Below are 57,671 nucleotides of genomic sequence, written 5' to 3'. Positions count from 1 at the left end.
TGATGGTGGCGCACTTCACGCCCACGCCGTACTGCTTGATGGCGTTGGCGGCGTCCACGGTGACCTGGTCGTCGGTCTCGTCGCGGTGCTGGATGCCGAGGTCGAAGTACTTCAGGTCGACGTCGAGGTAGGGCAGGATCAGCTGGTCCTTGATGAACTGCCAGATGATCCGGGTCATCTCGTCGCCGTCGAGCTCGACGACGGGGTTCGCGACCTTGATCTTGGGACCGGAGTAGGCCATGGCGGGTCGTCCTTAGGATCGGTGAATTATCTCGACCTCAAGATACATGCCGTCCGCACAGGATGGCCAAGCGGTCCCCACGGGGGCTCAGTTCGAGAAGATCCCCTGCACCAGCAGCCCCAGGACCACCAGCGCGGTCCCCAGAAGCGTGTAGATGCCGACATCGATCCCGCGGCGCCGGACGGCCAGCGTCCCGGCCATCCGGGTCGGCAGGAACAGCCGCAGACCGGCGGCCACCAGTATCGACATCCCCAGGACGGCCGCGCCCTGGAAGACCTCGTCGCGCAGTATCACCGTCAGCCCGAAGGCGAAGCCGGCCAGCACGACCAGGATCGGCCACTCGGCCAGCACTACGCGGCCGAAGGGCTCCCTGGCCGGACGGTTGTTCGCTGCCATGGCGGCAACTCTATTACCTACGGCGCGACCGCCAGCCAGTCCGCGAAGCCGCTCGGCCGGTGCGCGCCGATGGACAACGTCTCGAACAGCCCGTATCCGACGCGCGAGCCCTCCGGCCCGTCGTAGTCGAAGCGCGCCAGCCGCTCGGTGACGCCGAACATCCCGGACTTCGCCGCCGCCTCCGCGGCCGGCATCACGACCTGCTGCACCACCGGCTCCGGCCCCTGATACATGCCGTGCCGCCAGTCGGCGTCCAGGCCGTAGCCGCTGCCGACCGCCATGTGCAGCGGGACCAGCTGCGTGACCATGACCTTCTCGGCGCGGCCGGAGAACGTCACCGCCGCCGTCTGCACGTCCCGCGTGCCGGACGTGTAGTGCAGCTCCACGTCCGGGCGGCCGAGGGACTCCGCCGGGCGCCCGTCCCGGTAGACCTTCAGCGCCTCTTCCAGCACCCGGCCGCCGTCCTCGTCCTCCTGGATGATCACCAGGATCGAGAAGTCGTCGAACTGCATCGGGGCGTAGACCCAGTGGAAGGTCGGCGGGGCGCCGTCCTTGCCCTGGATCCCGGCGGGCTCGGCCTCGCCGACCGGCCGGATGCCCCAGGACCGGTCGCGCGAGCCCCACCAGGTGTCCGGGGTGACGGCGAGCACGTCGTCGCCGACGCGCAGCGTGCCCTCCCAGAACCCGGTCTGCGCCAGGCGTACCGAGTCCATCCACACCCGGCCGTGCCGCCGGACGAACTGCCTCGGCTCCCGGGTCGCCGCGATGGAGCCGGTCCAGGTCAGATCGAAGGAGAGCTCGTACTCCCCCGGTTCCAGCACCACCCGCAGCTTGTTCAGCGGCTCCAGCACGTCGACCCGGAACGGGCCCACCGAGGTGTCGCCGCGATCGGTCCCGAGCTCCCGCGAGGCCCGCACCACGCGGTGCACGCCCCGGTGGACGATCGCCGCGAAGGCGTCGGTCACGCCGAGGTTCGGGTACTGCCCCACGCCCATCGCCAGGAACAGATCGCCCACGCCGTGGTGCACGTTGAAGTAGTAGCGATCGTAGAAGTTCCGGTCGGACGTGGCGACGTGCGCCATCGACTCCGAGGTCTGATGGAACGGGAAGTCGTCGAGGGGGGACAGGTCCTGATGGCGATCGGACATGTCCCCCTTCTATGTGCGTTCTGATGAACCGTCAAGAGTGACGATCAGACCTGGCGCTCGGCGATCTCCACCACGTTGTTCAGCAGCATCGCGCGGGTCATCGGCCCGACGCCGCCGGGGTTCGGCGACACCCAGCCGGCCACGTCGCGCACGTCGTCCGCGACGTCCCCGGCCAGGCCGCCCTCGCCGCGGGACACGCCCACGTCCAACACCGCCGCGCCCGGCTTCACCAGCTCGGCGGTGATCAGGTTCGGCACGCCGGCGGCGGCCACCACGATGTCCGCCCGCAGCGTGTGCGAGGCCAGGTCGCGGGTGCCGGTGTGGCACAGGGTCACGGTCGCGTTCTCGCTGCGCCGGGTCAGCAGCAGGCCCAGGGGACGGCCCACGGTGATGCCGCGGCCGACGATCACCACCTCGGCCCCGGCGATCGCCACGTCGTGGCGGCGCAGCAGCTCGACGATCCCCAGCGGCGTGCAGGGCAGCGGCGCCGGCGCGCCGAGCACCAGCCTGCCCAGGTTGGTCGGGTGCAGGCCGTCGGCGTCCTTCGCCGGGTCGACGAGCTCCAGGATGGCGTTCTCGTCGATGCCCTTGGGCAGCGGCAGCTGCACGATGTAGCCGGTGCAGGCCGGGTCCTCGTTCAGCGCGGCGACCGCCTCGGCGATCTGCGCCTGCGAGGCGGTGGCCGGCAGCTCGCGCTGGATCGAGGCGATGCCCACCTGCGCGCAGTCGCGGTGCTTGCTGCGCACGTAGGAGTGCGACGCCGGGTCGTCGCCGACCAGCAGGGTGGCCAGGCCGGGGACGACGCCGCGGGCCTTGAGCGCCTCGACCCGGGCCGACAGCTCCCCCTTGATCGTGGCGGCGGTGGCCTTGCCGTCGAGGATGTTCGCGGTCATGGTCAGCCTCCTCAGTGGGTGAAGTGCCGGGTGCCGGTCAGGTACATGGTGACGCCGGCCTTGCGGGCCGCGGCGACGACGTCCTCGTCGCGGACCGAGCCGCCGGGCTGGACGACCGCCTTCACGCCGGCGGCGAACAGGATCTCCGGGCCGTCGGCGAACGGGAAGAACGCGTCCGAGGCGCAGACCGAGCCGCGCGCCCGGTCCCCGGCCCGCTCCACCGCGAGCCGCGCCGAGTCGACCCGGTTCACCTGGCCCATGCCGACACCGACCGAGGCCAGGTCGTGGGCCAGCAGGATGGCGTTGGACTTCACCGAGCGGATCGCCCGCCAGGCGAAGACCAGGTCGGCGAAGGTCCGCTCGTCGGCGGGCTCGCCGGAGACCAGGGTCCAGGTCGCCGGGTCGTCGCCGGCCGCCTGGTACAGGTCGCCGTCCTGCAGCAGCAGGCCGCCGCAGATCTGCCGGAACTCGGTGGCGCGGCGGTTGGCGGTGCCGGTGCGCAGGATCCGGATGTTCTTCTTGGCCTTGAGCGTCTCCAGCGCCTCGGGCTCGTAGTCGGGGGCGCAGATGACCTCGGTGAAGACCTCGTTCACCTGCAACGCCATCGCCTGCGTCACCGGGCGGTTGGCGGCGATGATGCCGCCGAAGGCGGAGACCGGGTCGCAGTCGTTGGCCAGCTTGTGCGCCTCGGCGATGTCGCCGGCCGGGGAGATCGCGATGCCGCAGGGGTTGGCGTGCTTGATGATCGCCACCGCCGGCTCGGCGAAGTCGTAGGCCGCGCGGATGGCCGCGTCGGTGTCCACGTAGTTGTTGTAGGACATCTCCTTGCCGTGCAGCTGCTCGGCGGTCGCCAGCGAGTCCTGGTCCGGGTCGGCGACGTACAGCGCCGCGCCCTGATGCGGGTTCTCGCCGTAGCGGAGCACGGACTTGCGCTGCCAGGTCTTCGCCACGAAGTCGGGGAAGGACGACTCGCCGTCGGGCGCGTACGCCGAGGCGAACCAGCCGGCCACGGCGGCGTCGTAGGCGGCGGTGTGCGCGAAGGCCTCGGCGGCCAGGCGCTTGCGCTGCTCGAAGCCGAAGCCGCCGCCGGCGACGGCCGCCAGCACGGAGGGGTACGCGTCCGGGTTCACCACCACCGCGACGCTCGGGTGGTTCTTCGCGGCCGCGCGCACCATCGACGGCCCGCCGATGTCGATCTGCTCGACGCACTCGTCCGGCGCGGCGCCGGAGGCCACCGTCCGCGTGAACGGGTAGAGATTGACCACCACCAGGTCGAACGGCTCCACGCCGAGGTCGGCCAGCTGCTTGCGGTGGTCCTCCAGCCGCAGGTCGGCCAGGATCCCGGCGTGCACCTTCGGGTGCAGGGTCTTCACCCGGCCGTCCAGGCACTCGGGGAAGCCCGTGAGCTCCTGGACCTCGGTGACCGGGATCCCCAGGTCGCGGATCAGCTTGGCCGAGCCGCCGGTGGACACCAGGGCCACCCCGGCCGCGTCCAGGCCGCGGACCAGGTCCTCCAGGCCGGTCTTGTCGTACACGCTGACCAGCGCGCGCTTGATCGGGCGGGTGTCGCCGGGGCGGGACACAGTGGTGCTCACGGGAGGATGACCTTTCGGTTGTCGATGGTCCAGCCATGCCGGGCCAGGCGGCCCACGACGTCGACGAGCAGCGCCCGCTCCGCCGTCTTGATGCGCTCGTGCAGGAGCTCGGCGTCGTCCTCGTCCCGCACCGCGACGGCGCTCTGGGCGATGATCGGCCCGTCGTCCACCCCGGCGGTGACGAAGAAGACGGTGCAGCCGGTGATCTTGACGCCGTACTCGAGGGCGTCGGCCGGTCCGTGCATACCGGGGAAGCTCGGGGAGAGCGCGGGATGGGTGTTGATGACGCGGCCGCCGAACGCGGCCAGGAAGTCGGGGCCGAGCAGCTTCATGAAGCCGGCGGAGACGACGAGGTCGGGGGTGTACTCGGCGACCTTGTCACGCAGCGCCCGGTCCCAGTCCTCGCGCGAGGCGAAGTCCTTGACCCGCAGGGCGAAGGTGGGGATGCCGGCCTGCTCGGCGCGTTCCAGGCCGCGGATACCGGTCCGGTCCGCGCCCACGGCCACGATGGTCCCGCCGAACGCGGGGTCGGCCTGCTCGGCGTCGATCAACGCCTGGAGATTGGTGCCCGACCCGGACACGAGGACGACGATCCTCGCCGGGGGGTCCGGGTGGTGCTGCACGAGCCCTGGCGGGCTCTGGTTTCCTTCGGGATGGACCACGACCGCGGCCTCCTATAGGGGTGTTTGCTGTTGTGTCACGGCCAGACCCCTCCCGCTTGGACGGGCGGGGTCGCCATAGGCAACGATAGTGGGCGGACGGAGCAACACCCGCCACCCGACCAGCGATCAACCGATCATGTCCACGATAACCCGGAGGACTCCGTGACCGAGCCCGAACAGCGGCCGACGCCGACGGACAGCGGGCACGGCACGGGCGGCGGAGTACGGGCCGACGAGGCCCGGGAAGGCGGGGAGACGCCGGACACGGCGGGGACGGCGGGGACGAACCCGGCGGACGCCCCCTCCGGAGGCGTTTCCGGGCGGCCCGCCGAAGACGCGCCGGCGACGCGGCAGCCGGGTGACGGCAGCCGGCAGCCCGCCGGCTCCTCCGACGCCGAGGACAACGCCGAGGACAACCCGTTCGCCCCGCCGCCGGAAGACGCCCATGCGGGCCGGTCCGCGCCCGGCCAGCCGCAGCAGTCGCCGTGGGGCCCGCCCCCTGCCAACCCCTACGGCAAGGTCCGCCCGGGCCCGGTCCAGCCCTGGGGCTCCCAGCGGCCCCGCGAGCCGGAGCGCCCGCACGGCGCCTGGGGCGACCCGAACCGCTACGGCCCCGTCGACCAGCGGCCGGACCCGCGCGACGACCCCGACCGCCGCTACCGCGACCAGCGCGAGGCGGCGCCGCAGCGTCCGCAGCGCGACCTGAAGACCCGCTGGGCGCTCGGTCTGTCCCTGGGGTCCACGGCCTGCACGATGCTGGCGATCTACCAGGGCCTGGCGACGTTCCCGGCCTGGATGGTCGGGGCGGCCGCGGGACTGGCGTTCGCGGTGGCGGCGTTCGTGCTGTCCATCTCGGCGCAGCGGACCGCCGCGCTGAAGCGGCAGCGCGCGTCGGAGGCGACGGCGAGCATGGTCTCGGCCTCGGTGTCCGGCGTGCTGGCCGGTCTGCTGTTGGTCGCGTCGATCGTGTGGTGGACCCCGTTCAAGGAGTACGCCAGGTGCATGCAGGGGGCGAACACGCAGGTGGCCGAGAAGGCGTGCCTGACGCAGCTCGAGGGCCGGACCGGGATGTCGACGACGCACTGATGTGAATCGGGCCGCGGCGTCACAGATCGATCCCCGCTGATCGCGAGGCCGTGGACATGATGTTCATCGGGGTGACGCTCGCGCTAATCCCCGTCGGCATCGGCGTCGGCTACGTCCACAGCACCATCGACAACGACAGGAACGTCTTCGTCGTCGGCATCGTCGTCGGCGGCCTGATCGCTGTCGGCGGCCTGATCGGCTCCGGCCTCCGGCTCTGGATGGCCCTCGCCTGCCTCGCCGGCCACCACTACGCCCGCATCGTGTCCAGTGATTTCTTCGTCTTCTTCGGCATCGTCTTCTTCGGCGTCGGCGTGCTGGGCAGCCTGGCCGACTTCGGTTCCAGCTGGGTCCTCGCGATCGGCAAGGTCTTCAGGCTCCTCGCCTTGGTGGCCGACCTCCTGGCGATCATCTTCGCCTGGAGCGGCCAGTCCGGGCCCTACTTCCGCCGCCCGGCGCCGGGGTACGAGTACGGCTACGGCGTCCAGCAGCCGCCGTACGGACAGCCTCCGTACGCACAGCCTCCGTACGGCCAGGGCTGACGGCGGCAGCAGCACCACGGCGGCGGCGCCCACCCCGACCAGCACGAGGGTGGCCGCCGCCGTCCGCCATCCCGAGGGGCCGAACGCGGCCATCCGCCCGCCGGCGAGCGGCCCGCCGGACAGCGTCGCGGCCAGGCCCACGGTCAGCGCCACCGCCGCGGACGCGGCGCCCGTGGCCCGCACCCGGTCACCGAGCCGCCGATGCCGGGCCCGGGTCACGACCAGCGCGGCGGCCACCCCGGCGACGACCGGGACCGCCAGGAAGGCCAGACCGTAGGGATACAGGTGGCTCCCGCTCCGCGGCAGGGCGCCCAGCAACGGAAACAGCGGCAGGGCTCCGGTCTTCACATTCAGGACGTTGACGGCGGTACCCGTCCCGGCCGCGAACCCGGGCCCGAGCACGAACGCCGTCGCCCACAGCACCGCGTTCGGCAGCACCGCGAGACTCAGCAGCAGCATGCCGCAGGCGTCGCCGATCCCTTGCGGCCAGCCGGCCTCGGGCAGATGCCCGGCCAGCGCCCCGGCCAGGGCCGCGGCACTCCCGCCGATCAGCACCGCTCCCGCCACGCCCGCGGCCCGCGCCGCCGTCACGACCCACCGGGGCAGGACACAGAACGCTGCGATGCGCCGCCACCGCGCGGCCGTCGGCACCAGCGCGCCGAAGAGGACGGCGAAGGGCACCGCCTGCGCGGTGTCGGGATGCACGTCAGCGGTCGCCGCCCCGGCGGCCACGACCGCCGCGACCAGACCGTAGCCGGTGGCGGCCCCGAACGCGGTGTAGGCGACCTGCACCGGCCGCACGACCGGCGCGGCGGTGGTGTGCCAGAGCGCGAAGAGCAGCAACGCGGTGAAGCCGAGCGGAGCCATGGCGACGCGCCCGGCCGGGACGTCGAGCGCGACATGGTGCCCCAGCAACCAGAGCTGTCCGGCGACCCGCAGCGGCCCCCAGACGCCCGCGGTGTTCGGCGCCGAGACCAGCCACACCACCACGCACACGGTCACCGCGACCAGCCAGGTGGCCACGGCCGCCAACGCGGCATGCGCCCCGGCCCGCACAACCAGGCGCAGGTCACGCCCATGGGAACCGTTCCAGGCGACGGTCATCGCGTCGGCCCAGTCGGCGGCCAGGTCACGGAAGGCCTCCGCCACACTCGGCGGCGACGAGGGCTCGGAGGCGGCCCGCGCGGCGGCCAACTGCTCGGCGACCCAGTCGCGGCCGTCGACGGCGCCGACGGCGTTGGTGGCGCGGGACCTCAGGTGGGGAGCGCCGGGCTTGGCGGGGGAACCCGGACTCGGCGCGGCGCCGACACTGGCAGGCTGACCAGGGTTCGCGCTGGAGCTGTTCGCAGAACCAGAACCAGAACCCGGCGCGGCAGAGCTTGCCGAGCTAGGAAGCGGGCCGGACTCAGCACCAGAGACGATCGCGGGACCGGGACCCGGCGCAACGCCGACCAGCCGACCGGGACTCGCGCTGGAGCTGTTCGCAGAACCAGAACCCGGAGTAGCAGCGGCCTCCTGACCAAGATTCGCGCTGGAGTCCTTCGCAGAACCTGGAGCGACAGCAGAGCTTGACCCAGCCCCGGTCTCAGCGCTGGGCACCGGTCCCGACGTCGCACCGGAGCCGATAGCCGAACCGTAGCCCGGTGCGGCGTCGGCGCTCGATCCTGGCTGCGCCCCGGCCTTCGCGCTCTGACCAGGCAGCGCCGCTGAACCGCGCTGGGCAGGCGGTTCGGGGGCGCCCTCCTGGCCGGGAACCGTCGCCGCTCCGGCTGCCCTGACCGCTCCGGCCGCTCCGGCTCCGTCGGCCCCCTCGGCTCCGGCCTCCTCCCCCTCCGGCCGGCCGCCTTCCGTGGTCTGCGAGCTCTGATCGCGCATCCTCCCACTCTGGCCAGCGGTCACCGGCAAGCCGACCGCCCGCGCCGGGCGGCGCCGAAGCGCTCGTCCCGATTCACCCCGGCGGCGTAACCGGATCCGGGAATGCCGGAAGCCCGGCCGCGCGGGGCGCGGCCGGGCTTCGGAGCGAGGGCCCTTACAGGCTCTCCATGATCTCCCGCATCAGCTGGGCGGTGGCGGACGGGGTCTTGCCGACCTTCACGCCCACCGCCTCCAGGGCCTCCTTCTTGGCCTGGGCGGTGCCCGAGGAGCCGGAGACGATGGCGCCGGCGTGGCCCATGGTCTTGCCCTCGGGGGCGGTGAAGCCCGCCACGTAGCCGACGACCGGCTTCGTGATGTTCTCCTTGATGTACGCCGCGGCGCGCTCCTCGGCGTCGCCGCCGATCTCGCCGATCATCACGATCGCGGCGGTGTCCGGGTCGTCCTGGAACGCCTGGAGGCAGTCGATGTGCGTGGTGCCGATGACCGGGTCGCCGCCGATGCCGACGGCGGTCGAGAAGCCGAAGTCGCGCAGCTCGTACATCATCTGGTAGGTCAGGGTGCCGGACTTGGACACCAGGCCGATCTTGCCGGCCTTGGTGATGTTGGCCGGGATGATGCCCGCGTTGGAGGCTCCGGGGCTGATCAGGCCCGGGCAGTTGGGGCCGATGATCCGGGTCTTGTCGCCCTGCCGGGTGTTGTACGCCCAGACCTCGGCGGTGTCGTGGACCGGGACGCCCTCGGTGATGATCACGCACAGCGGGATGCCGGCGTCGATCGCCTCCAGCGCCGCGCCCTTGGTGAACGCCGGCGGGACGAAGACCACGGACACGTCCGCGCCGGTCTTCTCCATCGCGTCGGCCACGGTGCCGAACACCGGGACCTCGGTGCCGTCCACGTCGACCGTGGTGCCGGCCTTCTTCGGGTTCACGCCGCCGACGATCTTGGTGCCCGAGGCCAGCATCCGCTTGGTGTGCTTCATGCCCTCGGAGCCGGTCATGCCCTGGACGATGACCTTGGAGTTCTCAGTGAGGAAGATAGCCATTAAAAAGTCTCCAGTCTCAGTCCGCTTAAGCGCCGGAGGCGCTCATGGGCGCAGTGCGCGCGTTCGCCAGCTCGGCCGCGCGGTCCGCGGCGCCGTCCATCGTGTCGACCTGCTCCACGCCCGGCAGCTCGGCGTCCACCAGGATCTGGCGGCCCAGCTCGGCGTTGTTGCCGTCCAGGCGCACGACCAGCGGCTTGGTGCCGGCCGCGTCGCCCAGCAGCTCGAAGGCCTGGACGATGCCGTTGGCGACCGCGTCGCACGCGGTGATGCCGCCGAAGACGTTGACGAACACCGACTTCACCGCCGGGTCGTTCAGGATGATGTCCAGGCCGTTGGCCATCACCTCGGCCGAGGCGCCGCCGCCGATGTCCAGGAAGTTGGCCGGCTTCACGCCGCCGTGCTTCTCGCCGGCGTAGGCCACCACGTCCAGCGTGGACATGACCAGGCCCGCGCCGTTGCCGATGATGCCGACCTCGCCGTCGAGCTTGACGTAGTTCAGGTGCTTGGCCTTGGCCTTGGCCTCCAGCGGGTCCGCCGAGGCCTTGTCCTCCAGGTCCGCGTGGTCCGGGTGGCGGAACGAGGCGTTCTCGTCCAGCGACACCTTGCCGTCCAGCGCCACGATCTTGCCCGCCTTGGTCTTCACCAGCGGGTTCACCTCGACCAGCGTGGCGTCCTCCTTGGTGAAGACGTCCCACAGCTTGACCAGGGTCTCGGAGATCTGGTCGGCCACCTCGGCCGGGAAGTCCGCGGCGGCGACGATCTCGTCGGCCTTCGCCTTGGACAGCCCGCCGACGAACGCCGCGGCGTCCACCGGGACCTTCGCCAGGGCCTCGGGCTTGGTGACCGCGACCTCCTCGATCTCCATGCCGCCCTCGACGCTGGCCATCGCCAGGAAGGTGCGGTTGGAGCGGTCCAGCAGGAACGAGACGTAGTACTCGGCCTCGATCTCGGCGGTCTGGGCCAGCATCACCTTGTGGACCGTGTGGCCCTTGATGTCCATGCCCAGGATCGCGGCGGCCTTCTCCTTGGCGTCGGCCGGCCCGTCGGCCAGCTTCACGCCGCCGGCCTTCCCACGGCCTCCGGTCTTCACCTGGGCCTTGACGACCACCCGGCCGCCCAGCTTCTCGGCAGCGGCTTCCGCCTGCTCCGGGGTCTCGGCCACCTCGCCGCCCAGCACCGGCACACCGTGCTTGGCGAAGATGTCCCTCGCCTGGTACTCGAAAAGATCCACGCGCGTCCGTCCCTCATCAAAGGAAGATTCCGGTACGGCTACCGCTACGGAATGCGCGGATGCCGTCCACCTCATCGCAGGGTAGTCCGGTGTGCTGCCAGATCACGAACCGGGAGGCGAACAGCAGGGGTGTGAATCGGGCCACACGACGAGTCGCCACCGGTCTCATCGTGTGAGATGAGACCGGTGGGGTCCGTCGGCACCACCGGGGCTGCTACGCCTCTCGGTCGCACTCCTGGGCCCGCAGCGCGCGCGCCGCGTCGTCGCGCGCCTCCAGCACCAGCCGCCGCAGCGCCGGCGCCTTCGCCGCGTCCGACGCCAGCCAGGCGTCGGTGCGGGCCAGCAGCTCGTCCGACGCCAGGGGCCACGGGTAGCCGCCGCCGACGATGCGCTCGGCGTTCTGGATGCTGCGCTCGGCCCAGATCGCGGCCAGCCCCTCGAAGTAGGGCTCGACGTACGGTTCGGCCAGCTTCTCCTGGTCGCCGTGGTGGAACCGGCCGAGCACCGCGCCGATCAGGTCGTTGGGCTGATCGGGTGTCTCCACCACCAGCCGCCAGGCCTCGGCCTTCGCCTCGGCCAGCGGGCGGGCCGCGCGGGCCGCGGCCCGGTGGCGGCGCCCGTCGGCGGTGTCGTCGGTGCCGGCCTCGCGGTCGGCGAGCACGCCGTCGTCGTCGTGGCCGGCGGCGGCGAGCTCCTCGATGATCGCCCAGCGCAGGTCCTGGTCCACGGTGAGGCCGTCGTACCCGAGGTCGCCGGACAGCAGGGCCTTGAGCCGGTCGAAGTCCGCGTCCCGGCTCGCGGCGCGCACCGCGCCGTAGGCGAACGCCACCTGGTGGTCGCTGCCGGGCGCCGCGGCGGCCAGCAGCTCCACCAGCCGCGCGGACACCTTCGCGTCGGCCGCGGCACGGTTCGCCGGGTCCAGGTACTGCGAGCGCACCAGTCCGGCCTGCCGCAGCAGGTTCTGCACGACGCTGATGTCGGTCTCGGCCTCGATGTTGCGCAGGACGATGTCGAGGAAGCGCCGGCCGGAGACCACCGCGTCGCGCGTCATGTGCCACACGCCGGACCAGGCCAGCGCCCGGGCCATGCTGTCCCCGAGGGCCGCGATGCCGCCGCGTTCGAAGGCGGCGATCTCCTCGGCGGTGAAACGGATCTTGGCGTACGTGAGGTCCTGGTCGTTGAGCAGGACCAGCGCCGGGCGCGGCTTGCCGACGAGCTGCGGCAGCTCGGTCAGCTCCCCGTCGACGTCCAGTTCGACGCGCTCGACCAGCTCGACCGCGCCGGTGGCCGGGTTCGGGCTGTAGCCGCCGACGGCGATGCGGTGCGGCCGCAGCGTCGGGAACGCGGGGACGGCGCTCTGGCGGATCCGCGCGGCGGTCACGACGCCGGCGGCGTCGGTGTCGATCTCCGCGGTCAGGGTGTTGACGCCCGCGGTCTCCAGCCAGGCCCGGGACCAGGTCTTCAGATCGCGGCCGGAGGTCTCCTCCAGGACCTCCAGCAGGTCGTTCAGGGTGGTGTTGCCGAAGGCGTGGCGCTGGAAGTAGCGGCGGGCGCCCTCCAGGAAGGCGTCCTCCCCCACGTAGGCGGCCAGCTGCTTCAGGACCGAGGCGCCCTTGGCGTAGGTGATGCCGTCGAAGTTGAGGCGGGCGTCCTCCAGGTCGCGGATGTCGGCCACGATCGGGTGTGTGCTCGGCAGCTGGTCCTGGCGGTAGGCCCAGGCCTTGCGGCCGTTGGCGAAGGAGACCCAGGCGGACGTCCAGCGGGTGGCGTGGACCAGGGCGTAGGCGCCCATGAAGTCGGCGAAGGACTCCTTGAGCCACAGGTCGTCCCACCACTTCATGGTGACCAGGTCGCCGAACCACATGTGCGCCATCTCGTGCATGATCGTGTTGGCGCGGCCCTGGTAGGAGGCGTCGGTGGTCTTGGAGCGGAAGACCATCTTCTCGTTGAAGGTGACCAGGCCCGGGTTCTCCATGGCGCCGAGGTTGTACTCGGGGACGAAGGCCGAGTCGTACTTCCCGAAGGGGTACGGGTAGTCGAAGATCCGGTGGTAGAAGTCCAGGCCGGCCTTGGTGACCTCGAGGATCGCGGCGGCGTCGAAGTACGGGGCCAGCGACTTGCGGACCATGGCGCTGACCGGGATCAGCAGGTCGGAGCCATCGGGCAGGCGGACGATGTGGGAGTCCTCGACCACGTGGTAGTCGCCGGCCACGATCGCGGTGATGTAGGTGGAGATCGGCTCGGTCGCGTTGAAGCGCCAGACGTTGGCGCCGGCCGCGTCCTGGGTGAGCTCCTCGAGGCTCTCGTTGGACCAGACGCGCCAGTTCGCCGGGGCGGTCACGGTGAACTGGAAGGCGGCCTTGAGGTCGGGCTGCTCGAAGTTGGCGAACAGCCGGCGGGAGTCGGCCGGCTCGAACTGGGTGTAGAGGTAGACCTCGCCGTCCACCGGGTCGACGAAGCGGTGCAGACCCTCGCCGGTGCGGCTGTAGGCGGCGTCGGCGTCGATGACGACGACGTTCTCGGCCTGCAGCCCCGCCAGGTGCACCCGCGCGCCGTCGAACACCTCGGCGGGATCCAGCGCCACGCCGTTCAGCGTCACACTGCGCACCGCCGGCGCGAGCAGGTCGACGAAGCTGGCCGCCCCCGGCTCGGCGCAGGCGAAGCTGATCGTGCTCCTGGACCCGAAGGTGGTGTCGCCGCGCGTGAGGTCCAGCTCGACGGCATAGTGCCGGGCCGTCAGCAGCCGGGCACGCTCCGCCGCCTCGTCGCGGGTCAGATTGCCGCCTGTCATCGGTGTTCTCCTGTCGCGCGGTAAGGACCGTCCACGCCGACGGCCGCCTGCGACGATCCTACGAGCGCGAGGAAGCCCACGGCGGCGGCGCATGCGGCGGCGATCCCGGCGTCACGGTAGATCAGGAGCCCCTCGGTCCCCGCGCGCCAGGCCGTGAGGAAGTCGACACCGGTCCGGTTCGCGACCCACAGGACGGCCGCCGCCTGCGACGCGATGTACCCGGCGAACGCCACGGCGAACCCCAGGACCGGCCGCCGCGCCAGGCCCGCGACCCGGGCGATGCCCCCGGCGGCCAGGAGAAGCACCGCGATCTGGAGGACGAAGGCGAGGCTGGGATCGTGCGTCGAAGCGGCGAGCTTGCCCGGCAGGATCTTCACGCCGCCGAGCGCGGCACCGGAGTAGGCGGCCACCGCGAGCGCGCTGCGACGCCCGCCGAGGACGAAGCCCAGCGCCAGCGCGGTCGCGGCGAAGGCGACGGCCAGGACGGTGCTCGGCTCGGGAAAGCTGAAGAGCGCGAGTATTCCGGCGGCGGCCAGACCGGCGAGCAGGTCTCGGAACACACCGCCGGGTAACCGGTCGACGCCGACCAGCTGCCGCCACCACGGGCGAGGCCGTTGCGGCTGGTGCGGCTTCGGCGCGGGGGTCCACTCACGGGCGATGAACGGGTTGCCGAGCGGAACCGGCGCGAGCGGCGGCGCGGACGAGGCCCCGGCCATGGTCGCGAGGCGCGAGTCGAGGCGGCCGTCGGCGCCGGGATCGGCGGGGAGGGCGAGGCTGACCTCGTCGCTGCCGGGCAGCCAGGGGGTCGGAGGGAGCCAGGGTTCTGCCGATGGCGAGGGCGGCGCCGCGAGGTCGAGATCGTCGGCGCTGGCGACGGCGGTGGGCTCGCCGTAGACGCGGGAGCCGGGAGCGACAGGAACGGCAGGAGGGGCAGGAACAGCAGGAACGACAGGAGCAGCAGGAACAGCAGGGCTCGCCGGGGTGGCTGGCACCAGGCCGCTCGGCTGCCACGGCGCCTGGCTGTGCTGCGCCGCAGATGCCGGAACCGGGCTGCCCGGTGTCGCACCGCCACCGCCACCGCCGACCATCGGACCGCTTACCGGTCCGGCAGCCGCGACACCAGCTTGGCTGTGCTGCCCGCCGACCAGGCCGCCGGAGCTTGGCGGTACCGCCGATAGTGGAGCCGCGCCAGGACCGCTGACTCCGGCTTGCCCGTGCTGCCCGCCGACCAGGCCGCCAGAGCTTGACGGCGGAGCCGAACCGCCGGATCCCCCAGTTCCCGCAGCAGGAGCGCCGTACAACCGTTCCCCCGTCGGCCGCACGCTCTCAGCGCTCTGCGCCCCCGGGCCGCGTCCAATATTGATCAGTGTGCCCAGCTCGTCGGTTCGCACCGACCACCACGTCACCAGCTCCCGGGGCGTCGGCCGGTCGCGTGGTTTCTTCGCCAGGCAGCGGAGCAGCGGGTCACGGAGCGGCAGCGGGATGCCGCTGATGTCGGGGTCGCCGAACTTGGTCATGTAGATGCGGGCTTCCGCGGGGCCGTCGCCGAAGGCGCCGGCGGCCTGGCCGGCGAAGGCGAGGACGGCGCCGAGGCTGAAGACGTCGGAGGCGGAGGTGACGCGGTCGCCGGCTATCTGTTCGGGGCTCATGTAGCCGGGGGAGCCGAGGACGGAGCCGGCGCGGGTGAGGAGGCTGTCGTTCTCGCCGCGGGCGATGCCGAAGTCGATGACCTTGGGGCCGTCGGCGGCGAGGAGGATGTTGTCCGGTTTCAGGTCGCGGTGGACCAGGCCCGCGGTCTCGAACGCGGCGACCGCCTCGGCCAGGCCCGCGGCCAGGGCGCGGAGGGCGCGTTCCTCCAGGGGGCCGGTGCGTCTCACGATCTGGCCGAGGGTGGGGCCGTCGATGAACTCGGAGGCGTACCAGGGCTGCGGGGCCTGGGGGTCGGCGTCGACCACCGCGGCGGTGAAGCGGGCCTGGACCGCGGCGGCGGCGCGCACCTCGCGGGCGAAGCGGCGGCGGTAGTCCGGATCGGCGGCGATGTCCTCGTGGATCAGCTTCACCGCGACCAGGCGGCCGTCCGGGCCGCGGCCGAGGCACACCAGGCCCATCCCGCCCGCGCCGAGGCGCCCCAGGAACCGGTACCGCCCCACGCCCTGCGGGTCGCCGGACCGCAGTGGCTCCATCTTCACCGACATGTCAGGGTTCCGACGGCCGACGCCAGCCGGAACGGCTTCCCGCCGTCCATCGGGTCGACCATGACGCTGCCCGTCATGGTGTTGGAGAAGTTGCTCCAGCCGTAGAACCGCACCGCTCCGTTACCGCGCGCGTCCAGCGTCACGTTCGTCCACTCCCCCTGCGCCGACGTCGGCGTCCCGGTCGAGAACGCCAAGTACCAGTACCACCGCACCGTGCTCCCCGGCGTCCCGGAGATCGTCCCCGTGAAGTTCACGTTCCCCGGCGTCGTCGCGCAGCCGGTCGCCGTCGCGTTCAGGGCGGACAATTTGCCCGCTACGCAGTTCACCGTATAAGAGGCGTGTGACGACGTCACGGTCCCGACCGACAACTGGTCCCATCCGCCGGCCCCGGCCCCGAACGTGTCCGTGACCGTCGCCGAGCCGCCGCTGACGGAAACCGTCTGCGTGGCGCTCTTTGTCCCGTCGCTACGCGTCCAGACATACGTGGCCTTCGCAGGCGCGGCACCGCTGTAGGAGATCTTTCCGGTGACCGTCACATGGAGCCCTTTGCCGGCACACATGGAGCTCGATCCCACCAGCGCCGGATCGTTGACCGAGACCATCAGTGCCGACGGAACCAGGTTCGGCGTGCTCGGCGTGGTGGGCGGCGTCGTCGGACCCGAGCTCGGCGGCTTCGAACTCGGCGTCGACGGCTTCGCGGTCGTCGACGGCGGGGCGGCGCTCGAAGAAGGCGCCGAAGAGCTGCTCGATGAGGACGTCGTCACCGGTCCCCCACTTCCGGAGCCCACCGAAGACGGTGCGCTCGTCGAGGAACTGTCGGTGGCCCCGCTCGTCGAGGAACTGTCGGTGGTCCCGTCGGTCGGGGTCGGGGAATCCGGACTTGACGTGCTCACCTCGCCCGAGGGACTCGGCGTGCCCGTGCCCGCCGACGTCGTCGCCGTCCCCAGCGCCGACGGCGTCGAGGCCGCCGCCGGCCGCGGCTGCCCGGTCGGCGCCGTGTTCGCGACCACCACCGTCGTGGTGGTGGCGACCGCGGCCAGTCCGAACACCGCCGCGGCCACCTTCACCTTGGCCGCCGACGCTCCGAGCCGGGCCCCGAGCCGGCCCGCCCGGCCGCCTCCGCGCTCGACGGCCCGCGCCGCCTCCCGGCCGCCGGACCGCGCCACGCTCGAAGCCTGACCCGCCTGCCCCGCGTCGACGGCCGAGCTCCCGGTCGCTCCCCCACCGGCCGCGGCACCCCCGCCGCCGCCCAGGGCCAGCAGCGGAAACGCCGCGATCATCGCCGCCACGGCGGCCGCCAGGTCCCGCGTCCCCCGTTCCCGCCAGTCCGCTCCGTACCCGGCGAGGGCCACCCGCTCCAGATGTGCCAGGAAGCTCGGCACATCCTGGTAGCGCTGGTCAGGGTCCTTCGACAGCCCCAGCGCCACCAGCGGCCGCACCGGCTCCGGCGCGTACTCCAGCGGCAGCGGCGCCGCTTCGTGCGCGTGCCGCAGCCCGGCCATCGTGTCCGAGCTGAAGGGCCGCTGCCCGGTCAGCATCTCGAAGAACACCACGGTCGCCGCGTACATGTCGGTGGCCGGCGTCGCCCGCATCCCGTTCCACTGTTCGGGCGCCATATACGCCGGCGTCCCGTGCCCGGGCACGTCCCGACCGGCCGGCGCGGCGACCCCGAAATCAGCGAGCTTACTGTCCCCCGCCGCGTCGACCAGCACGTTCTCCGGCTTGTAGTCCCGGTGCACGACCCCGTTCGCGTGCGCCGCACCCAGCCCCAGCAGCGACCCCCGCAGGACGGTCAGCGCCACCTCGGGCGGGCACGGCCCCCGGCTCACCAGCAGACCACGCAGCGTCGGCCCGGACACCGGCTCCATCACGATCGCCGCGCCGTCCCGGGACTCGGCGTAGTCCAGGATCCGCACGATGTGCGGATCCTGGAGGCGGGCCAGCGTCTCGGCCTCCCGCCGGAACCGCTCCAGGAACCCGGACTCGCGCACCAACCGCCGCGCCAGATACTTGATCGCCACGGGCCGCCCGGATCCGGTGTGGCGCGCCAGCACCACCCGGCCGGTGGCCCCGGCCCCCAGTTCCCTGATCTCCTCGTAACCCGGAACCGTCCATCTGGAAGCCACCGCGACCACCCCCTCCTTCACCACCAGGGTGCGCTCGGGAGGCGACGGACGGTATCCGGGTCGTCACCAGTCTTCGGCTCTAGTCGGTGAGGAACCTTCCCAGATCCTGGCGCTGGATCGCGGCCGCCATCAGATCCCCGAACTTGTCGGGCGTACACGCGAACGCGGGCACGCCCAGCGCGGCCAGCGCGGCGGCGTTCTCCCGGTCATAGGACGGCGCCCCCTCGTCGGACAGCGCCAGCAGCACGATCACCTGGGTGCCGGCCGCGGTCATCTCCGCGACCCGTCGCAGCATCTCCCGCCGCACGCCGCCTTCGTAGAGGTCGGAGATCAGGATGAAGATGGACTCGGTGGGCCGGGTGATCAGCGACTGGCTGTAGGCGATGGCCCGGTTGATGTCGGTGCCGCCGCCGAGCTGGGTGCCGAACAGGACGTCGACCGGGTCCGCCAGCTGCGGCGTCAGGTCCACCACCGCGGTGTCGAACACCACCAGCGACGTCTTCAGCGACTTCAGCGAGGCCAGCACGGCACCGAACACCGACGCGTAGACCACCGAGGCGTACATCGACCCGGACTGGTCGATCGCCAGCACCACGTCCCGCTTCACCGCGCGCTCCTTGCGCGCGTAGCCGACCAGCCGCTCGGGCACCACGGTCTGGTACTCGGGCAGGTAGTTCTTCAGGTTCACCTGGATCGTGCGGCCCCAGTCGATGTCGCTGTGCCGGGGCCGGCTGGTGCGGGTGCTCTTGTCCAGCGCGCCGCTGACCGTGGCCCGCAGCTTGGCGCCGAGGCGCTTCTCCAGGTCCTCGACCAGCTTGCGCACCACCTGGCGCGCGGTCTCCTTGGTCTCGGCCGGCATCAAGTGGTTCAGCGACAGCAGGGTGCCGACCAGATGCACGTCCGGTTCGACCGACTCCATCATCTCCGGCTCCAGCAGCAGCTGGCGCAGGTTCAGGCGGTCGATGGCGTCGCGCTGCATGACCTGCACGACGGTCTGCGGGAAATAGTTGCGGATGTCGCCGAGCCACCGGGCGACCTGTGGCGAGGAGGCGCCGAGGCCGGCACTGCGCTGGGCCTGCTGCCCGCCCTTCGCGCGGCCGCGGCCGGTGACACCGCCGCCGGAGCCGGTCTCGTAGCCGCCCTTGTTGTAGAGCGCGGCCAGCGCCTTGTCCATCTCCAGGTCGACGCCGGACAGCTTGCAGCCGGTGCCGTCGTCGTCCCCGCCGAGGACCAGGCGCCAGCGGCGCATGCGCTCGTCGTGGTCCGGGCCGGCGGAGACCGCCACAGCCTGTGCGTCAGACACCTGCTTCCTCCTTCAACCCGAGCAGCATCCGCACCACCGGCAGGGCACGGTCGGCGCGGGCGGCGTCGAAGCCCGGCGCCTCGGCGGCCGTCGCGACCCCGGCCACCGGCGCCGCGCCCAGGGCCCGGGCCAGCTCACCGATCTTGCGCCGCTCGGGGCCCTCGAAGTTCGAGAACGTGCGGCGCAGCAGCGGCAGCACGTCGGTGAACGAGTCCGCCGGGATGCCGGCGATCCACCGGTCCAGCAGGCCGAGCAGCACCGGGTCGTGGATGAGCAGCATCGCCCCGCCGGACAGCACGCCGTCCAGCCAGGCCGCGGCCTCGGCCGGCGCCACGCCCGGGGTCAGGGCCAGGCCCATGCGCCGGTTCAGCTCGTCGCCGTCGATCTTGTCGGCGTCGTAGAGCAGCCGCACGGCCCGCCCGGCCAGCAGCCCGGTCATGCCCTCGCGGTCGGCGACCAGCCCCATCGCCTTGTACCACTGCGCGCTGGCCTCGGCGTCGTCCAGGAGGCCGACCGCCTGGTGGGTGTTGTCCATGCGGGCCCGCATCTGCTGCGCGCCGTCCTCGTCCAGGCCGGTGCAGGCCTGCGGGAAGCCGAGCGCGATGCGCACCACCAGGGTGTCGGCGACCTTGCGCAGCGCCGAGGTGTCGGTGCCGCGCACGTCGCCGTAGCGCAGCGTCCGGGCCAGCGCGGGCAGCGCGTCCGCCAGGTGCGCCACATCGGTGTCCACCGCCGCGCGGTCGGCCAGCAGGCCCATGATCGGGTCCAGGGCGTCCGGCAGGTCGGCGAGCAGGCAGGTCTCGACGACGTCGGTGATCCCGGCCAGCTGTTCGGCGTCGGCCGCGCGGTCCGCGGCCTTGGCCGCCGCCGCGGAGACCACGGTGGTGCCCCAGATCGCGGCCTCGACCAGCTTCACAGCGAACTCCGGCTGCCAGTCCAGGGCCCAGGTCTCGCGGAAGGTGCCGGTGCCGCGCGAACGGCCGAGCGCGCCCCAGTGGATGCCGAGGATGTTCAGCCGGTGCAGCAGGCGGGACTTGTCGGCGTCGTTGGGCTTGCGCAGGTCCAGCTCGGCCTCGGTCTGGCCGGGCTTGGGCTGGAAGCGCAGCCGCTTCTGCTCCTTGGCCAGGTCGGCGGCCAGCGGCACCACCGGCACGTCCGGCGGCACCTCGCCGAGGTCCTCGCCGATCACCAGTTTGTCCCGGACCAGCGCCATCGGCGTGTCGTACCCGCCGCAGAGCACGGACTGCACGGCGTCGGTGACCTCGGTGAGCCCGGCCAGGGTGCGGCCGCGCAGCGTCGCCAGGGTGTCGGCCAGGCGCGTGGCCTCGATCAGGTGCGCGGAGGAGACCGGCAGGTCCTCCGTGCGGAACAGCTCGGCGACCTTGGCCAGCCAGCGCTCGACGACGCGGTCGGGAGCCGTGAACAGGTGGTGGTACCAGCCCGGGGACTCGATGCCGGCGCCGTAGCCGGAGCGGAAGGAGAGTCGGCCGTGGGTCCACGGGACCCAGGTGGCCGTGGTCTTCACCTTCTTCGGCAGCTCCTTGAGGAGCTTGGCATCCGGTGCGGCCGGGCCCAGCGTCGCCAGCGCCGGGACGTGGAAGGCACCGCAGACCACGGCGATGCGCTCGTGGCCGGCCTTCACCGCCTCCCGGATGCACTGGCGCATGTAGGCCTCGCGCTCCTCGTCCTCCGGCGGCGCGTAGTCGCGGACGGCGGTCATGGCGTCGGCGATGGCCTGGAAGGAGTCGAGGGCGGAGAAGGTGCCGTCGGCGCGCTGCTCGACGACGTCCTCCCACCAGCGCTCGGGGTCGTCGTAACCGGCGGCCTCGGCGAGGGCCGCGATGGGATCGGTGCGGTGGATTTCGGGAACCCGGGGCTCCCCGCTCTCGGCCCGGTCGACCGGGCCGTCCTCGCTCTCCTCCCCGGCGACCTCCGCGAAGCGGTGCGACGCCGGAAGGTCGATGAAGCGCACCGGGACCCCGGCCTCGACCCCGAAGCACATGGCGATCCACTCGGGCGAGAACTCGGCGAAGGGCCAGAAGCCGGCGCGGGACGGATCGGCGTCGGCGTAGACCAGCAGCGCGACCGGCGGACGCATCGAAGGATGCGCGGCCATCGGGATCAACGCGTCGGCCTCGGGCGGGCCCTCGATGAGGATCGCGTCCGGCCGCAGCTCCGCCAGCGCCGCCGCGACCGCTCTGGCGGATCCGGGCCCGTGATGGCGGATCCCCAGCAGGGTGACCGTCATCAGGCGCTGACCTCGCGGCAGCTGCGGTAGAACTCGGTCCAGCCCTCGCGGCCGCGCGCGACCGTCTCCAGGTACTCCTGCCACACCAGCTTGTCGGTCGAGGCGTCCTTCACCACGGCGCCGAGAATGCCGGCGGCGACGTCGGCCGGGCGCAGCGTGCCGTCGCCGAAGTGCGCGGCCAGCGCGATCCCGCCGGCCACCACCGAGATCGCCTCGGCCGGGGACAGCGTGCCGGAGGGGGTCTTCAGCTTGGTCTTGCCGTCGGCGGTCAGACCGCTGCGCAGCTCGCGGAAGACCGTGACCACGCGGCGGATCTCCTCGTGCGCGGCCGGGACCTCGGGCAGCTCCAGCGCCTTGCCGAGGGACTGCACGCGCTGGGAGACGATCGCGATCTCCTCCTCCGCGGTGCCCGGCAGCGGCAGCACGACGGTGTTGAACCGGCGGCGCAGCGCCGAAGACAGGTCGTTGACGCCCTTGTCCCGGTCGTTCGCGGTGGCGATGACGCTGAAGCCCTTCTCGGCCTGGGTCTCCTCGCCGAGCTCCGGGATCGGCAGCGTCTTCTCCGACAGGATGGTGATCAGCGTGTCCTGCACGTCGGCCGGTATCCGGGTGAGCTCCTCGATGCGGGCGATCGCACCGGTGGCCATGGCGCGCATCAGGGGGCTGGGGACCAGCGCGTCGCGCGAGGGGCCGTGGGCCAGCAGCTGGGCATAGTTCCAGCCGTAGCGCATCGCCTCCTCGGGCGTGCCCGCGGTGCCCTGCACCAACAGCGTGGAGTCGCCGGAGATGGCGGCCGCCAGGTGCTCGGAGACCCAGGTCTTGGCCGTGCCCGGGACGCCCACCAGCAGCAGCGCGCGGTCGGTGGCCAGGGTGGCGATGGCGATCTCGACGATCCGGCGCGGGCCGATGTACTTGGGGCTGATCACGGTGCCGTCGTCGAGCGTGCCGCCGAGCAGGTAGGTCGCGACCGCCCACGGTGACAGCTTCCAGCGCGGCGGCTTCGGCCGGCCGGAGTCGGCGTCGGCCTTGCGCAGGGCTTCCAGCTCGGTGGCGAAGGCCTGCTCGGCGTGCTGGCGGAGGACCGTGGGCTGTGTGTCATTGGAGGCAAGCGACATGGGAGGCAACTTTCGATTTTCGGCAAGGCGGTACCCACTCGAGAGTCCACCTTGGGGGAAGGAATCAGACAGCGTCCAGCTCGGGGGAATCAGACAGCGTTCGCGCCGAGTGCGTCCATATCAGACGACGTCCAGCTCGGCGAGCATCAGGGCCCGGTCCCGCAGCATCGCCGCGAGGTCGTCCAGATCCTCGGCCCACAGCGGGTGCTCGGCGCGGATCTCGTCGGCCTTGGCGGTCACCGCGGCCGCGAACGACGGCGGCATCCAGCGCCCGGCCAGGTTGTCCATGCCGAAGAAGCGCGCGACGTCGTTGCGGGTGGCGTTGGGCAGGTACTTCGGGACCGCCGCCAGCAGCGCCTCGCACACCGCGTCCGGCCACGGCCGGCCCAGGCGGCTGAGGATGATCGGCGCGCTGTGGATCGAGTACTGCGACCGGTGGTCGGCCACCACACCCAGGCACCAGCGCTCGGCGGCCTCGTCCGGCAGCAGCTCCAGCATGTCGTTGGCGGCGTTGACGGCGCAGAAGGCCTCGGCCCACGCGGCGTCACGCTGGCGCAGGGTGGCCGAACGCCAGCCGCGGTGGCAGGAGGCGGCCTCCCAGCGGTTGGCGGCCGTGGCGCGCAGCAGCCGGGCCGGGGCCAGGCCGAAGTGCTCCCAGGCGAGCAGGGGCGTGGAGGCTATGAGGTCCTCGAACCAGTACGAGGGCTGCATCTTGGCCAGCCGCCGCTCGTCCTCGGTCTGGACCCAGCCCTCGCCGAGCCCGTCGCGCACCTGGTCCTCGGTGAGCCGCAGTTCCCGGTCCTTGATCTTGACCAGGACGGCGTCACCTTCGCTGATCACCTCGACCCACTCGTGCAGGCGCCGGGTCATCCGGTCGGCGAAGCGGGAGCCGGACAGCGTCGCCAGGAGGCGGACGGCTTCCGTCCGGACCTGGCGGGACTTGTCGTCCAGGGCTGATTCCAGGAACGGCTCGTCCTCGGGCCCGAGGCCGACCGCGAACGTCTCGACGTAGGCGGCCCGGGTCTCGGCGGCATGGCCGGGCTGGCTCCACGCCTCCTCGACGAGCGCGCGGGCGGCCGCCGGGTCCTTGCCGCGAAACCAGGCGAGGTACCCGATGCGCTCGTGCGGCTTGTCGGACGACCAGGCGTCGGCATCAGGCGTCGACGCGTACCGGGTGAAGGTCGACCACTGCTGGTTCTGCTTCGCCAGCCACGTGCCGCGCGGGCCGGCCAGGGTCATCAGGTCGGCGCGCACCGCCTTGCTGCCGCGGGCGTAGTCGAACAGCGGCGGCAGCAGCTCGGCCGGGGCCCGGCGACCGGTCTTCGCCGCGGCCTCCAGGTACTCGGGCAGGGACTCGGAGCGGGAGGCGACCAGGGCGGTCAGGCGGGCCGAGGTCGCGGTCGACAGCAGCGGCCGGGGGTCGTGGGTGGCGGAGCGGGCGGTGACGGTGGCCGTCGCCGCCTGACCGCTGCCGGGCTCGTCCTGCTCGCCGACGAGTTCGGCGGAGTAGGCGGAGCCCGCGCTGCCCGCGCGGCGCCACGCGCTCATCAGCGCCGCGGAGCTGAGCAGCGCGGAAGCCGGGCTGTCACCGGGGGCCGAGAAGCGGCCCGCGGCCGGGGGCGTCCGCCGGTCGGTGCCGACCAGGGCCGTCGAGACAAGGTCCTGCCAGACCTCGGAACCGGTCTGATTGGAGGCTTCGTTCATGGTGCTCACCGCGCTTCCGCCGAGTAGGAGATCCCCACAGCCTTCGCACTGATGTCCACAAATTGTGCACCAAGCCTCTGACAGTCTCGCCCAGGCATGGCAATACTCTGAAATTCCCACATCAGAGGGCCACCGCGGCGCCTTCGGACCACACCGTCAGCGGCTCGAAGCCGGCGTCGGTGTAGTCGCCGAACACGGTCACCGGATGACCGCCGGAGACCGCCAGGAGGCGCCACAGGGCGGTCTCATCGCAGAGCAGGGGGACGCGGCGCCCCTCGGCGTCACGGAGCTCGCCGTCGCGGTCCGGGACGGCGTCGGCGACGACCACCGGCCAGCCCTCCTGCCAGGGGTCCACGGCGAGGGCGGCGGCGAACTCGTCGGCGGCGGTCTGGAGGGTGCCGCCGTCCGGGACCGCGGCGACCGTCTCCAGCTCGCCGGACTCCATCTGGGCGCGGAGCGGGAGCGCTTCGGAGTGGAAGGCCATCTCCGCGCGGTAGACGGCGCCGACCGGCAGCGCCAGCGCCGGGGCCTGCTGCATGGCGCCGAAGGCGAGGAGCATGGCGAGGCGGCCGGTCTCCGCGCCGCGCAACCAGATGCGCCGCTCGGTGAGCTTGTCGGCGGCGCGGTCGCGGGTGCCGAGGACGTGCCAGCGGTCGGCGACCCGCTCGCCGTCGCGCCGGACGGCGTCGGCGTCGACCGAGATGCCGATGCGGCGGCGGACCGTGTCCTGCATGGCCGGGGGGAGCTCGCCCAGCCGCGACCAGGCCTCGCAGAGCAGGTGCAGGCGGGCGAACTCGGTGAGCACCGCGTCCGGCCAGCGGTCGCCGGAGGACGAGCGCGCTGTCGTCAGGGTGCGCACCCGGTTCGCGACGCCGGGGGCCTGCGCGTCGACGAGGCGCTTCGCGACCGGGTCGACGGCGCCGTAGGACAGGGCCGAGGAGTCGCTGATGCCGGCCGCGATCTGGTCGGTGAGCCAGCGGTCGAGGTCGGCCAGGCCGTTGCCGATGCGCTCGGCGCGCTGCGCGGCCCGCTTGGCCGCGCCCTCGGGGTCGGCGGCCGCCTTCTCGGCCTTGGCGGCGCTGCGGGCCGCGGACTTCTCGGCCCGGTCCCGGCGGGAGGCGGCCCAGGCCTCGACCCGCTCGGGAAGGGTCTCGGTGTCGGCGATGGTGCCGGCGGCCCAGAGGAGAAGGAGACCAAGAGCGTGCTTGCACGGGAACTTCCTGCTGGGGCAGGTGCAGTTGTAAGCGGTGTCCGAGTCGGCCACGGAGACCGTGACTTGATACGGCTTGCTTCCGCTCCCCTTGCAGTCGCCCCACAGGAGGCGTTCGGACTCTTGGTAACCGGTGTCCGACCAGGGTCCGGGCACGCCGAGTTTCGCGCCGGCCTTCTGCGACGACGCGTCCGGGGCCAGGGAGTTCACCTGGGCTGCGGTCCAACGTTCTGCCATGGACCGAACACTATTTCAGCCCACCCACACGCGCCCTGGAAACGGGGTCAGGCGTGAGCGAGGTTCGCGTTGACCCAGTCCACGATCGCCTGGGTCGACGTGCCCGGGGTGAAGATCTCCACGACGCCCATCTCCTTCAGCGCCGGGAAGTCGGCCTCGGGGATGATGCCGCCGGCGAAGACCTTGATGTCGGAGGCGTCCTTCTCCTTGAGGATCTCGATCACCTTCGCGCACTGCGTCATGTGCGCGCCGGAGAGGATGGACAGGCCGATCGCGTCGGCGTCCTCCTGGATGGCGGTGGCGACGATCTGGTCCGGCATCTGGTGCAGGCCGGTGTAGATGACCTCCACGCCCGCGTCGCGCAGGGCGCGGGCGACGACCTTCGCACCGCGGTCGTGCCCGTCCAGGCCGGGCTTCGCGATGACGACGCGGACCGGTGCTGACTGGCTCATACGACTGCCTCCACTGGCTGGTTAAGGGCGATCGCCGGTGATCGGCCGCAAACAGTGAACACAGTATCCGACCAGGGTGGAGAGCCTCTGTAGTCCCGGAGTGTGACGGTCCGCACAGTGTTCCGTGAGGATCATCGGACTTCCTGCGAGAACACCGGTAAACCGCTTGCAAAGCGCGCGTAAAGTCCACCGAACCGTTGTCCGTCCATGGCTGAAGGCGCTAAAGTCGCGACTCGGTAACGGCGTTGTCCCCCACGCGGTTTGCTGCTTTGAGTCCCAGCTGTCCCACGTTCCCAGGAGGTATAGGCCGCATGGGAAGACATGGTTCCTCTCAATGGGATAGTGCCTGGGAGGCGGCCATGGCGCCCGGGGCGGAGGACAGCCTTTACGGCTCCTCCGACGGGTACCAGGCGGTGAACGAGTGGTCTGGCGTGTACCAGGCACAGGTGCCGCAAACTCCGCAGGTGCCGCAGGTGCCGCACCAGGGCGGGTTCTACGAGCAGCCTGCCTACAGTGAGCCTGTTCAGCAGCAGCAGCCGATGATGGACCAGAGCTATTACGAGTCCGTCTATGCCGCGTATGCGATGCAACAGCAGAGCGCGGCCCAGGTGCATTACGAGCAGCCGCAGCCTCAGCCGCAGGCGTTCTATGCACAGCCGCAGTACGAACAGCCTTACTACGAGCAGCCTCAAGCCCAGCCGCAATACGATGAGTACAACTTCCATCACCCTGAGTTCGACACGGGTGAGTTCGAGGCTGTTTTCGAAGCGCCGGGTTCAACGGAGGCTTCGTACGATCTCCTTCCCGACGGGGAAGGCGCCTACGACGCGTATGACGGCGAGGGGTACGGCGAGGGCGACTACCTCGAGTACGAGTACGCCGGTTACGACGACGAGGTCGACGTCGAGGGCAACTACCGCGACGGCTACGGCGGATACGGCGACGACCTCGGCGAAGACGAGCCCGAGGACACCCCGATGCGCTCCCGGAGCCGGTCGGGGTCCGGATCCGGCGGTTCCGGATCCGGCGGGTCCGGATCAGCCGCCACCGAGGCGACCGGCCGGTCGGGATCCTCGGGCCGTCCGTTCGGGAGCGGGAGCAAGCCCGCTCGCGTCCCGCTTTCCGGTCGACGCACACTGCACGCGATCACCTCCACGCCGGCCGCGGTCGTGGGTGTCGCAGCGGTGGCCGTCGCAGCGGTCGGCGGCCTGCGGCTTCCCTCGGGGCACACGGAGACCGCCGCCGACGCGGCGCCGGCCACGCCGACGACGAACGCCCTGGAGCAGAACCTGCTGCAGATGCGCGCCGCCTCGGCGAACCTGGCCGACCGGGCGACGCGGTCGGAGCAGCGCAGCGAGCTGGCGCAGCAGCAGGCGCTGGAGAAGCAGCGCCTGGCCGAGATGGCGCCGAAGTACTTCCTCCCGGTGCAGGACTACATACTGACCGCGGGCTTCGGTGACGCCGGAGCACGGTGGGCGAGCCTGCACACCGGGCAGGACTTCGCGGTGCCGGAGGGGACGAAGGTCGTCTCGGTCACCGACGGCACGGTGATAGAGGCCGGGTGGGCCGGAGCTTTCGGGTACCGGATCGTCGTACAGCACCCGGACGGTTCGGAGACCTGGTACTGCCACCTGAGCGTGATGAAGGTACGGAGCGGCAAGGTCGCGGCCGGACAGATCATCGCGTTGTCGGGTGACACCGGGAACTCGACCGGGCCGCACCTGCACTTCGAGTACCACCCGCCGGGCACGCCGGACCCGATGAACGGTGTGCCGGGAGCCACCACGGCGGTGAACCCGGTGCCGTTCTTGCGGAGCCACGGCCTGCTCACCTAGGAAGATGTGCTCGCGACAAGCCGGCTCCGGTCCTCAGGGACCGGAGCCGGCTTGTTCGCGTCAGAGGCCGATGAAGGCGATCAGCGAGTGTCGACCACCTGGAACGCCTCCGCGATCCGGTCCTCGCCGAGGCCCAGCTTCTGCGCCACGCTGGTGCCCCAGCTCCGCAGCATGTCCTCCATGCCCTCGTTCCCGCCGGTCTGGGAGGCGTGCGCCTGCAGCGCCGCGACCTTGCGCTCGAAAGTGTCGGTGATGTCGACCGCGTGGGTGGCGTTCTTCGACGCCATCACCCACGTGTCGGGCACCGCCCACGGCTCCAGGCCCTCGTCCTCCAGCAGGTCGGTGTGGGCCCAGGGGTTGCGGGCGTCCGGGTACACCGCCGCGATGGCCGCTTCGCCGACGGCGCGGTGGTCGGGGTGCGAGGCGTAGATGCGCTCCAGGTCCAGTTCCGCCGACGGGATCAGGATCCGGTCCGGCCGCACCTGGCGGATCACCCGGGAGATGGCGCGGCGCAGCTCCAGCGAGGGCGTCAGCCGCCCGTCCGGCCAGTGCAGGAAGCGCACGTCCGTGACCCCCACGCACTTGGCGGCCGCGAGCTGCTCCGCCTCGCGCAGCGCGGCGACCTCCGAGCGCGGGGTGTCCGGGAACGCCTCCCCGGCCTCGCCGCTGGTCACGATGGCATAGGTGACCTCGATCCCGGCGTCGGTCCAGGTCGCCACGGTGCCCGCGGCCCCGAAGTCGACGTCGTCGGGATGGGCGGTGACGACCAGGACACGCCTGATCTCGCGTTCGTCGGGCATAGAGCGGCTCCTGGGGTCGAGGTCCGACGGCGCACTCGCCCTCGAGTGCCCTTTCCAGCGCAACACTGCCGTCCCGCCGCGTGTTCCGTGACGAGTCCGGCCGGTGTCGCGCCCGACGTTCCGCCCGGTGAGCGGCCCATCCGCCCGACCGTGCCCGCGTTGTCGGTGGCGTCTGCGAAAATCCTGGTGTGAGTTCTTCCCTCTTCGCCCCAGGTGCCCTCCCGCTGTTCCCCCTCCTCGACGAGATCAGGGAGCAGCGCGGTGCCGGTGAGGAGCGCCACTCCGACCGCGCGCTGCCGGAACCCCCGGCCTGGCTGGACGAGGACGACGCCGAGCGCGCGGGCTGGGAGGGCTGGGACGAGCCGGAGGACGCCTGGATCCCCCCGGAGGAGTCGGCGAGCGCCCGCGCGCTCCTGGACGGCCTCAACGGCCCGCAGCGCGACGCGGTGCTGCACGCCGGCGGCCCGCTGCTGATCATCGCCGGCGCCGGCTCCGGGAAGACCCGCGTCCTGGCCCACCGCATCGCCTATCTCGTGGGTGAGCGCCACGCGCACCCGGGCTCGATCCTGGCCATCACGTTCACCAACAAGGCCGCCGCCGAGATGCGCCACCGCGTCGAGGAACTGGTCGGCCCGCGCGCCCGCCTGATGTGGGTCTCGACGTTCCACTCGGCCTGCGTCCGGATCCTGCGCGCCCAGGCCAAGACCGCCGGCCTGCCGAGCAACTTCTCGATCTACGACACCGCCGACTCCCAGCGCCTGATGACGATGGTGTTGCGCGACCTGGAGATCGACCCCAAGAAGCACACGCCGCGCTCGCTGCTGGGCCAGATCTCCAAGCTGAAGAACGAGCTGGTCGACCACGACACGTTCTCCAGCCGCGCCGACACCGAGGCCGAGCGCATGCTGGCCCAGGTCTACCGGCTCTACTCGGACCGCCTGACCGCGGCCAAGGCGCTGGACTTCGACGACATCATCATGACCACGGTCCACCTGCTCCAGGCCTTCCCGATGGTCGCCGAGCACTACCGCCGCCGCTTCCGGCACATCCTGGTCGACGAGTACCAGGACACCAACACCGCCCAGTACCAGCTCGTGAAGGAGCTGGTGGGCCAGCACGAGAAGCGCACCGTCGACGGCGACCTGGTCCGCCCGGGCCTGAACACCGAGGACCTGCCGCCGGCCGAGCTCTGCGTCGTCGGCGACGCCGACCAAAGCATCTACGCCTTCCGCGGCGCCACCATCCGCAACATCATCGAGTTCGAGCGCGACTACCCGGACGCCAAGGTCATCAAGCTGGAGCAGAACTACCGCTCCACCCAGACCATCCTCAGCGCCGCCAACGCCGTCATCGAGAACAACAAGGGCCGCCGCGCGAAGAACCTGTGGACGGACTCCGGCGAGGGCAAGCTCATCACCGGCTACGTCGCCGACGACGAACACTCCGAGGCCCAGTACGTCGCCGAGGAGATCGACCGTCTCTCCGACGCCAAGGAGACGACCTACGGCGGGATGGCGGTCTTCTACCGCACCAACGCACAGTCCCGGGTCTTCGAAGAAGTCTTCGTCCGCGTGGGCCTGCCCTACCGTGTCGTCGGCGGCGTCCGCTTCTACGAGCGCAAGGAAGTCCGCGACGCCCTCGCCTACCTGCGCGCCCTGGCCAATGAGGACGACGTGGTCAGCGTCCGCCGCATCCTCAACACGCCCAAGCGCGGCATCGGCGAGAAGGCCGAGGAGGCCATCGACAAGCTCGCCACCCGTGACCGCCTCACCTTCGGCGAAGCCCTCCGCCGCGCCGACGAGGCCCCGGGTCTGGCCACCCGCTCCGCCAAGGCCGTCCAGGGCTTCACGCAGATGATGGACGAGCTCCGCGAGATGGCCGCCGAGTACGGCCCCGCGCACGTCCTCGAGGCGATACTCGAACGCACGGGCCTCCTCCAGGAGCTCCAGGACTCCGACGACCCCCAGGACGAGACCCGCATCGAGAACCTCCGCGAGCTCCTGGCCGTGGCGCTCGAGTTCGAGCAGTCCCAGCCGGAGGGCCGCCTGCCCGAGTTCCTCGAGCGCGTGGCCCTGGTCGCCGACTCCGACCAGATCCCCGACGGCGAGGACCACGAGGGCATGGTCACCCTGATGACCCTGCACAGCGCCAAGGGCCTGGAGTTCCCGGTGGTCTTCCTCACCGGCATGGAGGACGGCGTCTTCCCGCACATGCGCTCCATGGGCGACAAGAAGGAGATGGAGGAGGAGCGCCGCCTGGCCTACGTGGGCATCACCCGCGCCCGTGAACGCCTCTACGTCTCCCGCTCGGTCTACCGCTCGGCCTGGGGCGCCCCCCAGTACAACCCGCCGTCGAAGTTCCTCGGCGAGATCCCCGAGACCCTCATCGAGTGGGAGCGCACCGCGGCCGAGCCGAAGTCGGCGGAACGCTCCCCCTTCGGCGACCGCCGCGGCACCTCCCGCTCCTTCCAGCAGCGCAAGGGCCCGGTGAAGATCATCTCCCTCGACCCCGGCGACCGCGTCATCCACGACTCCTTCGGCATGGGCACGGTCGTCGCGGTCAGCGGGCGCGAACGGGACGAGGCGACGATCGACTTCGGCTCGTCGGGTGTGCGGACGCTGCTGCTGACGATGGCGCCGGTGCAGAAGCTGTAGGACGCCCCGCTCCGTCGATCCGCGCCGGCCGTCTCACAGCACCTCGGTCACCGCCGCCGCGACCCGCTCCGCCTCGGCTTCGGACAGGGGGTCGCCCGCCGCGTCGACGACGTAGAACACGTCGACGGCCTCGGCGCCGAGGGTGGAGATGCGAGCCGAGCGGACCGAGACGCCGGTGGCCGACAGGGTCGAGGCGGCACGGTACAGCAGGCCCGGGGCGTCGTGCGCGCGGACCTCCAGGACCGTCGCGGACGCGGAGGCACGCGGGAGCACCGCCACCCGCGGCGGGGCCACCAGGCGGGTGCCGCGGCGTTCGCCGGCCTCGCGGGCGGCCAGGCGCCCGGCGACGTCCAGCGTGCCGTTCAGCGCCGCGCGCAGATCGTCCCGCAGCCGGTTCTCCAGGGCCGCGCTCCAGTCCACGGTCACCAGCCAGCGCTGGATCGCGATGCCGTCGACGGTCTCCGTGGTGGCCGCGCGGATGGTCAGCCGGCGCAGGGCCAGGACCCCGGCCACCGCGGCCAGCAGGCCGATGCGGTCGGGGGTCGCGACCGAGATCGTCTGGCTGTCTTCGAGCTCGACGACCAGCCCGTCCGGATCGGTCCGGCAGCGCGCCGCCAGCTCCGCCGACCGGGCCGGGTCCGAGGGCTCGGCGGCCGGCGGGTCGAAGCCCAGCAGCGCGGCCTCGGCGCGGACCGCGAGGTCCTGGTACAGGCCCGCCCGCCACGGGTTCCAGGCCGCCGGGCCGGTCGCCTTGCTGTCGGCCTCGGCCAGCGCGCGCAGCAGGCGCAGCGCCTCCATCCGCGGGCACGGCAGCTCGGCGAGCGCCTCCAGCAGCCGGGCGAGGGTCGCGGGGTCGTCGGGGTCGCGCCGGGTGGCGAGGTCGGGCAGCAGCAGGTGGTGGCGGACCAGGCCGGTCAGGACGCGGGTGTCGTGGGACCCGAAGCCCAGTGCCGGCGCCAGCTCCGAGGTCAGCTCGGCGCCGAGCACCGAGTGGTCGCCGCGCCGGCCCTTGCCGATGTCGTGCAGCAGCGCGGCGACCAGCAGCAGGTCCGGACGGTCCACGCGCCGGGCGAGCCCGGCGGCCGCGGCGACGGTCTCCAGCGAGTGCCGGTCCACGGTGTGGATGTGCAGGCTGTTGCGCTGCGGCAGGGACCTGATCCGCCGCCACTCGGGGAGCAGCTGGTGCAGGCTCCCGGAGCGGTCCAGGGCCTCCCACACCGGGATCAGGCCGGGACCGGTGCCCAGCAGGGCCGCGAACGCCTCGCGGGCGGCGCGCGGCCAGGGCCGGGGCATCGGCGCCGACTCCTCGGCCAGGCGGCGCAGCGTGTTCGGGGCGAACGAGAGCCCCGAGTCGGCCGTGGCGGCGGCGGCCCGCAGCACCAGCACGGGATCGCGGGAGGGCGCGGCGGCGCGGGCCAGGTAGACCTCGCCGTCCTGTTCGACGACGCCGTCGGCGAGCGGGCGCCGCACCGGGCGCCGGGCCGGGGTGCGGGCCACGAGCGCCGCGTCCACCTGGCGCCACGCGGCCTCGGCGGCGTAGGCGATGGTCGCGGCGGCCTCTGCGACGCGGCGCAGGAGCAGGTCGGCGTCGCTGACGTAGAGTTCGGCGCCGGCGACGACGGCGCGCTCGGCGGCCTCGGCCACCTCGGCGGCGGTCACGGGCTCGGGGGTCCTGGCGGGCGCGGCGGCCGCTGGGGGCACGGCGGCCGCTCCAGAGCCGGGCCCCGTCCCGCCACCGCCACCTGCGCCGCCACCGTCACCGTCACCTGCGCCGCCACCGTCACCGTCACCGGTGCCGCCACCGCCACCGTCACCGGTGCCGCCACCGCCACCGTCACCGTCACCGGCGCCCCGTTCCCCGGGGCCCGCCTCGAAGCCCGCGGCAACCCCGCTGTGAGCGGCCGTGTCCGGCACTCCCCTCAGGGTGCTGCCCTGATAGGCCGCTTCCCCCGGCCGCGCATCGCCCAGCACCCCGGCCGCGCGCAGCGCCGCCGCCACCGCGTCCTGTTCCTGCAGCAGCAGCCGGTCGAGCGCCCGCCCCGAGACCCCGTGCAGCGCGTCGCGCACGTCCAGCAGGAACTCGCGGGCCCGCTCCGGGGCGCCGTGCGGCACGTCCACGAGCCACGACGCCGAGATGAACCGCAGCATCGTGGAGTCCCGCAGGCCGCCGCGCGCCTCCTTGAGGTCGCCCTCCAGCCGGTACGCCAACTCCCCGTGCCGCTCGAGCCGCGCCGCGTACTCCGCCCGCAGATCCCCGAGCCGGCGCGCCGGCTCGCGCCGCCAGTCCGCGAACACCGCCGCGCGGATCTCCTCGACCAGCCGGGCGTCTCCGGCCACCAGGCGTGCGTCCAGCAGGCCGGCGGCCACCGCGAGGTCGGTCGACGCCAGCTCGCGCGCCTCGTCGACGGTGCGCACCGAGTGGTCCAGCTTCATGCCGGAGTCCCAGACCGGGTACCAGATCTTCTCCGCGATCGCGGCGACCTCCGCCGGGCCCAGCGCGGCGTCGTGCAGCAGCACCACGTCCAGGTCCGAGCCCGGGGACAGCTCCTGCCGGCCGTAGCCGCCGACCGCGGCCAGCGCGATCCCCGGGATGCCGGGGGGCAGCAGCGACGCCAGGAACGCGTCCGCGGCGTCCGAGCGCGCACGCCGGAAGGCCGGCCCGATCTCCGTCTCCGGACCGGGCCGGCCCTCCTTCCCCTCACGGCGGGCTCCCACTAGAGCGCTGAGCCTCCGTGCTCACCGGTGCGCACCCGCACCACGTCGTCCACGGGGGTCACCCACACCTTGCCGTCGCCGATCTTGCCGGTCACCGCCGCCTTGACCACGACGTCCACCAGATCCTCGACGTCGTCGTCCTCGCACAGCACCTCCACCCGCAGCTTCGGCACCAGGTCGACGGTGTACTCGGCGCCGCGGTAGACCTCGGTGTGACCGCGCTGCCGGCCGTAGCCGCTGGCCTCCGAGACGGTGATGCCGTGGACCCCGAAGCCCTGCAGCGCGACCTTGACCTCCTCCAGCTTGAACGGCTTGATGATCGCGGTGATCAGCTTCATGCGTTTATCCCTTCCTGCGCGTCCTTGTCGGAGGTCTCCTTCTCGGCCGCGACGGCCTTGGCCGCCATCGTGGCAGGCACCCCGCCGGTCCCGGCCCCGGCGCCGGCCGCGCCGGTCCCGGGCCCGGCCAGCGCCCCGCGCAGCGACGCGCCCAGCCGGCCCCAGTCGTAGGCGGTCTCGGAGTGCTCGGCGCTGTCGATGCCCTCGACCTCGGCGTCGGCGCTGACCCGCAGGCCGATCGTCTTGTTCAGGATCCAGCCCAGACCGTAGGAGATCACGAACGAGTAGGCGAGCACGATGCCGGCGCCCTCGATCTGCGCCACGAGCTGGCTCGCCCCGCCGCCGTAGAAGAGTCCGGCCTTGGCGCCGTTGGTGTAGACCCCGGAGACCATCTCCTTGGTGGCGAAGAAGCCGATCAGCACGGTGCCCAGGACGCCGCCGACCAGGTGCACGCCGACCACGTCGAGCGAGTCGTCGTACCCGAACTTGTGCTTCATGTTGACCGCGTAGCAGCAGACGAAGCCGGGGATCAGGCCGACGAATATGGCGCCCAGCGGCGAGACCGAGGCACAGGCCGGGGTGATCGCGACCAGACCGGCGACGGCGCCGGAGGCGGCGCCCAGCGAGGTGAAGGTGCCGTGCTGGATCTTCTCCGCGGCCAGCCAGCCGACCATCGCGGTGCAGGTGGCGATCTGGGTGTTGACGAACACCATCGACGCGATGCCGTTGGCCCCGAGCGCCGAGCCGGCGTTGAAGCCGAACCAGCCGAACCACAGCAGGCCGACGCCGAGCATCACGAACGGCACGTTGTGCGGCCGCATCGGGTCGCGCCCGAAGCCGACGCGCTTGCCCAGCACCAGGGCCATGGCCAGGCCCGCGGCGCCGGCGTTGATGTGCACCGCGGTACCGCCGGCGAAGTCCATCACGTGCAGGGTGTGGTTGATGAAGCCGTTGGGCGAGAAGACCCAGTGCGCGACCGGGAAGTAGACCAGCGTGACCCAGGCGCCCACGTAGACCGTCCACCCGACGAACTTGGTGCGGTCCGCGATGGCCCCCGAGATCAGCGCCGGGGTGATGATCGCGAACATCAGCTGGAAGCACACGACCGCGATGATCGGGACCGTGGTGGCGCCGAACAGCGTGCCGCCGGTGTGCGGGCTGTCCGGGCCGCCGAAGCCCATGTTGATGTCGTGCAGCGCCCACTGGCTCAGGCCGCCCCACCACCTGTTCCCCGTACCGTCCCCCGAACCGACGTTGCCGAACGACACCGACCAGCCGTAGAGCACCCACAGGATGGTCACCACGGCGATGGCGATGAAGTTCATCATGAGCATGTTCAGGACGCTCTTCGCGCGGACCATGCCGCCGTAGAAGAACGCCAGCCCGGGTGTCATGAGCAACACGAGCGCCGAGCTCGCGAGCACCCAAGCGGTGTCACCACTGCTGAACGCGGATGGCATCGCTTCTCCTCACCTGAATTTGCGGACGATGGGGAGGAGCCTGGCGGCGCGCCGTTTCGGGCGCCGCCGCCGAGTGTTTCGCCGTGGTGACAGATGGGCGCGCTGTGTTACGTCCGGATGAACTTGTTCCGACAAGTGAGAACGTCGGTTACAAAACGGACACGTGTCAACGCCCTGGGTCATGTGCGGCCGCATGCCCCGCCCCGCCCGGGGTCATGCGCGCGGTCATCCGTCCGGACCCGTGTCCCGGATCACGCCGCCGCGGGCAGCACCGCTCCGGCCCGGTCGTGCGCCTCCCGGACCGAGCGGATGTCCGGGTAGCGCGCGTACAGGTTGCCGACGGTGGTCCGGAGCCGGTCCTCGACCCGCTTGGAGCGCAGCCGCCGCACGAGCTCCACGCCGGCGTGCACGTAGGCCACCGCGGCCTCCGGCTCGCGCTGCTGCAGCCGCACCGTGGCCATGCCCACCACGTTCAGCGCCCGGCTGCGCAGGTGGTTCTCGTCGGTGGAGAACAGGTCCACGGCCCGGTCGATGCTCTTGGCGGCCTGCTCGGTGAGCTGCGGGTAGCGGTAGGCCAGGTCCCGGAAGGAATGGCCGTTCTCGCCGTTCAGCTCCGCCTCGGTGAAGAACGCGGCCCAGTCCGGATCGGTGCCGTCGCCCTTGTCGTCGCCGGGGAACAGGTCCTCGGCGGCGGCCACCGCGCGGCGGCAGTTGTCGGCGTCGCCGAGGTTGGCGTAGGCCCGGGCCTCCAGCGCCGCCAGCATCGACTGCACCCGCGGCGTGGTGGTGCCGTGGCTGCCGTACTGCGCCAGGTGCACCAGTTCCAGCGCGTCCTGGGCGCGGTTGATGTGGATCATCTGGCGGGCCATGGTGGCCAGCACGTGCGCGCCCAGCGGGGTGTCGCCGGCCTCCCGGGCGGCGTGCAGCGCCAGCACGAAGTAGCGCTGCGCCGAGGGCTGCATGCCGACGTCGTAAGCCATCCATCCAGCAAGAAGCGCCAGTTCCGACGCGGTCCGGAACAAGCGCTCGGCCAGGGCTTGCGGGTAGCTGTCGCGTAACAGCTCCGTCACCTCGTGGAGCTGGCCGACCACCGCCATCCGCCGCAGACCGCCGCCGCACTGGGCGTCCCAGCTCCGGAACAGCCGCGTGGTCTGCTCCAGCAGGTCCATCTCCTCGGCGGTGATCCGGCCCGGGGTGCGGCCGTTGGCCGGGTGCTGCTCCGGCACCGGGCTGAGCCAGCGCTTCATCGGCTCGATCAGCGAGGGCCCGGCGGACAGCGAGAGCGAGGTGCCCAGGAAGCCGCGGCGGTTGAGCATGAGGTCGCTGCGGGCGAAGTCGCCGAGCAGCTCGATCGAGCGGCGGCCGGCCCACGGCAGGTCCACCCCCGAGGTGGCGGGCGGCGCCGCGGGCTCGCGCAGGCCCAGCTCGGCGTGCGTGATGACGGTGCCGAAGCGCTCGGAGAACAGCTCGACCAGGATCCGCGGCGCCGGGTCGCGGGGGTGTTCGCCGTCGAGCCAGCGGCGCACCCGCGAGGTGTCGGTGGACACGTGCGCGGCGCCCAGCTGGCGCGCGCGTTTGTTGACCAGTCTCGCCAATTCCCCCTTCGACCACCCGGAACGCTGGAACCAAGAATTGAGGAGTTCGTTGGGCGGCTTGCCGGTCATCCTTTGTTGCCCCCTGGAGATTCACGCCGGTCCGGCCGGAATGCGAAACCCTGTGTCGCTGAACGTAACCGCCCGGCGACGATGCCCGCAGCCGAACGTCCTCGAACACCGGGATTCGCCAGAGTTCGCCACCTTGTCGGTCCCCAAAATGTCGGACATCACAGGTCTAACGACCATCCCGGGCGGGCAGCGTGACCCCGAGGCGTCCGCCGCCGTTGGAGGAAGCATGCGAGTTCGCCTGGGGGGCACCCGCCGCACCCACACCCGGCCCGCGCCGGCCGTCCTCCGGCTGCCCGCGGCCTATGACGTGCTGGACGTCCCGGCCGCCGCCGGGCACCGGGTGCTGCTCCAGCTGGAGCGGCTGGGCACGCCGCTGGGGCCGGTGCTGGCCGTGCTTCCGGCCGGACCGGGGCACGAGCACGAGCCCGGCGGGGGGCGGCTGCGGTTCTTCGTGGAGGCCGGGACGACGGCGTCGTTCCTGGCCGACCTGAAGGAGCTGGGCTGGGAGCCCACGGACACCGACATCCGGACGATCGGGATGGTGCTGGCGTCCGAGACGCCGCTGCCCCCGGCCGGGAGCCCGCGCTGGGTACGGCCGCCGGAGACCGAGCGGCCCCTCACGCTGCCGCCGGCGCGGCTGCTGCTCGGCGCGCTGGCCTACGCGTGCCGGCGGACCGCACACGAAGGGCGGCCGGTTTCCCGGCCGCCCCTGGGGACCTCCTGACGGGCTCCCGGCCCGTCCACGCCTCCGGGCGCTACTGAAGCAGCGCGTCGACGAACGCCTCGGGGTCGAACGGGGCCAGGTCGTCCGGCCCCTCGCCCAGGCCCACCAGCTTCACCGGGACGCCGAGCTCCTGCTGCACCGCGACCACGATGCCGCCCTTGGCGGTGCCGTCCAGCTTGGTCAGCACGATGCCGGTGATGTTCACGACCTCGGCGAACACCCGCGCCTGCACCAGGCCGTTCTGCCCGGTGGTGGCGTCCAGCACCAGCAGCACCTCGTCGACCGTGCCCTGCTTCTCGGCGACCCGCTTGACCTTGCCGAGCTCGTCCATCAGGCCGGTCTTGGTGTGCAGCCGGCCGGCGGTGTCGATGAGCACGGTGTCCACGCCCATCGCGTGGCCCTCCTTGACCGCCTCGAAGGCCACCGAGGCCGGGTCCGCGCCCTCGGCGCCGCGCACGGTGTAGGCGCCGACCCGTGCGCCCCAGGTCTGGAGCTGGTCGGCGGCCGCGGCGCGGAAGGTGTCTGCGGCGCCGAGCACCACGGTGTAGCCGTCGGCGATCAGCACGCGCGCCAGCTTGCCGGTGGTCGTGGTCTTGCCGGTGCCGTTGACGCCGACCACCATCGCCACCGCGGGCCGCGCCGGCCGCCCGTCGGCGGCCGCGTGCTTCTCGACCTTCAGCGTGCGGTCCAGCGACGGGTCGATGAGCGCGACCAGCTCCTCGCGCAGCAGCGCCCGCGCCTCGTCGACGGTCCGGGTGCCCTGCACCCGGGTCCGGGTCCGCAGCTTCTCGACCAGTTCCCCGGCCGGACCGACGCCGAGGTCGGCGGCGATCAGGGTGTCCTCGATCTCCTCCCACGTCGCCTCGTCGAGCTTGTCCCGCGAGAGCAGCATGAGCAGGCCCTGCCCGAGGGCGTTCTGCGAACGGGAGAGCCGCGAGCGCAGGCGGACCAGCCGCCCGGCGGTGGGCTCCGGCACCTCGACCTCGGCGAGCAGGGGCTCGGTCCCGGTCGGGGCGGGGGCGGCGGTGGGGACGCTCACCGGCTCGGCGGCCGGCGGCGCGCGCTCGGCCGTGGCGGTGCCGCCGGTCCCGGAGGGCGATTCCTGCGCCTTCGACGGGGCGACCGGCGTCCGCGGCGGCTGCTCCACCGGGCGGCGGCGACCTCGGGCACGGTAGAGCAGGGCGGCCGCGCCGACGAGGGCTATGGCCGCGATGATGATGCCGATGACGAGGAACTCCATGGCAGACATCCTCGCATGTCGGCATAGGTGATCTACGCTCGTGATCGGCGGCGGGCCGGACGCGGGACGAACAGATCGCGGCGGGCGTGCAACCGCGCCCCGGGCGGCGGCGTTTGGTGGGGTGTCAGCGCGGAGCGCGGGGAGGAGTTGGACACGGGTGTCACGGGAGCAGGACTTCGACGAGTTCTACCTGGGATCGGTCCGGAAGGTGACGGCACAGCTGGTCGCCCTGTTAGGGGACGCGGGCGAGGCCGACGACGCGGTCCAGGAGGCGTACGCACGGGCCTGGCAGCGCTGGGACTCGGTGTCGCGGATGGACGATCCCGTCGGCTGGGTGCGCGTGGTGGCCTACCGGATCAAGGTGTCGTCGTGGCGGTCCGCCATGCGGCGCACGGTGGCCCATCGGAGACACGGCCCGCCGGCGGACGTGCCGGACATGAGCCCGGACTCGGTGGCGCTGGTCGCCGCGCTGCGCCAGATCCCGGAGGCGCAGCGGCGGGCGATCGTGTTGTTCCACCTGGCGGGACTGACCGTGGAGCAGGTCGCGGCCGAGGTCGGGTCGCCGGTCGGGACAGTGAAGGCACGCCTGTCTCGAGGGCGTGCGGCATTGGCACAGGTGCTCGGGGAGCCGGCGGACGAGGACGTGAAGGGGAACCACAGCTATGCATGACACCCTCGACGAGCGCCTGGCCCAGCTGGGCGGAAGCCTGGAGGACGCGGCAGCGGTCCGGTCCCCATCCCTGGTGCGGTCCCGCGGCGAACAGATCCGGGCCGCCCACCGGCGGCGGATGGTGGCGATGACGGCGACCGGGGCCGCGGTCGCGGTGATCGGGGTCGGAAGCCTGGTGGCGTTCCGACCGGACAGCGGCGGGCACGCGGGCCCGGTGGGTCCCGGATCGACCGTGACGCCGACGGCCCCGGCACCGACAGCGCCCTCGGGTCCCCCCTCGCACACCGCGGTGGGAGCACCGCCCACGAAGGCGGGGATCTCGACCGTCGTGGTCGACCTGAAGAAGGACACGATGACGGTCTACGGCAAGGACCAGAAGGTTCTGAAGACCATCCCCGTGACCGGAGGGACCGCGACGCATCCGACCCGCGTCGGCACCTTCACCGTCGCCTCCAAGCAGCAGCACATGACGCTGAGCACGACGATGCCCCAGGGAGGCGACTCCTACAGCATCGCGATCGACTGGGTCCTCCAGCTCGACGGAGGCGGCCCGCAGGTGTACGCGATGCCCTGGAACTCCAGCAAGTTCGGGCAGATCAACGGAACCCACGGTGACGTCGGCATGAGCACCGCGGACGCCGAATGGCTCTACGACCAGCTCGAAACCGGCGACGGGATCACGATCCGGTGATCTACTCCGAGTCCACCAGTTTCTCGATCCGGTGCACCACGTCGACCTGGAAGCAGTCCCGCATGTGCGCCAGCCCCTTGAAGCCGGTCACGCTGTCCAGCACGTGCTTCGTGTTCGCGTAGATCCCCTGAAGCCGGCCGGCGGCCATCGCGATCTGCTTCAGCACCCAGGTGAGCTCGACCTGGGCCTGGGCCGCCACCGCCGGGGTCATCGTGCCGACCGACAGCACCTCCTCGACCAGGAAGCCGCCGAAGGAGCCGATCAGGAGGTTGACCAGGCCGGCGATGGTGCCCTCGGCGAGCGCCGCCTCGGCCTGCAGGCCGCGCAGGGTCTCGGCGGTCATGGCGAGGTTGGCCGCCAGGGTGTCGAGCTCGGTGAGGAAGTCGGCCAGGAGCGGGTAGAACCGCTCGGCCGTCGCGCCGTCCCACTCGCCGTGCAGCCGGGCGGCACCCCGGCAGAGGTCGCCGATGGTGGCCTGGACGTGGTCGTGCGCCGCGTCCCAGGCCCGGGCGGCCCGGGTGAGCTCGTCCGGGTCGCCCGTCAGCTTGTCCAGGGCCTCGAAGGGGCTGGGCAGGCCGGTGTGGTGCGAGACCCAGGCCAGCAGGCGCTTCTCCAGACCCGTGATCCCCACGATGTGGATGTGCGGGTGCGGGATGTCGATGTGCGGGAAGTGGTGCTCGGCGAGGTGCTCCAGCGAGCCCTGGTCGCGGTCCTGGACGTGTTCCGGTCGCGGCTGAGGTTCGCGGCCCTCCGGCAGGGCGTTCGCCCGGGCGATGAACTCCTCGATGCTGTGGACCTCGACGGCGGTCTGCGCGATGTCCGCCGTGAGCTGCTCGGACGGCGCCGCCTGCAGCTTGCGGCGCTGGTTGCGGATCACCAGGACGCCGAAGCCCCAGATGGCGAAGATCAGGACGCTGAATCCGAGCCCGGTGAGCAGCATGACCTTCACGGCTCCACGCTCCCGCCCTGTTCCGGGAGCACACGGCACCACGGGAAGGTGTCCGCGGTCCACGTCACCGGGGCGTCCGGGCCGGCCGAAGCGCCGCCGGCCCCGGCCCGGGCGTCGATCGCGTGGCCGCCCGCCAGACCGTGGACGAAGTGGTCGATGACCTCGCAGGCCTCGGTGATGTCCTTCTCGGTCTCCGGGAGCCGGTTGTGGTACGCGTCGCGCACCTCGGTGGCCTCGAACAGCTTGCCGAACGCGTCGTCGTGGACCCGCGCACCCTCCAGTTTGCCGGGCACCTCGCACAGGGCCGCCCGCGCCGTCCGGAGCGCCGCCACGAACATCTCTGTCGCCGCATCGCCGCCGCTCATCACGCCGTCCTGTCCCTCCCATCAGCCAGTCCGGGGCGGAGCCTACTCCGAGTTGCGGTGGGGATCACACCCCACGAACACTGGTTCCCATGTATGAGATCAAGGTCGAGCGGACCGAAGACGGCCGGTACATCGCGACCAACGAACGCGGGGCGGTCATCGAGCTCAGCGGGGACGGCACCGGACCGCACTTCTCGCCGGTGGAGCTGCTGCTGGTCGCCGTGGCCGGATGCAACATCGTCACCACCGAGCCGCTCACCGCGCAGCGCGGGCACCGGATGACCACCCTGGTGGCGTCGGCGACTTCGGAGAAGATCGAGCGCAACAAGCTCGGTCCGGTGACCCTCCGCTACAGCGCGGAACCACCCGCCGGGGACGCCGACGCCGAGAAGGTGTTCCGGGACGTCGCCGAGCGCGTCGAGGAACGGCACTGCACCGTCAGCCGCTCGCTGCGCGAGGGCACACCGGTCGACCTCGTGCTCGACGACGCGTCCTGACGCGGATCAGGCCGTCGGCACCGGGTCGGTGTGCAGAATCCGGTGGAACTGCTTGCTGTCCGACCACTTGCCGTTGATGAACAGGTGCGCGCGGGACAGCCCGATCTCCTCGAAGCCGCACTTGGCCAGCACCCGCTGGGAGGCGAAGTTCTCCACGTTGGTGCCGGCCTCGATGCGGTGGAGGTTCCAGCGCCGGTGCGCGTGGTCGCAGACCGCCGACACGGCCGCGGTGGCCAGACCGCGGCCGTTCAGCGCCGCGTCGACCCAGTACCCCATGCGCGCGTTCAGGAAGATGCCGAGCTCGATGTTCGACAGGGTGATGTTGCCGTACACCTCGCCGTCGCCCCGGTCGAAGACCCAGCGCTCGATGTGGCCGGCGCGACGCTGCTCGTCGAGCTGCGTCAGCCGGGAGAGCTGCCCCGCCTCGGTGTAGAAGTCGTCCGGCCGGATCGGCTCCCACGGCCCGAGGTGCGCCCGGTTGCGGTCGTAAGCCCGGGCCACGGCCGCGGCGTCCGCGGGCACCGTGGGCCGCAGGACGATGTCATCGGTGAGATGTATACCCTCGGTAGTCACGCCCAGCAGCGTAGAGCTCAGACGGTCTCGTTCTCCACGGCGTTCCCGGCTCCCTGCTGCGCGGGGACCTTCGGCGCGGGGTCCTTCGGCGCGTCCCCCATCGCCCCGGTCTCCTTGTTCCGCAGCTTCTGGCTGATGACCGTGGTGACCCCGTCCCCGCGCATGGTGACGCCGTACAGCGCGTCGGCGACCTCCATGGTGCGCTTCTGGTGGGTGATGACGATCAGCTGCGAGGAGGCCCGCAGCTCCTCCATGATGTTGATCAGCCGGCCCAGGTTGGTGTCGTCCAGCGCCGCCTCGACCTCGTCCATGATGTAGAACGGCGAGGGCCGGGCCTTGAAGATCGACACCAGGAAGGCCACCGCGGTCAGCGACCGCTCGCCGCCGGAGAGCAGCGACAGCCGCTTCACCTTCTTGCCCGGCGGGCGCGCCTCGACCTCGATGCCGGTGGTCAGCATGTCCGAGGGGTCGGTGAGGATGAGCCGGCCGTCGCCGCCGGGGAACAGCCGGGAGAACACGCCCTCGAACTCGCGCGCCACGTCGGCGAACGCCTCGGTGAAGACCTGCTCCACCCGGTCGTCGACCTCCTTGACGATGTCCAGCAGGTCCTTGCGGGTCTTCTTCAGGTCCTCCAGCTGCTCGGACAGGAACTGGTGGCGCTCCTCCAGCGCCGCGAACTCCTCCAGCGCCAGCGGGTTGACCTTGCCCAGGGCGGCGTAGTCCTTCTCCGCCTTCTTCAGGCGGCGTTCCTGCTCGGAGCGGTCATACGGCACCGGGATGTCGCCCTCGACGGTCGGCGGGATCGGCACCTCGGGACCGTACTCGGCGATCAGCAGCTCGGCCTCGACGCCGTGCTCGGCCAGCGCCTTCTCCTCCATCTGCTCGATCCGCATCCGGCGCTCGGCGCGCTGCACCTCGTCGCGGTGCACCGAGTCGGTGAGCTTCTCCAGCGCCCCGGCCAGCTCGCGCACCCGGACCCGCACCACCTGGACGGCGGCGTCGTGCTCGACCCGGGCCTGCTCCGCGGTCTCGCGCTGCCGCTGGGCCAGTGCCAGCGACTGCTCCAGGTGCCGGACGACCTGCTCGAAGCCGTGGGCCACGGCCCGCGCCACCTCGGCCTCCTCGGCCAGGCGCTCGGCCCGCTCTATGGCCCGCTCGCGGGCCTCGCGCTCCTGCTGGGCGGCACGGTCCAGCTGGTCGGCGCGGCCGGCCAGGGCCCGCGCGCGCTCCTCGGCGGTGCGCACCGCGAGCCGGGCCTCCATCTCGGCGGTGCGGGCCGCGGTGGCCTCCGCCGCGAAGGTGTCACGCCGCTCGGTCGACAGCGCGTCGCCGAGTTCCGCGGCGGCGGCCGCGGTCTCCTGCGCCTCCAGCAGCTGGCCTTCGAGCTCCTCCAGCTGCGCCAGATCGCGCTCGCGGGCCTCCTCGGCCTTCTCGATCGCCCCGACCAGCCGCTCGACCTCGCCGAGCGCCGCACGGGCCTGGCCGCCGAGGCGGCCCAGCTGCTGGGCGACGCCGGCCTTCTGGCTGTCGGCCTCGCGGCGCTGCGCCATCAGCGTGTCCACCCGGGCCTTGGCGGCCTGCCGTTCGGCGGTGGCGAACTCCAGCTCGGTGCGCAACCGCTCGGCGCGCGCCCCGGCCTCGTAGAGCTTCTCGGCGGCCTCGTCGACCGCGGCCTGGACCTCCAGCAGCGTCGGCGCCGAGGAGGAGCCGCCGCGGGCGGAGTCGCGGCCCAGCAGGTCGCCGTCCCGGGTCACGGCCCGGACGCCCGGGACCCGGCCGATCAGCTCGGCGGCCTCCGAGAGGTCCTCCACGACCGCCATCCGGTTCAGCAGGCGCGTGAACGCCGGGCGCAGCTCCTCCTGGACCTGGATCAGGTCGATGACGTAGCGGGCGTCGCCGGGCAGTTCCGGCCAGTCGCCGTCCTCCTCGTAGGAGACGTTGCCGCCCACGATCACCGTGGCCTGACCCGCGTCCTCGGACTTCAGCAGCCGGATGGCGTTCACGGCGCTGTCGACGCTGGTCACCGCGACCGCGTCGGCGGCGGTGCCCAGCGCGGCGGCCACGGCGGCCTCGGCGCCGGACTCCACGGTCAGTATCGCCGCGACGCTGCCCAGCAGACCGGACAGCCGGTCGGTGGCGGCCAGCAGCGCGCCGGCCCCGTCCTTGCGGTTCAGCCCGAGTTCGAGGGCTTCCTTCCGGGCGGCGAAGCCGGCGTGCTCCTTCTGCGCCTCCCGCTCGGCCGCCCGCAGCTCGGTCAGCTTCTCCTCGGCCTCCGACAGCGCCTGCGAGGCCTGCTCGACCTCGTCGTCGAGCCCGCCGCCGTCCGCGTCCAGGCCCTCGACCTCGGACTTGAGCTGCTCGTACTCGCGCTGCACGGCCGCGGCCCGGCCCCGAGCCTCCTCGGCGGCGGCGCCCAGGCGCCCGATCTCGGCGTCGGCGGCGGCCGTCTTGCTGCGCATGGCGCCGACCCGGCCGTCCAGTTTGGCCAGGCTCTCCCGCTGGTCGGCGGCGGCCCGCACGGACGCGGCCAGCCGCCGCTCCTCCTGCTGCAGCGCGGCCTCGGCGTCGGTGCGCTGCATGACCGCGCCGGCCAGCGTCTCCTGCGCCTCGGCGATCTCCTCGGCGAGGTCGGCCTCCTCCTCGCGGATCCGCTCCGCCTCGGCGTGCATCTCCTCCGGGTCGCGCCCGCGGCGCTCCTCCGGCTGGGTCCGCGAGGCGTTGCGGACCCGCTCGGCGGCCAGCTGCGCCGACCCGCGGTAGCGCTCCTTCAGGGAGCTGAGCCGGTACCACGTCTCCTGAGTCTCGGCCAGGTGCGGCACCAGCGCGGCACCGCGCTGCTCCAGCTCGGCCTCCTGGGCCTGGGCCTCGGCGTACTCGCGCTCCAGCTGCTTGCGCCGGACCTTCATCTGCTCCTCGTCGGCCGCCTCCTGCTCGAAGGCCCGGCGCATGGTCAGCAGATCGTCGGCGAGCAGCCGCAGCCGGGCGTCGCGCAGGTCGGCCTGGATCGCCACGGCGCGCCGGGCCACCTCGGCCTGCCGGCCCAGCGGCTTGAGCTGGCGGCGCAGTTCGCCGGTGAGGTCGGTGAGCCGGGTCAGGTTGGCCTGCATCGCGTCCAGCTTCCGCAGCGCCTTCTCCTTGCGCTTGCGGTGCTTCAGGACGCCGGCCGCCTCCTCGATGAACGAGCGCCGGTCCTCGGGCCCGGCCTGCAGCACCGCGTCCAGCCGGCCCTGGCCCAGGATGACGTGCATCTCACGGCCGATGCCGGAGTCGGAGAGCAGCTCCTGGATGTCGAGCAGGCGGCAGGGGTCGCCGTTGATGGCGTACTCCGAGCCGCCGTTGCGGAACATGATCCGCGAGATCGTGACCTCGGAGTAGTCGATCGGCAGAGCGCCGTCGGAGTTGTCGATGGTCAGCGCCACCTCGGCCCGGCCCAGCGGCGCGCGGCCGGTGGTGCCGGCGAAGATGACGTCCTCCATCTTGCCGCCGCGCAGGGACTTGGCCCCCTGTTCGCCCATCACCCAGGCCAGGGCGTCCACGACGTTGGACTTGCCGGAGCCGTTGGGACCGACCACGCAGGTGATGCCCGGCTCCAGCCGCAGAGTGGTGGCCGAGGCGAAGGACTTGAAGCCGCGCAGGGTCAGGGTCTTCAGGTACACGTGCGGCGACACTCTCCTGCTGCGCGCGGCCGACGCGCGGCCTGGTTTCCGGTGGCGGTGGCTGACACTTCGCCCTGTTCACACGGGAGGCGAACTCAGCAGGACTGTACCGCTTCCAGGACAAGGGACGCCGGAGGTCGCTCCAACGTCCCTTGCAAGAGGATGCCGCTGTACTGCCTAGCGGGTCAGAGCCGGTTCCCGCTCCAGCTCGCTGAGCTCCGAGTCCAGCCCCTTCGAGCTGTACTTCGATGCGGCGAGCACCGCGTTCTCGTCCTCGAGGCGGGACACATACGCCTCGAGGTCGACGACGCGCTGCTTGAGCCGCCTCATCTCGGCGACCATGCGGTGGTCCACCGCAGCGACATGCCCGAGAAGCGCCTTAGCCATAGTGAGGGTCCTTCACGATGAGTGCCTGGCGTCTTCGCCAGAACCTCTGTAGGTGTCAACCTGCCAGACTGGGTGTACGTCACGCACCGGCTGCGGGGGCAGCGCCGTACGCGTTATGAATCGGTGATGAGGCCGGTGTTTAGCCGGATCCACCACAGGGCATACCGCGCCGGCAAAAGGAGTGCGCGACTACCAGGGTCGCACCGATAGGGGTCTTGGGTCAACACGAAGCAGGGCACCGCAAAGCAGACCGCGCGGGCCGTGGAGTCACTCGATCACTATCGGCGGGGGTTCGTCAAGCGTTCTCCGGGCCGAATCCGCCTTGCGAGCCGCGGGATTTCACTCCTAAGAGGTCCGATCCGGGGGGTGCCCGGCAGCCGGGTGCGCAAAGGTTTGACCAAGTCACTCGATCGGGCTAAAGGCACTTTTGTAGCGTGACGGCCATGGCCTCAGAGCAGGGCGGCGAGGGCCGGTACGGCCCACCGGCGGACCCCCGGGCACCGGGCGCACGGGGGGAGCAAATGCGGGTCGCCCGGCCCTGCCGGGAGGACACCGGGCACGGTTGTGAGCAAGCTGATGCCATGCCCGAAAGCCGTCCCGCGAGCCACCGCCGCCCGGCCGTCGCCCGGGAGCACCACGTGCCGTTGCGCTCGTCGGCCGTCCTGGCCCTCGTCTCAGGGCTGGCCATCACCACGCCGCTGCTGTTGCGGACCCATCATCACGAGATCGTTCTGGGGCCGGAGCGCACGGGGCCGCCGTCCGCGGCGGATCCGGCGCCGGATCCGGTCACGGCCTCGGCCTCGACAGCCGTCGGTGCCGCCTCCACCGGCGATCGCACAGTCACCCCGATCTCACGGAACGCGACCCGCTCCCCCGCCGGGGCGCTGTCGACCCCTCCGTCGGCATCGGACCCGGCGCCGATTCAGAACCCGCAGGCGTGGCGCAGCCCCGGCGGGCCGGACGGGCAGCTCTCCCCCGACCAGGCCGCCGCGTTCGAGGACCAGGTGGTCGCGCTCACCAACGCGCAGCGCACCGCGCACGGCTGCCCGGCGCTGCGCTCCGATCACCGGCTGCAGCTGGCCGCGATCGACCACAGCGTCGACATGCAGGCTCGGAACTACTTCGCGCACGACGCTCCAGACGGTGTCACGCCGTGGACCCGCATCGAGGCGCAGGGGTACGCCGACCCGTCGGCCGAGAACATCGCGATGGGGCAGGGCACGCCGCAGGCCGTGCTCACCGCGTGGATGAACTCGCCGGAACACCGCGCCAACATCCTGGACTGCTCGTCCAAGGCCGTCGGCGTGGGGGTGCAGTTCGGGACGGGCGGGCCGTGGTGGACCGAGGACTTCGGCTACTCCTGACCGTCCGCGCCCTCAAGCCGACCTCAATCAGACCTTTGATGAACGGTCGGTCACCCCTTACGCACCCTCCGCACCAGCGGTACCATCGGGTAGCTCGCGCAGCAGGGACGAGGGGGAATCAGGGCTCATGGACATCCGCACGTGGCAGGGGGCCGATCGCCCCGACCTGCCCGAGCCCGGATTCGACGACGACTCGGTGTTTCCCGGCGTTCCCGGCGTTCCCGGCACGTCGTTCCCGGACCCGGCGCGAGCGCCCTACGGCGCCGCCGACGCGTCCTTCACCGCAGCCGACGTCATCTCCCTGGGACCGGCGGTCCGCCCCGGCCCGCGCGGCAGCCGCTCCGTCTACAGCGCGCGGCACCGCTCGGCGCGCAGCCCGTTCAGCCCGCTGCGCCCGGCCCCGATCGCGATAGGCAGCCTGTCCACGGCCGCGATAGCCGCGTTCGCCTTCGTCGGACCCGGCATGCTGCACGGCGGCGACGCCACCTCGACCATGCCGGTCCTGGACGGCATGCCGCACCGGATCGCCCCGCTGACCCCGGGTTCCGACGCGGCGCCCGGCAGCGCGTCCACCGACCAGTCCTCCGCGGCTCCGGCGTCCCCGCCCGGGGCCCCGACCTCGACCGCCACCGGCGCCACGACCACGACGGCCCCGACGAACTCGGCGGCCGCCGGTCCGGGCGGCCACGGCGGCGCGACCTCGCCGTCGGGGCCGGGCGACCCGACCTCCCCGGGAACCGGCACGCCCACCGGCCCGGGCCACCCGGTCACCCCGCCGACGCCGCCGGCCTCGGACCCGAGCCAGCCGCCGACCAACCCGCCGACCAGCCCGCCGACCGGACAGCCCACACCGCCGCCGTCGGCGCCGTGGGGACCGGTCTCGCCGCCGACCACCCCGCCGCCGAGTCAGCCGACTCCGCCGCCGACCAGCAGCCCGGCGCCTCCGGTCTTCAACGCTTCCGCGGCCGTGTCCTCGGCGCTGACCGAGATCTCGCAGGCCCGTACTTCCCAGGGTGCCGACGCCTTGGCCGTCGACCCGGTTCTGGTGCAGGCCGCGTCCAAGCACACCGGTGACATGGTCCGGTCCGGCCGGTTCAGCCACACCGGCTCGGACGGTTCCACCCCCTACAGCCGGGCCCAGGCGCTGGGTTGCTGGACGCTGTCCAAGGAGCTCATCGCACGCGGGCGGCCAGGCGACGATGTCGTGGGGGCATTGCTCAAGAACGCGCAGTCGCGGCCGGCGCTGTTGTCGTATCTGAACTCCACGATCGGGATCTCGGCGCAGCAGGACCCGAAGACCGGCGATGTGTACTGGACGATCGAGCTGGCCTGGTTGTAGGAGCCGGCCCCAGCTCGGGCCGGTGGTTCCAAGGCTTGACCTGAACACGGACCACCCCCAGGTCCCGATGTTCACCCGCGGAGCGGAGACACCGTGATGCCACCGCCTCCGGCTCGTTGAACCAAGGCGTGCGAACACCACGCTTGAGAAACCTGCGCCCCTCCCGCCTCTCGGCGAACGCCATAGCAGCCGCCGTCGGCACCGGCTCGGCCGTGCTGCTCCTGCTGCGCCTGTTCGTTCCGCGACCGGTCGGTGTCGCGGACAACTACGACGGCGTGCGCCTCATGTGCCACCTCGGCATCGACGTCCGCGTGCCGCCGGGCACATCGCGGCTGCGCGACTACGTCTACGTCCGCTACGACCACCTCGCACACTTCAGCTGCCAGCGTCATGCGCTGGGCTCGATCAAGCTGCCGGACGTGCCTTACCGGAGCAGCCAGCTGCTGGTGCTGTACGCGGGGCGGGCGCTCACCCGGCTGCTGGGGCTGCCCGGCTACCTGGACCTGCGTGCCGTGGGCGTCATCTGCTGCATGCTGATCGGCGCGGCGGTGGGGCTGCTGTACCGCTTCGCGCGAATGCGGCACCGGTACCGGATGCTCCTGTGCGGCGCGGTGGTGCTGGTAGTGGCGGACACGGTGTTCATCGACTATGCGATCTCACCGTTCAGCGAGATCGCTTCGATCATCGGTGTGCTGTATGTGGTGGTCGGCCTGGTTCTCCTGGCTGGACCGGGGCGGCGCGCGCGACTGGCGGGCGTCGCTCTCACCGGGGTCTCCGGGCTCTTCTTCGCCACCGCCAAGACGCAGAACTTCCCGGCGGTCCTGCCGTTGGCCGTGCTGCTGCTCGCGCCCGCGCTGCCGGTACCGGTCGCGCGCCTGCGTACCGTCGACCGGCGGCTGCGGCACCGCCTGACGGGCCTGGTGACGGTGGCGGTGCTGGTCGTCGGAGCCGTCGCGGTCTCCGGCAACGAGGACCGGCGGACAGCGCAGCTGACCGGTGCGAACTTCGTGACCGTCACGCTGCTGCCGACGTCGGCCCACCCACAGGCGGACCTCGCGGAGTTCGGGGCCCCGGCGTGGCTCGCCGACTACGCCGGAGCCCCGCCGTGGTGCGCGCCGTCGGCCCTGCAGAACGGCGCGGCCTACCAGCGGTTCACGAAGACCTTGTCACACCGGCGCATTCTCGGGTTCTTCGTGGAGCACCCGGGTCGGCTGCTGCCGGTTCTGGACCGGGTCGCGGAGTACTTCTACCAGCCGCGGCCGACGTCGACGCTGTGTGCTCCGGGTCCGCATGGCGCGCAGGTCATGGTGTTGCCGCATCTGGCGAACTACACCCGCTCCGCGCACACGCCGCGCGGCGTGCTCGACCGGCGCTGGGCTCCGGTGACCGAGGCTCTGGGTCTGCTGCGCGGCGGGGGCATGGCGACGCTCGTGCTGCTGTGGCTGCTCCCCGCCGGGGCCGTGGCTCTATGCCGGCGGCGGCGCGCCCTACGCGGTGTGGGGGCCGTGGTGGGCCTGTTGCTGGCGGTCGCGGTGACGCAGTTCGGCGCGTCGGCGTTCGCGGACGGCATCGACACGGCGAAGCATCTCGACCTCGCCGTGTTCGCGACGGCGCTGGCGTGGGTGTTCGCGGCGGTGGAGGTCGTGGCTGCGCTCACAAGGGGCCGGGCGTCCGCGCCTTCGGTGGAGATCCCGCGCGCATCGCGGCCTGCTGCCGAGATGCCGGAGTCCGAGCCGGTCTAACCCCGCCCTCCGAAAAGCGCGACGCCGCGGATCCCGACGGGGATCCGCGGCGTCGCCGCTTACGGCGAAGTCCGGAAACAGCCGCTGGAGCGGGTCAGACCCGCTCGCCGCTCGGCGCGTCCTCGGTCCGGCGGCGCGGCAGGATCGGCGCGTCGCGGCCGGTGCCGGAAGTCCCGCCCGGCTTCCGGGCCGAGCCCTCCTCGTGGTACTCCTCCTCGACGTTCACCGCCCACACGTCGTGTGTGGTGCCGGCGGCGATGTTCTCGGCGGCGAGCATCGCCGTCATCATCGAGTGGTCCTGGTTGTTGTAGCGGTGCATGCCGTTGCGGCCCACCGGGTGGACGTTCGGCGCCGCGCGGGCCAGCCACTCGCGGATCACTTCGACGTTGCCGCGGTAGTACTCGTCGTAGACCGGGTACGCCTTCGGCATCCGCACGACGTAGCCCTCGGCGACATCGTCCGCGGAGACCAGGCCGAGGGCCTCGAGCTCCTGCGCGCCCTGCTTGATGAGGACGTCGTCGGCCGCCTCCCACAGGTCGTCGCCCTCGGAGACGAAGTACTCCAGCCCCAGGCAGGTGCGTCCTTCCTTGACCAGGTACGGGGACCAGGAGCCGAAGTTCTGGATGCGGCCGACCCGCACGCCCGGGGTGTGGATGTAGATCCAGTTGTCGGGGAAGCCGGCCTCCTCCGGGACCACCAGGGCGACGGTGAGGAAGTCGCGGTAGCGCAGGTCGTCGGCGGCGGCGAGGACCTCGGCCGGCGCCGGCGGCTCCATCGCGCGCACCAGCGCGGAGATCGGCATCGAGGAGACGACGTGGTCGGCCTGGACCTTGCGCTCCCCGGAGGCGTCCTTGACCGTCACCGCCACCGCGCCGCCCTCGGCCCGGTGGACGGTCTTGACCCAGGTGTTCATCGCGACCGAGCCGCCGCCGTCGGTCACCAGGTCGCGGCAGCGCTCCCACATCATGCCGGGCCCGTACTTCGGGTACTGGAACTGCTCGATCAGGCTGGTGATCTGCTTCTGGTTCCGCTTCGGCGCCAGCGCGTTGACCACCGCTTTGAACAGCGACAGGTTCTTGATCCGCTGGGCGGCCCAGTCGGCCTCGATCTCGTTGGCCGGCATGCCCCACACCTTCTCGGTGTAGGTCTTGAAGAAGATCGAGTAGAGCCGGAAGCCGAACCGCGCGGCCACCCAGCCCTCGAACTTGGTCTGGTCCTTCGGCGGCCGGATCTGGGCCCAGAAGTACGAGCCCACGCAGCGCGCCGCTTCCAGCAGCCCCAGGCCGGACAGCGCGTTGCCGGCCTTGAGCGGGTAGTCGAACAGCTTGCCCCGGTAGTGGATGCGGCTCATGCGCGGCCGCATCAGGAACTCCTCGTCGGGCAGGATCTCGTGCCACAGCGCCTCGACCGGCGCCGCCTTGGTGAAGAAGCGGTGGCCGCCGATGTCGAAGCGCCAGCCGCCGCGCTCCACGGTCCGGCTGATCCCGCCGACGACGTCGTCGGCCTCGAAGACCTCCGGCCGGACCCCGGCCTTGACCAGCTGGTAGGCGGCGGTCAGCCCGGCCGGCCCGGCTCCGATGACGACGACGGCGGGACCCGCGGCCGGGCCCTGTCCGGATTCTGGCGCTTGCTGAGAGTTTGTTGACACGACGCACCAACGAGCGGATAGGCGCCGAGTCACGCGTATTACGCCATTAGGTGACGGAATCAGGGGTTTGCCGCCCCGGCTACCACCTGTGGCGCCGAAACGTGGTAAGGGGTGCCGGCGGCGAGGGTCCGCAGGGCGGGCGGCTCGGGTTCCGTCTCGGCCGCCGTGGCGGTCCAGACCAGGGCGACCAGGGCGGCGGCGCCGAGCCCGGCGACGGCCAGCACGGTGGGGGAGCCCACGGCCGGGTGCCAGCTGCCCGCGAACGGGTTGACGGGGGCGGTGGGGCCACCCTGCACCCGGGTCATCTCGACCATCAGCACCCAGAGCTGGCAGGCGGCCGCGCCGAGGGCGAACAAGCGCGGGACGCGTCGCTGGAGGGCGGAGGGGAGGTGGGTGGCCGGGTCGGCGGCGAGTAGGACCGCGGTGCCCGCCAGGCCGGGCAGGAAGTAGCGGCCGTACTGGGACCAGCCGAGGGTGCCCAGGAACTTGATCTCCAGGAGGACGGTGACGCCGAGCGAGACCGCCGCGACGACCAGGGCGGTCACCACGACGCGGCGGGTCCGCATCATCGCCAGCGGGATCAGGGCGGCTGCCGACAGCGCCGCCCAGAGCATCGGCACCCAGGGGGCCTGCACGTCCAGGGCGAAGGCCTCGGTGAACCAGCCGCCGACGCGGTCGACCGCGATCACCCGAAGCAAGGTGCTGATGCGGTGGTCGGCCGGATGCACGGCGATCAGCGTGTGAGTGACTTGGTCGTTGCCGGAGACCACGTTCCACGCCACCGCGAGCAACCCGGTGACGGCCCACACCGCGGCCACGAGGCGTGCGGCCCGCCACCGGCACAGTTCTCTGATGCGTGACCGCTCGGCGATCGCCAGCGCGCCGCCGACCGCAAGGGCGAACCAGAACGGCCCCATCGCTCGCACGGTCAGCACCACCGCGCCGGACACCCCCGCCAGGGCCAGCAGCACCGGCTGCGCGAAACTCCGGCCGCCGTACGCGGGGCGGACCACGTCCACCAGGCAGACCCACAGCAGCAGCGCGGCCGTGATCTCGACCCCGTTCGGGTTGACCGTGGAGCTCAACGCGATCGTGGTGGGCGTCAGCACGGTCAGCATCGCCGCCAGCAGGAGTGGACGCCGCGACCGCACCGCGACGACCGCGGCGGTGGCGCAGAAGGCGGCGGACAGCAGCGCGGCGAGGAGGCGGCTCAGCACGATGCCCGTCATGTCCGGGAAGAACCGGAGCGGCGAGCCGACCGCGAGATAGTACAGCGGGTTGTAGCGTCCGACCCACGACACCACGCGCACCTTCGCGCGTGTCGCGGGCGCCGGGTGCTGGCAGCTCGCCGGCTTCGCGACCCAGCTGCGGTCCTGTCGGTAGTTCGGGAAGTACACGCAGAGCGCGTTCGGCGGCAGCAGGCTCTTCGGCACCGCGAACGCCGCGCCCGGCCGGTGCACGAGCGGATCCACGCTCCGCGGTGCGAGCAGGTGCCCGGTCACCGCGCCGTACGCGCGCTCCAAGTGCTGGCGCTCATCGGTGGTGCCGTCGGCCGGCATGGCCAGCGACCAGGCGGCCGCCAGAAGGCCGAAGGCGGCGAAGGCCAGCAGCCAGACGCGACGGGGCGAAGTCTTCCATTTCCGCGCGGTCGAGGTCCCGGACATGGTTCAGCCTCCTGACGGACGCGGGGGGAGAGAGATCCTGGCGAGATCCTCCGGACCGTAGACCACGGCCATGGCGCCAGGAGGCGCGAACGCCCGCGCGTCACCGTAAGCAGTGAACATCCCGGCCGTTCGGCGCAGCGTCCAGTGCCGCCGCGGGCGTCCGCTCGTTGGGCAGGGTCGGTGTCCCTCCCTTGACGCATCGCATCAGTTGTCCGGCACCACGTCCAAGGAGTCCCCCGTTGAGCGTCATGCCCCCGGTCCTGCGACCGCCGGCCCCGCGCCGTCCGAAGGCGAAGGCCAAGGCCAAGACCGACGGCCCGTCCGCCTTCCCAGGACGGGCCCGGCAGCGATGGCTCCGTCCCCTGAGTCCTCGGACCGACCTCGGAACCGCGGCCCTGGTCGCCGCCGTCGTGGCGGTGCTCGCGCAGATCCCGCTGCTGACCAACCGGTTCTTCTACCTCTGGGACGACAGCGCCGCGGAGTTCCTGCCGGTGTGGCACCGCATCGGCCAGGACCTGCTGGCCGGGCACTGGAACCCGCTGGTGCCGGACATGTGGAACGGCGGCAATCTGGCGGCCGAGGCGCTGTTCGGGATCTGGAACCCGTTGGTGCTGCTGGACGCCGTGCTCACCGCCGGTTCCGGCGACCTGCTGGTGGCGGCGATCATCATCAAGACCCAGTTCCTGGTGATCCTGACGGTCGGCGTGTACGCGGTCTGCCGCGAGTACCGGGCCGGCCGTGCCGCGGCCGCCGTGGTCGCGGTGGCACTGCCGTTCTCCGGTTTCACGCTGTACTTCGACGCCGCCTCCTGGATCGCCGGGCTCATGGGCTTCGCCTGGACCACGCATTTCTGGTGGTCCGCGCGGCGCTACATGCGGGGGCGGCTGAACCCCGCGGTGCCGATCCTGTTCGGGCTGATGATCGTCACCACCGGCAATCCCTACGGCCTGCTGGGCATGGTGGTGGTCGCGATCGCGCTGGCCACCGAGTCGCTGGCCGCCGGGGACCGCCGGGCGGTCGGGCGGCTGGGCGCCGTGAGCGCGGTGGCGGTCTCCGCGTCGGCGCTGGTCTTCCTGCCGCTCGTGCTCAGCGCCGGGGTGACGACACGGTCACCGGCCTCAGGGATCATGAACACGGGCTTCTTGGTGCCCGGCGTCGGCGACCTGCTGAACATGAGCGCTCCGGCGTACCTGCCGCACTCGGTGTCCTGGCACATGTCCTTCTGGACGGTCCCGGCGACCTACCTGGCGTGGTTCATCGCTCCACTGGTGCCGTGGCTGGACTGGCGGCGGGTGGTGCGTCGGCCGCGGGGCAGGATCGGCGTGGGACTGGTCGCCGTCGTCTACACCGCCGCCACGGTGGGGCCCTCGCAGATCTGGCTGTTCCGCTGGCCGTTGCGGTTGATCGAGTACGCGTACCTGGGGCTGTGCGTGATCGTCGCGCTGGCGCTGACCGGGACGCCGCGGACCGATCAGGCGCGCCGGCGGGCCGCGGCGACCGCCGTGATCATCGTGATCGGGGGGTATCTATCGTGGTCGGCGCAGCCGGCGCAGGCGGTCACCGTCATCGTCGCCACCGCGCTGGTCGGTACGTTGTCGTGGCTGATGGTGCGTCGGCTGCGGAGCGGACGGCCGCTGGCGCGGCTGCTGGTCGCCGGGACCGTGGCGGTGCTGGGCTTCCAGGCGATGGCGTTCCCGGACAACCGCAACGTCACCGACTGGCATCCCCAGCATGACGTGGCCTCGATGCGGTCGCATTTCGACGACCTGTACCAGGGCAACACCATGATCGTCGGCGACCCGTTGACGGAAGCCAATCGGCTGGGGCGGCGTCAGGTGTGGCACGACCTGCCCGGCGGCAGTCTGCTGCAGGTGGCCGGCGTGAAGAGTCTGAACAACTACACGGGGATTTCGTATCGGACCTACATGCGGCACCTGTGCATGTCGTACTACGGCGGGACCTGCCAGTCGCTGTACTCGAGGTTGTGGCGTCCGGATTCCGACTCTCCCGAGAAACTGGCCGACCTGCTGCGACTTGAGACCGTCGTGCTGCAGACGCCACGGCACCTTCAGGATGTGCTGAACCCGCCGGCGGTGCCGGGCAAGCCCCAAGACAAGCCGCTGACCTTCCCGACCGGGTGGGAGGTGCGGCGGCTCGATGATCACACCATGATCCTGCACCGGGAGCAGGCGTTGCCTTGGCCCGATGGGCGGGTGTCGTACACCGCGCCGGGCCTCCAGGTGCGGGCCGACCGGGTCGGCGGCGACGGCGTCGGCGAGACCATCCGCTACACGGGCGCCGGCGAGGTACGGGTCGCCGCGCTGCTGTGGCCGGGCTGGCGGGCCACCGTCGACGGGCGCTCGGTGCGGTTGGAGGGCACGGATGTCGGGATCATGAAGGTGGTGCTGCCGCCGGCCGCCCCGGGAGGCAGCGTGCTGCGGCTGAGCTTCCGGCCGCCGGGGTTCCGGCTCGGTCAGGGCACGGCTCTGCTCGGGTTCCTCGGCGGGCTGGCCGTCGTGCTGCTGTGGTACCGGCGCCGGCGCCGCTTGGCGGTCAGCGCGCTGGACGCTGACACTTCGGACAGAAGAAGCTCGACCGATTCATGAA

General features: G+C 72.1%; 43 protein-coding genes (2 of these 43 cut by a window edge). 11 read left to right on the top strand and 32 right to left on the bottom strand.

Annotated elements, in window-relative coordinates; translation table 11 throughout:
* The 6 genes from ABD466_RS20985 to purN form a co-directional block, all read right to left on the bottom strand.
* Positions 1-241: the beginning of an NADP-dependent isocitrate dehydrogenase gene (locus ABD466_RS20985; RefSeq protein WP_344658810.1), read on the bottom strand. The gene continues 992 nt to the left of window position 1, outside the view; 241 of the gene's 1,233 nt are visible here — the first part of the coding sequence; its start codon is at positions 239-241; its stop codon lies off the left edge, out of view.
* 87 nt (positions 242-328) lie between these two features.
* Complete coding sequence (locus tag ABD466_RS20980; protein WP_344658809.1) at positions 329-637, bottom strand: DUF3017 domain-containing protein; 309 nt, start codon at positions 635-637, stop codon at positions 329-331.
* 17 nt (positions 638-654) lie between these two features.
* A complete protein-coding gene (locus ABD466_RS20975; protein ID WP_344658808.1) occupies positions 655-1,785 on the bottom strand; it encodes an Rv3169 family protein in 1,131 nt (376 codons plus the stop codon).
* 44 nt (positions 1,786-1,829) lie between these two features.
* Positions 1,830-2,678: a bifunctional methylenetetrahydrofolate dehydrogenase/methenyltetrahydrofolate cyclohydrolase gene (locus ABD466_RS20970; protein WP_344658807.1), complete on the bottom strand. Its 849-nt coding sequence runs from the start codon at positions 2,676-2,678 to the stop codon at positions 1,830-1,832.
* Between the two features lie 11 nt (positions 2,679-2,689).
* Positions 2,690-4,273, bottom strand: a complete 1,584-nt coding sequence (gene purH, locus ABD466_RS20965; protein ID WP_425558693.1) for a bifunctional phosphoribosylaminoimidazolecarboxamide formyltransferase/IMP cyclohydrolase — start codon at positions 4,271-4,273, stop codon at positions 2,690-2,692.
* Positions 4,270-4,935: a phosphoribosylglycinamide formyltransferase gene (purN, locus tag ABD466_RS20960; protein WP_344658806.1), complete on the bottom strand. Its 666-nt coding sequence runs from the start codon at positions 4,933-4,935 to the stop codon at positions 4,270-4,272. The genes purH and purN overlap by 4 nt, the downstream gene beginning before the upstream one ends.
* 162 nt (positions 4,936-5,097) lie before the next feature.
* Here purN and ABD466_RS20955 point away from each other — a divergent pair, with 162 nt between their 5' ends.
* Complete coding sequence (locus ABD466_RS20955; protein WP_344658805.1) at positions 5,098-6,021, top strand: chromosomal replication initiator protein DnaA; 924 nt, start codon at positions 5,098-5,100, stop codon at positions 6,019-6,021.
* 83 nt (positions 6,022-6,104) lie between these two features.
* Here ABD466_RS20955 and ABD466_RS20950 read toward each other — a convergent pair whose 3' ends face one another.
* From ABD466_RS20950 to icmB, 12 genes are all read right to left on the bottom strand, one after another.
* Positions 6,105-7,754, bottom strand: a complete 1,650-nt coding sequence (locus ABD466_RS20950; RefSeq protein WP_344658804.1) for a cell division protein PerM — start codon at positions 7,752-7,754, stop codon at positions 6,105-6,107.
* 835 nt (positions 7,755-8,589) lie between these two features.
* Positions 8,590-9,477 (bottom strand): succinate--CoA ligase subunit alpha, encoded by an 888-nt coding sequence (sucD, locus tag ABD466_RS20945; protein WP_344658803.1) that lies wholly within the window; start codon positions 9,475-9,477, stop codon positions 8,590-8,592.
* 25 nt (positions 9,478-9,502) lie between these two features.
* Positions 9,503-10,708 (bottom strand): ADP-forming succinate--CoA ligase subunit beta, encoded by a 1,206-nt coding sequence (sucC, locus tag ABD466_RS20940; RefSeq protein WP_344658802.1) that lies wholly within the window; start codon positions 10,706-10,708, stop codon positions 9,503-9,505.
* A 214-nt stretch (positions 10,709-10,922) separates the two neighbouring features.
* Positions 10,923-13,499 carry an aminopeptidase N gene (pepN, locus tag ABD466_RS20935; protein WP_344658801.1) on the bottom strand — a complete coding sequence of 859 codons (2,577 nt, stop codon included), beginning with the start codon at positions 13,497-13,499 and terminating at the stop codon, positions 10,923-10,925.
* Entirely contained in the window at positions 13,496-15,694 is a 2,199-nt protein-coding gene (locus ABD466_RS20930) for a serine/threonine-protein kinase (RefSeq protein ID WP_344658800.1), read from the bottom strand. The genes pepN and ABD466_RS20930 overlap by 4 nt, the downstream gene beginning before the upstream one ends.
* Positions 15,685-17,820 (bottom strand): serine/threonine-protein kinase, encoded by a 2,136-nt coding sequence (locus tag ABD466_RS20925; protein WP_344658799.1) that lies wholly within the window; start codon positions 17,818-17,820, stop codon positions 15,685-15,687. The genes ABD466_RS20930 and ABD466_RS20925 overlap by 10 nt, the downstream gene beginning before the upstream one ends.
* A gap of 79 nt (positions 17,821-17,899) precedes the next feature.
* Positions 17,900-19,069 carry a VWA domain-containing protein gene (locus ABD466_RS20920; protein WP_344658841.1) on the bottom strand — a complete coding sequence of 390 codons (1,170 nt, stop codon included), beginning with the start codon at positions 19,067-19,069 and terminating at the stop codon, positions 17,900-17,902.
* Positions 19,070-19,115: 46 nt separating this feature from the next.
* Positions 19,116-21,371 carry a DUF5682 family protein gene (locus ABD466_RS20915; protein WP_344658798.1) on the bottom strand — a complete coding sequence of 752 codons (2,256 nt, stop codon included), beginning with the start codon at positions 21,369-21,371 and terminating at the stop codon, positions 19,116-19,118.
* On the bottom strand, positions 21,371-22,486 hold the full coding sequence (locus tag ABD466_RS20910) for an ATP-binding protein (RefSeq protein WP_344658797.1): 1,116 nt from the start codon (positions 22,484-22,486) through the stop codon (positions 21,371-21,373). The genes ABD466_RS20915 and ABD466_RS20910 overlap by 1 nt, the downstream gene beginning before the upstream one ends.
* A 120-nt stretch (positions 22,487-22,606) precedes the next feature.
* Positions 22,607-24,190 carry a DUF5691 domain-containing protein gene (locus ABD466_RS20905; RefSeq protein ID WP_344658796.1) on the bottom strand — a complete coding sequence of 528 codons (1,584 nt, stop codon included), beginning with the start codon at positions 24,188-24,190 and terminating at the stop codon, positions 22,607-22,609.
* Between the two features lie 121 nt (positions 24,191-24,311).
* Positions 24,312-25,637: an SWIM zinc finger family protein gene (locus tag ABD466_RS20900; protein ID WP_344658795.1), complete on the bottom strand. Its 1,326-nt coding sequence runs from the start codon at positions 25,635-25,637 to the stop codon at positions 24,312-24,314.
* Positions 25,638-25,684: 47 nt separating this feature from the next.
* Positions 25,685-26,089 (bottom strand): coenzyme B12-dependent isobutyryl CoA mutase small subunit, encoded by a 405-nt coding sequence (gene icmB / locus ABD466_RS20895; protein WP_344658794.1) that lies wholly within the window; start codon positions 26,087-26,089, stop codon positions 25,685-25,687.
* A 359-nt stretch (positions 26,090-26,448) separates the two neighbouring features.
* Between icmB and ABD466_RS20890 the strand changes: the two genes are divergently transcribed.
* Positions 26,449-27,924 (top strand): M23 family metallopeptidase, encoded by a 1,476-nt coding sequence (locus ABD466_RS20890; protein ID WP_344658793.1) that lies wholly within the window; start codon positions 26,449-26,451, stop codon positions 27,922-27,924.
* An 80-nt stretch (positions 27,925-28,004) separates the two neighbouring features.
* On the opposite strand, the gene ABD466_RS20885 is transcribed toward ABD466_RS20890, so the two are convergent.
* The gene (locus ABD466_RS20885; protein WP_344658792.1) at positions 28,005-28,724 is read right to left on the bottom strand and encodes a PIG-L deacetylase family protein; all 720 of its coding nucleotides are present in this window, start codon (positions 28,722-28,724) and stop codon (positions 28,005-28,007) included.
* Positions 28,725-28,912: 188 nt separating this feature from the next.
* On the opposite strand from ABD466_RS20885, the gene pcrA reads away from it, so the two are divergent.
* Positions 28,913-31,378 carry a DNA helicase PcrA gene (pcrA, locus tag ABD466_RS20880; RefSeq protein WP_344658791.1) on the top strand — a complete coding sequence of 822 codons (2,466 nt, stop codon included), beginning with the start codon at positions 28,913-28,915 and terminating at the stop codon, positions 31,376-31,378.
* Positions 31,379-31,411: 33 nt separating this feature from the next.
* Here the strand turns inward: pcrA and ABD466_RS20875 are convergent, their stop codons facing one another.
* The 4 genes from ABD466_RS20875 to ABD466_RS20860 form a co-directional block, all read right to left on the bottom strand.
* Positions 31,412-34,093: an ACT domain-containing protein gene (locus ABD466_RS20875; protein WP_344658790.1), complete on the bottom strand. Its 2,682-nt coding sequence runs from the start codon at positions 34,091-34,093 to the stop codon at positions 31,412-31,414.
* On the bottom strand, positions 34,093-34,431 hold the full coding sequence (locus ABD466_RS20870; RefSeq protein ID WP_344658789.1) for a P-II family nitrogen regulator: 339 nt from the start codon (positions 34,429-34,431) through the stop codon (positions 34,093-34,095). The genes ABD466_RS20875 and ABD466_RS20870 overlap by 1 nt, the downstream gene beginning before the upstream one ends.
* A complete protein-coding gene (locus tag ABD466_RS20865; protein WP_344658788.1) occupies positions 34,428-35,891 on the bottom strand; it encodes an ammonium transporter in 1,464 nt (487 codons plus the stop codon). Before ABD466_RS20865 ends, ABD466_RS20870 begins: the two co-directional genes overlap by 4 nt.
* A 251-nt stretch (positions 35,892-36,142) precedes the next feature.
* Entirely contained in the window at positions 36,143-37,555 is a 1,413-nt protein-coding gene (locus ABD466_RS20860; RefSeq protein WP_344658787.1) for an NsdA family TPR-like regulatory protein, read from the bottom strand.
* A 226-nt stretch (positions 37,556-37,781) separates the two neighbouring features.
* On the opposite strand from ABD466_RS20860, the gene ABD466_RS20855 reads away from it, so the two are divergent.
* Positions 37,782-38,279 carry a hypothetical protein gene (locus ABD466_RS20855; RefSeq protein ID WP_344658786.1) on the top strand — a complete coding sequence of 166 codons (498 nt, stop codon included), beginning with the start codon at positions 37,782-37,784 and terminating at the stop codon, positions 38,277-38,279.
* Between the two features lie 31 nt (positions 38,280-38,310).
* On the opposite strand, the gene ftsY is transcribed toward ABD466_RS20855, so the two are convergent.
* Positions 38,311-39,519 (bottom strand): signal recognition particle-docking protein FtsY, encoded by a 1,209-nt coding sequence (gene ftsY / locus ABD466_RS20850; protein WP_344658785.1) that lies wholly within the window; start codon positions 39,517-39,519, stop codon positions 38,311-38,313.
* Positions 39,520-39,676: 157 nt separating this feature from the next.
* On the opposite strand from ftsY, the gene ABD466_RS20845 reads away from it, so the two are divergent.
* The gene (locus ABD466_RS20845; RefSeq protein ID WP_344658784.1) at positions 39,677-40,189 is read left to right on the top strand and encodes a SigE family RNA polymerase sigma factor; all 513 of its coding nucleotides are present in this window, start codon (positions 39,677-39,679) and stop codon (positions 40,187-40,189) included.
* Positions 40,182-40,880 carry a L,D-transpeptidase gene (locus tag ABD466_RS20840; protein WP_344658783.1) on the top strand — a complete coding sequence of 233 codons (699 nt, stop codon included), beginning with the start codon at positions 40,182-40,184 and terminating at the stop codon, positions 40,878-40,880. Before ABD466_RS20845 ends, ABD466_RS20840 begins: the two co-directional genes overlap by 8 nt.
* 1 nt (position 40,881) lies before the next feature.
* Here the strand turns inward: ABD466_RS20840 and ABD466_RS20835 are convergent, their stop codons facing one another.
* Entirely contained in the window at positions 40,882-41,820 is a 939-nt protein-coding gene (locus ABD466_RS20835; RefSeq protein WP_344658840.1) for a WXG100 family type VII secretion target, read from the bottom strand.
* Between the two features lie 5 nt (positions 41,821-41,825).
* Complete coding sequence (locus tag ABD466_RS20830) at positions 41,826-42,194, bottom strand: hypothetical protein (protein WP_344658782.1); 369 nt, start codon at positions 42,192-42,194, stop codon at positions 41,826-41,828.
* 89 nt (positions 42,195-42,283) lie between these two features.
* Here ABD466_RS20830 and ABD466_RS20825 point away from each other — a divergent pair, with 89 nt between their 5' ends.
* Positions 42,284-42,691, top strand: coding sequence for an OsmC family protein (locus ABD466_RS20825; RefSeq protein ID WP_344658781.1), 408 nt, complete (start codon positions 42,284-42,286; stop codon positions 42,689-42,691).
* Between the two features lie 6 nt (positions 42,692-42,697).
* Here the strand turns inward: ABD466_RS20825 and ABD466_RS20820 are convergent, their stop codons facing one another.
* The 3 genes from ABD466_RS20820 to ABD466_RS20810 form a co-directional block, all read right to left on the bottom strand.
* Positions 42,698-43,264, bottom strand: coding sequence for a GNAT family N-acetyltransferase (locus ABD466_RS20820; protein WP_344658780.1), 567 nt, complete (start codon positions 43,262-43,264; stop codon positions 42,698-42,700).
* 17 nt (positions 43,265-43,281) lie between these two features.
* Complete coding sequence (gene smc / locus ABD466_RS20815) at positions 43,282-46,920, bottom strand: chromosome segregation protein SMC (protein ID WP_344658779.1); 3,639 nt, start codon at positions 46,918-46,920, stop codon at positions 43,282-43,284.
* 177 nt (positions 46,921-47,097) lie between these two features.
* Positions 47,098-47,307, bottom strand: coding sequence for a hypothetical protein (locus ABD466_RS20810; RefSeq protein ID WP_344658778.1), 210 nt, complete (start codon positions 47,305-47,307; stop codon positions 47,098-47,100).
* 581 nt (positions 47,308-47,888) lie between these two features.
* Between ABD466_RS20810 and ABD466_RS20805 the strand changes: the two genes are divergently transcribed.
* From ABD466_RS20805 to wsfD, 3 genes are all read left to right on the top strand, one after another.
* Complete coding sequence (locus tag ABD466_RS20805) at positions 47,889-48,671, top strand: CAP domain-containing protein (RefSeq protein WP_344658777.1); 783 nt, start codon at positions 47,889-47,891, stop codon at positions 48,669-48,671.
* Between the two features lie 127 nt (positions 48,672-48,798).
* Positions 48,799-50,010, top strand: coding sequence for a CAP domain-containing protein (locus ABD466_RS20800; RefSeq protein WP_344658776.1), 1,212 nt, complete (start codon positions 48,799-48,801; stop codon positions 50,008-50,010).
* 143 nt (positions 50,011-50,153) lie between these two features.
* Positions 50,154-51,752 carry a glycan biosynthesis hexose transferase WsfD gene (gene wsfD, locus ABD466_RS20795; RefSeq protein WP_344658775.1) on the top strand — a complete coding sequence of 533 codons (1,599 nt, stop codon included), beginning with the start codon at positions 50,154-50,156 and terminating at the stop codon, positions 51,750-51,752.
* 94 nt (positions 51,753-51,846) lie between these two features.
* Here the strand turns inward: wsfD and ABD466_RS20790 are convergent, their stop codons facing one another.
* Together ABD466_RS20790 and ABD466_RS20785 are read right to left on the bottom strand one after the other, a co-directional pair.
* Entirely contained in the window at positions 51,847-53,400 is a 1,554-nt protein-coding gene (locus ABD466_RS20790; protein WP_344658774.1) for an NAD(P)/FAD-dependent oxidoreductase, read from the bottom strand.
* A 59-nt stretch (positions 53,401-53,459) separates the two neighbouring features.
* Complete coding sequence (locus ABD466_RS20785) at positions 53,460-55,064, bottom strand: DUF2142 domain-containing protein (protein ID WP_344658773.1); 1,605 nt, start codon at positions 55,062-55,064, stop codon at positions 53,460-53,462.
* Between the two features lie 239 nt (positions 55,065-55,303).
* On the opposite strand from ABD466_RS20785, the gene ABD466_RS20780 reads away from it, so the two are divergent.
* Positions 55,304-57,670: a hypothetical protein gene (locus ABD466_RS20780; protein ID WP_344658772.1), complete on the top strand. Its 2,367-nt coding sequence runs from the start codon at positions 55,304-55,306 to the stop codon at positions 57,668-57,670.
* On the opposite strand, the gene mutM is transcribed toward ABD466_RS20780, so the two are convergent.
* Positions 57,618-57,671, bottom strand: the 3' portion of a protein-coding gene (gene mutM / locus ABD466_RS20775; protein ID WP_344658771.1) for a bifunctional DNA-formamidopyrimidine glycosylase/DNA-(apurinic or apyrimidinic site) lyase. 804 nt of this gene lie beyond the right edge of the window; only the last 54 of its 858 coding nucleotides appear in the window; the start codon falls outside the window, past its right edge; it ends in the stop codon at positions 57,618-57,620. The genes ABD466_RS20780 and mutM overlap by 53 nt on opposite strands.

This window comes from Catenulispora subtropica, assembly GCF_039531675.1.
Classification (GTDB): domain Bacteria; phylum Actinomycetota; class Actinomycetes; order Streptomycetales; family Catenulisporaceae; genus Catenulispora; species Catenulispora subtropica.
This window is presented reverse-complemented; position numbering and strand designations above follow the sequence as displayed.

Coding starts and splice junctions, on each gene's coding strand:
- ABD466_RS20915 (WP_344658798.1), bottom strand. CDS start 21,371: ATGACGGTCACCCTGCTGGGGATCCGCCATCACGGGCCCGGATCCGCC.
- ABD466_RS20870 (WP_344658789.1), bottom strand. CDS start 34,431: ATGAAGCTGATCACCGCGATCATCAAGCCGTTCAAGCTGGAGGAGGTC.
- ABD466_RS20800 (WP_344658776.1), top strand. CDS start 48,799: ATGGACATCCGCACGTGGCAGGGGGCCGATCGCCCCGACCTGCCCGAG.
- ABD466_RS20835 (WP_344658840.1), bottom strand. CDS start 41,820: ATGCTGCTCACCGGGCTCGGATTCAGCGTCCTGATCTTCGCCATCTGG.
- ABD466_RS20930 (WP_344658800.1), bottom strand. CDS start 15,694: ATGTCGGTGAAGATGGAGCCACTGCGGTCCGGCGACCCGCAGGGCGTG.
- ABD466_RS20840 (WP_344658783.1), top strand. CDS start 40,182: ATGCATGACACCCTCGACGAGCGCCTGGCCCAGCTGGGCGGAAGCCTG.
- ABD466_RS20810 (WP_344658778.1), bottom strand. CDS start 47,307: ATGGCTAAGGCGCTTCTCGGGCATGTCGCTGCGGTGGACCACCGCATG.
- ABD466_RS20980 (WP_344658809.1), bottom strand. CDS start 637: ATGGCAGCGAACAACCGTCCGGCCAGGGAGCCCTTCGGCCGCGTAGTG.
- ABD466_RS20905 (WP_344658796.1), bottom strand. CDS start 24,190: ATGAACGAAGCCTCCAATCAGACCGGTTCCGAGGTCTGGCAGGACCTT.
- icmB (WP_344658794.1), bottom strand. CDS start 26,089: ATGAGCCAGTCAGCACCGGTCCGCGTCGTCATCGCGAAGCCCGGCCTG.
- ABD466_RS20855 (WP_344658786.1), top strand. CDS start 37,782: ATGCGAGTTCGCCTGGGGGGCACCCGCCGCACCCACACCCGGCCCGCG.
- ABD466_RS20865 (WP_344658788.1), bottom strand. CDS start 35,891: ATGCCATCCGCGTTCAGCAGTGGTGACACCGCTTGGGTGCTCGCGAGC.
- ABD466_RS20785 (WP_344658773.1), bottom strand. CDS start 55,064: ATGTCCGGGACCTCGACCGCGCGGAAATGGAAGACTTCGCCCCGTCGC.
- ABD466_RS20860 (WP_344658787.1), bottom strand. CDS start 37,555: ATGACCGGCAAGCCGCCCAACGAACTCCTCAATTCTTGGTTCCAGCGT.
- pepN (WP_344658801.1), bottom strand. CDS start 13,499: ATGACAGGCGGCAATCTGACCCGCGACGAGGCGGCGGAGCGTGCCCGG.
- ABD466_RS20975 (WP_344658808.1), bottom strand. CDS start 1,785: ATGTCCGATCGCCATCAGGACCTGTCCCCCCTCGACGACTTCCCGTTC.
- ABD466_RS20970 (WP_344658807.1), bottom strand. CDS start 2,678: ATGACCGCGAACATCCTCGACGGCAAGGCCACCGCCGCCACGATCAAG.
- sucD (WP_344658803.1), bottom strand. CDS start 9,477: ATGGCTATCTTCCTCACTGAGAACTCCAAGGTCATCGTCCAGGGCATG.
- ABD466_RS20825 (WP_344658781.1), top strand. CDS start 42,284: ATGTATGAGATCAAGGTCGAGCGGACCGAAGACGGCCGGTACATCGCG.
- ABD466_RS20910 (WP_344658797.1), bottom strand. CDS start 22,486: ATGTCGCTTGCCTCCAATGACACACAGCCCACGGTCCTCCGCCAGCAC.
- ABD466_RS20900 (WP_344658795.1), bottom strand. CDS start 25,637: ATGGCAGAACGTTGGACCGCAGCCCAGGTGAACTCCCTGGCCCCGGAC.
- ABD466_RS20890 (WP_344658793.1), top strand. CDS start 26,449: ATGGCGCCCGGGGCGGAGGACAGCCTTTACGGCTCCTCCGACGGGTAC.
- ABD466_RS20830 (WP_344658782.1), bottom strand. CDS start 42,194: ATGAGCGGCGGCGATGCGGCGACAGAGATGTTCGTGGCGGCGCTCCGG.
- ftsY (WP_344658785.1), bottom strand. CDS start 39,519: ATGGAGTTCCTCGTCATCGGCATCATCATCGCGGCCATAGCCCTCGTC.
- ABD466_RS20920 (WP_344658841.1), bottom strand. CDS start 19,069: ATGCGCCGCTGGCGCCTGGTCCTCGGCGGGGACGACGACGGCACCGGC.
- ABD466_RS20885 (WP_344658792.1), bottom strand. CDS start 28,724: ATGCCCGACGAACGCGAGATCAGGCGTGTCCTGGTCGTCACCGCCCAT.
- ABD466_RS20805 (WP_344658777.1), top strand. CDS start 47,889: ATGCCCGAAAGCCGTCCCGCGAGCCACCGCCGCCCGGCCGTCGCCCGG.